Annotated in this window: 60 protein-coding genes (2 of these 60 cut by a window edge); 36 read left to right on the plus strand and 24 right to left on the minus strand. The window is 64.7% G+C overall.

What is annotated here, in order from left to right; translation table 11 throughout:
* On the minus strand, positions 1–322 hold the 5' portion of the coding sequence (locus CH292_RS07090; protein WP_019666645.1) for a peptide deformylase. It extends 269 nt beyond the left edge of the window; only the first 322 of its 591 coding nucleotides appear in the window; it begins with the start codon at positions 320–322; its stop codon lies beyond the left edge, outside the window.
* 280 nt (positions 323–602) lie between these two features.
* Here CH292_RS07090 and CH292_RS07095 point away from each other — a divergent pair, with 280 nt between their 5' ends.
* The 5 genes from CH292_RS07095 (at position 603) to CH292_RS07115 (ending at position 4946) form a co-directional block, all read left to right on the plus strand.
* A complete protein-coding gene (locus CH292_RS07095; RefSeq protein WP_019666644.1) occupies positions 603–932 on the plus strand; it encodes a DUF3263 domain-containing protein in 330 nt (109 codons plus the stop codon).
* Positions 933–1005: 73 nt separating this feature from the next.
* Positions 1006–1461 (plus strand): LytR C-terminal domain-containing protein, encoded by a 456-nt coding sequence (locus CH292_RS07100; protein ID WP_094627719.1) that lies wholly within the window; start codon positions 1006–1008, stop codon positions 1459–1461.
* A gap of 106 nt (positions 1462–1567) precedes the next feature.
* Complete coding sequence (locus CH292_RS07105) at positions 1568–2263, plus strand: superoxide dismutase family protein (protein WP_179275278.1); 696 nt, start codon at positions 1568–1570, stop codon at positions 2261–2263.
* A gap of 15 nt (positions 2264–2278) precedes the next feature.
* On the plus strand, positions 2279–3571 hold the full coding sequence (locus CH292_RS07110; RefSeq protein WP_256977970.1) for a glutamate--cysteine ligase: 1293 nt from the start codon (positions 2279–2281) through the stop codon (positions 3569–3571).
* Between the two features lie 55 nt (positions 3572–3626).
* A complete protein-coding gene (locus CH292_RS07115; protein ID WP_094654403.1) occupies positions 3627–4946 on the plus strand; it encodes a phosphatase PAP2 family protein in 1320 nt (439 codons plus the stop codon).
* Here CH292_RS07115 and mnhG read toward each other — a convergent pair.
* Genes mnhG through CH292_RS07145 form a run of 6 tightly spaced genes read right to left on the minus strand, consistent with a single transcriptional unit; the run spans position 4909 to position 11266 of the window.
* A complete protein-coding gene (mnhG, locus tag CH292_RS07120; RefSeq protein ID WP_019666639.1) occupies positions 4909–5253 on the minus strand; it encodes a monovalent cation/H(+) antiporter subunit G in 345 nt (114 codons plus the stop codon). The two genes, CH292_RS07115 and mnhG, sit on opposite strands and share 38 nt — an antisense overlap.
* On the minus strand, positions 5250–5507 hold the full coding sequence (locus CH292_RS07125) for a monovalent cation/H+ antiporter complex subunit F (protein WP_019666638.1): 258 nt from the start codon (positions 5505–5507) through the stop codon (positions 5250–5252). The genes mnhG and CH292_RS07125 overlap by 4 nt, the downstream gene beginning before the upstream one ends.
* Positions 5504–6151, minus strand: coding sequence for a Na+/H+ antiporter subunit E (locus tag CH292_RS07130; protein WP_230594354.1), 648 nt, complete (start codon positions 6149–6151; stop codon positions 5504–5506). Before CH292_RS07130 ends, CH292_RS07125 begins: the two co-directional genes overlap by 4 nt.
* A gap of 5 nt (positions 6152–6156) precedes the next feature.
* The gene (locus tag CH292_RS07135) at positions 6157–7797 is read right to left on the minus strand and encodes a Na+/H+ antiporter subunit D (RefSeq protein ID WP_019666636.1); all 1641 of its coding nucleotides are present in this window, start codon (positions 7795–7797) and stop codon (positions 6157–6159) included.
* Positions 7794–8426, minus strand: coding sequence for a Na(+)/H(+) antiporter subunit C (locus CH292_RS07140; protein WP_019666635.1), 633 nt, complete (start codon positions 8424–8426; stop codon positions 7794–7796). The genes CH292_RS07135 and CH292_RS07140 overlap by 4 nt, the downstream gene beginning before the upstream one ends.
* Positions 8423–11266, minus strand: coding sequence for a Na+/H+ antiporter subunit A (locus CH292_RS07145; protein ID WP_179277931.1), 2844 nt, complete (start codon positions 11264–11266; stop codon positions 8423–8425). The genes CH292_RS07140 and CH292_RS07145 overlap by 4 nt, the downstream gene beginning before the upstream one ends.
* Before the next feature lie 255 nt (positions 11267–11521).
* On the opposite strand from CH292_RS07145, the gene CH292_RS07150 reads away from it, so the two are divergent.
* The 5 genes from CH292_RS07150 to CH292_RS07170 all read left to right on the plus strand — a co-directional run bounded on the left by CH292_RS07150 (position 11522) and on the right by CH292_RS07170 (position 14018).
* Entirely contained in the window at positions 11522–11851 is a 330-nt protein-coding gene (locus tag CH292_RS07150; RefSeq protein ID WP_094627715.1) for a helix-turn-helix transcriptional regulator, read from the plus strand.
* Between the two features lie 68 nt (positions 11852–11919).
* A complete protein-coding gene (locus CH292_RS07155) occupies positions 11920–12396 on the plus strand; it encodes an SRPBCC family protein (protein ID WP_020112586.1) in 477 nt (158 codons plus the stop codon).
* Between the two features lie 5 nt (positions 12397–12401).
* Entirely contained in the window at positions 12402–12812 is a 411-nt protein-coding gene (locus CH292_RS07160; RefSeq protein ID WP_037143589.1) for a VOC family protein, read from the plus strand.
* Between the two features lie 38 nt (positions 12813–12850).
* A complete protein-coding gene (locus CH292_RS07165) occupies positions 12851–13204 on the plus strand; it encodes an NUDIX domain-containing protein (RefSeq protein ID WP_033188689.1) in 354 nt (117 codons plus the stop codon).
* Positions 13205–13265: 61 nt separating this feature from the next.
* The gene (locus tag CH292_RS07170; protein ID WP_019666629.1) at positions 13266–14018 is read left to right on the plus strand and encodes an isocitrate lyase/phosphoenolpyruvate mutase family protein; all 753 of its coding nucleotides are present in this window, start codon (positions 13266–13268) and stop codon (positions 14016–14018) included.
* A gap of 4 nt (positions 14019–14022) precedes the next feature.
* On the opposite strand, the gene CH292_RS07175 is transcribed toward CH292_RS07170, so the two are convergent.
* The 6 genes from CH292_RS07175 to CH292_RS07200 all read right to left on the minus strand — a co-directional run bounded on the left by CH292_RS07175 (position 14023) and on the right by CH292_RS07200 (position 19219).
* Positions 14023–16194 (minus strand): AAA family ATPase, encoded by a 2172-nt coding sequence (locus CH292_RS07175; protein WP_019666628.1) that lies wholly within the window; start codon positions 16192–16194, stop codon positions 14023–14025.
* A gap of 13 nt (positions 16195–16207) precedes the next feature.
* Positions 16208–17068, minus strand: a complete 861-nt coding sequence (pssA, locus tag CH292_RS07180) for a CDP-diacylglycerol--serine O-phosphatidyltransferase (RefSeq protein WP_019666627.1) — start codon at positions 17066–17068, stop codon at positions 16208–16210.
* Positions 17069–17074: 6 nt separating this feature from the next.
* On the minus strand, positions 17075–17791 hold the full coding sequence (locus tag CH292_RS07185; protein ID WP_026348061.1) for a phosphatidylserine decarboxylase: 717 nt from the start codon (positions 17789–17791) through the stop codon (positions 17075–17077).
* A gap of 103 nt (positions 17792–17894) precedes the next feature.
* Positions 17895–18167 (minus strand): GlsB/YeaQ/YmgE family stress response membrane protein, encoded by a 273-nt coding sequence (locus CH292_RS07190; protein ID WP_019666625.1) that lies wholly within the window; start codon positions 18165–18167, stop codon positions 17895–17897.
* Positions 18168–18236: 69 nt separating this feature from the next.
* On the minus strand, positions 18237–18695 hold the full coding sequence (locus CH292_RS07195; protein WP_020112583.1) for an SRPBCC family protein: 459 nt from the start codon (positions 18693–18695) through the stop codon (positions 18237–18239).
* Positions 18696–18814: 119 nt separating this feature from the next.
* Positions 18815–19219: a VOC family protein gene (locus CH292_RS07200; protein WP_037182867.1), complete on the minus strand. Its 405-nt coding sequence runs from the start codon at positions 19217–19219 to the stop codon at positions 18815–18817.
* A gap of 88 nt (positions 19220–19307) precedes the next feature.
* On the opposite strand from CH292_RS07200, the gene CH292_RS07205 reads away from it, so the two are divergent.
* Entirely contained in the window at positions 19308–20249 is a 942-nt protein-coding gene (locus CH292_RS07205) for a YafY family protein (RefSeq protein WP_094654405.1), read from the plus strand.
* Between the two features lie 6 nt (positions 20250–20255).
* Here the strand turns inward: CH292_RS07205 and CH292_RS07210 are convergent, their stop codons facing one another.
* Positions 20256–21047, minus strand: a complete 792-nt coding sequence (locus CH292_RS07210; RefSeq protein ID WP_019666621.1) for a DUF1206 domain-containing protein — start codon at positions 21045–21047, stop codon at positions 20256–20258.
* Between the two features lie 183 nt (positions 21048–21230).
* On the opposite strand from CH292_RS07210, the gene CH292_RS28845 reads away from it, so the two are divergent.
* The 7 genes from CH292_RS28845 to CH292_RS07240 all read left to right on the plus strand — a co-directional run bounded on the left by CH292_RS28845 (position 21231) and on the right by CH292_RS07240 (position 26674).
* Positions 21231–21386: a hypothetical protein gene (locus tag CH292_RS28845; RefSeq protein ID WP_155290417.1), complete on the plus strand. Its 156-nt coding sequence runs from the start codon at positions 21231–21233 to the stop codon at positions 21384–21386.
* A gap of 91 nt (positions 21387–21477) precedes the next feature.
* Positions 21478–23133 carry an FAD-dependent oxidoreductase gene (locus CH292_RS07215; protein ID WP_019666619.1) on the plus strand — a complete coding sequence of 552 codons (1656 nt, stop codon included), beginning with the start codon at positions 21478–21480 and terminating at the stop codon, positions 23131–23133.
* The gene (locus CH292_RS07220) at positions 23130–24608 is read left to right on the plus strand and encodes an ATP-binding protein (protein ID WP_094654406.1); all 1479 of its coding nucleotides are present in this window, start codon (positions 23130–23132) and stop codon (positions 24606–24608) included. The genes CH292_RS07215 and CH292_RS07220 overlap by 4 nt, the downstream gene beginning before the upstream one ends.
* Complete coding sequence (locus tag CH292_RS07225; protein WP_019666617.1) at positions 24605–24955, plus strand: UBP-type zinc finger domain-containing protein; 351 nt, start codon at positions 24605–24607, stop codon at positions 24953–24955. Before CH292_RS07220 ends, CH292_RS07225 begins: the two co-directional genes overlap by 4 nt.
* A gap of 1 nt (position 24956) precedes the next feature.
* A complete protein-coding gene (locus CH292_RS07230) occupies positions 24957–25376 on the plus strand; it encodes a DUF1801 domain-containing protein (protein ID WP_094654407.1) in 420 nt (139 codons plus the stop codon).
* Entirely contained in the window at positions 25373–26047 is a 675-nt protein-coding gene (locus CH292_RS07235) for a GPP34 family phosphoprotein (RefSeq protein ID WP_094654408.1), read from the plus strand. Before CH292_RS07230 ends, CH292_RS07235 begins: the two co-directional genes overlap by 4 nt.
* Before the next feature lie 33 nt (positions 26048–26080).
* On the plus strand, positions 26081–26674 hold the full coding sequence (locus CH292_RS07240) for a DJ-1/PfpI family protein (RefSeq protein WP_019666614.1): 594 nt from the start codon (positions 26081–26083) through the stop codon (positions 26672–26674).
* A gap of 97 nt (positions 26675–26771) precedes the next feature.
* Here CH292_RS07240 and CH292_RS07245 read toward each other — a convergent pair whose 3' ends face one another.
* Positions 26772–28661, minus strand: a complete 1890-nt coding sequence (locus tag CH292_RS07245) for a BCCT family transporter (RefSeq protein ID WP_094654409.1) — start codon at positions 28659–28661, stop codon at positions 26772–26774.
* A 210-nt stretch (positions 28662–28871) separates the two neighbouring features.
* Here CH292_RS07245 and CH292_RS07250 point away from each other — a divergent pair, with 210 nt between their 5' ends.
* Positions 28872–29747: a DMT family transporter gene (locus CH292_RS07250; RefSeq protein WP_037163860.1), complete on the plus strand. Its 876-nt coding sequence runs from the start codon at positions 28872–28874 to the stop codon at positions 29745–29747.
* Positions 29744–30640: a serine/threonine-protein kinase gene (locus CH292_RS07255; protein WP_094654410.1), complete on the plus strand. Its 897-nt coding sequence runs from the start codon at positions 29744–29746 to the stop codon at positions 30638–30640. The genes CH292_RS07250 and CH292_RS07255 overlap by 4 nt, the downstream gene beginning before the upstream one ends.
* Here the strand turns inward: CH292_RS07255 and CH292_RS07260 are convergent.
* Positions 30637–32124, minus strand: a complete 1488-nt coding sequence (locus tag CH292_RS07260; RefSeq protein WP_094654411.1) for an amino acid permease — start codon at positions 32122–32124, stop codon at positions 30637–30639. The genes CH292_RS07255 and CH292_RS07260 overlap by 4 nt on opposite strands.
* Before the next feature lie 466 nt (positions 32125–32590).
* Between CH292_RS07260 and groL the strand changes: the two genes are divergently transcribed.
* The 3 genes from groL (at position 32591) to CH292_RS07275 (ending at position 36146) form a co-directional block, all read left to right on the plus strand.
* Positions 32591–34216: a chaperonin GroEL gene (gene groL, locus CH292_RS07265; RefSeq protein WP_026348058.1), complete on the plus strand. Its 1626-nt coding sequence runs from the start codon at positions 32591–32593 to the stop codon at positions 34214–34216.
* Between the two features lie 174 nt (positions 34217–34390).
* Positions 34391–35344 (plus strand): non-homologous end-joining DNA ligase, encoded by a 954-nt coding sequence (gene ligD, locus CH292_RS07270; protein ID WP_020112577.1) that lies wholly within the window; start codon positions 34391–34393, stop codon positions 35342–35344.
* Between the two features lie 109 nt (positions 35345–35453).
* The gene (locus CH292_RS07275; RefSeq protein ID WP_094654412.1) at positions 35454–36146 is read left to right on the plus strand and encodes a hypothetical protein; all 693 of its coding nucleotides are present in this window, start codon (positions 35454–35456) and stop codon (positions 36144–36146) included.
* Here the strand turns inward: CH292_RS07275 and CH292_RS07280 are convergent.
* A complete protein-coding gene (locus CH292_RS07280) occupies positions 36143–36838 on the minus strand; it encodes a FadR/GntR family transcriptional regulator (protein ID WP_094654413.1) in 696 nt (231 codons plus the stop codon). The two genes, CH292_RS07275 and CH292_RS07280, sit on opposite strands and share 4 nt — an antisense overlap.
* Before the next feature lie 121 nt (positions 36839–36959).
* Between CH292_RS07280 and aspA the strand changes: the two genes are divergently transcribed.
* Genes aspA through CH292_RS07295 form a run of 3 tightly spaced genes read left to right on the plus strand, consistent with a single transcriptional unit; the run spans position 36960 to position 40695 of the window.
* A complete protein-coding gene (aspA, locus tag CH292_RS07285; RefSeq protein WP_037163853.1) occupies positions 36960–38399 on the plus strand; it encodes an aspartate ammonia-lyase in 1440 nt (479 codons plus the stop codon).
* Between the two features lie 6 nt (positions 38400–38405).
* Positions 38406–39824, plus strand: a complete 1419-nt coding sequence (locus CH292_RS07290) for an amino acid permease (protein WP_094654414.1) — start codon at positions 38406–38408, stop codon at positions 39822–39824.
* Positions 39825–39828: 4 nt separating this feature from the next.
* Entirely contained in the window at positions 39829–40695 is an 867-nt protein-coding gene (locus CH292_RS07295; RefSeq protein ID WP_019666602.1) for an asparaginase, read from the plus strand.
* Here the strand turns inward: CH292_RS07295 and CH292_RS07300 are convergent.
* Positions 40667–41494: an MOSC domain-containing protein gene (locus CH292_RS07300; RefSeq protein WP_026348057.1), complete on the minus strand. Its 828-nt coding sequence runs from the start codon at positions 41492–41494 to the stop codon at positions 40667–40669. The two genes, CH292_RS07295 and CH292_RS07300, sit on opposite strands and share 29 nt — an antisense overlap.
* Positions 41495–41516: 22 nt before the next feature.
* Here CH292_RS07300 and CH292_RS07305 point away from each other — a divergent pair, with 22 nt between their 5' ends.
* Positions 41517–42089, plus strand: a complete 573-nt coding sequence (locus tag CH292_RS07305; RefSeq protein WP_020112571.1) for an isochorismatase family protein — start codon at positions 41517–41519, stop codon at positions 42087–42089.
* On the opposite strand, the gene CH292_RS07310 is transcribed toward CH292_RS07305, so the two are convergent.
* Positions 42086–42688 carry a hypothetical protein gene (locus CH292_RS07310; RefSeq protein ID WP_094654415.1) on the minus strand — a complete coding sequence of 201 codons (603 nt, stop codon included), beginning with the start codon at positions 42686–42688 and terminating at the stop codon, positions 42086–42088. The genes CH292_RS07305 and CH292_RS07310 overlap by 4 nt on opposite strands.
* Before the next feature lie 48 nt (positions 42689–42736).
* Here CH292_RS07310 and CH292_RS07315 point away from each other — a divergent pair, with 48 nt between their 5' ends.
* Positions 42737–44140, plus strand: a complete 1404-nt coding sequence (locus CH292_RS07315) for a glucose-6-phosphate dehydrogenase (NADP(+)) (RefSeq protein ID WP_094654450.1) — start codon at positions 42737–42739, stop codon at positions 44138–44140.
* Between the two features lie 19 nt (positions 44141–44159).
* Here CH292_RS07315 and CH292_RS07320 read toward each other — a convergent pair whose 3' ends face one another.
* Positions 44160–44360: a PspC domain-containing protein gene (locus CH292_RS07320; RefSeq protein WP_094654416.1), complete on the minus strand. Its 201-nt coding sequence runs from the start codon at positions 44358–44360 to the stop codon at positions 44160–44162.
* A gap of 160 nt (positions 44361–44520) precedes the next feature.
* Here CH292_RS07320 and ppk2 point away from each other — a divergent pair, with 160 nt between their 5' ends.
* From ppk2 to CH292_RS07330, 4 genes are all read left to right on the plus strand, one after another.
* A complete protein-coding gene (ppk2, locus tag CH292_RS07325) occupies positions 44521–45432 on the plus strand; it encodes a polyphosphate kinase 2 (RefSeq protein ID WP_094654417.1) in 912 nt (303 codons plus the stop codon).
* A 489-nt stretch (positions 45433–45921) separates the two neighbouring features.
* Entirely contained in the window at positions 45922–46047 is a 126-nt protein-coding gene (locus CH292_RS29275) for a hypothetical protein (RefSeq protein ID WP_019666594.1), read from the plus strand.
* A 276-nt stretch (positions 46048–46323) separates the two neighbouring features.
* Positions 46324–46446 (plus strand): hypothetical protein, encoded by a 123-nt coding sequence (locus CH292_RS29280; RefSeq protein ID WP_256977971.1) that lies wholly within the window; start codon positions 46324–46326, stop codon positions 46444–46446.
* Between the two features lie 80 nt (positions 46447–46526).
* A complete protein-coding gene (locus tag CH292_RS07330; RefSeq protein ID WP_019666592.1) occupies positions 46527–47363 on the plus strand; it encodes an alpha/beta fold hydrolase in 837 nt (278 codons plus the stop codon).
* On the opposite strand, the gene CH292_RS07335 is transcribed toward CH292_RS07330, so the two are convergent.
* Positions 47353–49380: a prolyl oligopeptidase family protein gene (locus CH292_RS07335; protein WP_094654418.1), complete on the minus strand. Its 2028-nt coding sequence runs from the start codon at positions 49378–49380 to the stop codon at positions 47353–47355. The genes CH292_RS07330 and CH292_RS07335 overlap by 11 nt on opposite strands.
* A 38-nt stretch (positions 49381–49418) precedes the next feature.
* Here CH292_RS07335 and CH292_RS07340 point away from each other — a divergent pair, with 38 nt between their 5' ends.
* From CH292_RS07340 to lpdA, 3 genes are read left to right on the plus strand one after another with little or no spacing between them, the layout of a single operon-like run.
* Positions 49419–50063 carry a GAP family protein gene (locus CH292_RS07340; protein ID WP_094627702.1) on the plus strand — a complete coding sequence of 215 codons (645 nt, stop codon included), beginning with the start codon at positions 49419–49421 and terminating at the stop codon, positions 50061–50063.
* Positions 50060–51040 (plus strand): dipeptidase, encoded by a 981-nt coding sequence (locus CH292_RS07345; RefSeq protein WP_094654419.1) that lies wholly within the window; start codon positions 50060–50062, stop codon positions 51038–51040. Before CH292_RS07340 ends, CH292_RS07345 begins: the two co-directional genes overlap by 4 nt.
* A gap of 49 nt (positions 51041–51089) precedes the next feature.
* Positions 51090–52505, plus strand: coding sequence for a dihydrolipoyl dehydrogenase (gene lpdA / locus CH292_RS07350; RefSeq protein ID WP_019666588.1), 1416 nt, complete (start codon positions 51090–51092; stop codon positions 52503–52505).
* Between the two features lie 87 nt (positions 52506–52592).
* Here lpdA and CH292_RS07355 read toward each other — a convergent pair whose 3' ends face one another.
* Together CH292_RS07355 and CH292_RS07360 are read right to left on the minus strand one after the other, a co-directional pair.
* A complete protein-coding gene (locus CH292_RS07355; protein WP_033188673.1) occupies positions 52593–53141 on the minus strand; it encodes a carboxymuconolactone decarboxylase family protein in 549 nt (182 codons plus the stop codon).
* Positions 53142–53207: 66 nt separating this feature from the next.
* Entirely contained in the window at positions 53208–54257 is a 1050-nt protein-coding gene (locus tag CH292_RS07360) for a M48 family metallopeptidase (RefSeq protein ID WP_094654420.1), read from the minus strand.
* A gap of 132 nt (positions 54258–54389) precedes the next feature.
* Here CH292_RS07360 and CH292_RS07365 point away from each other — a divergent pair, with 132 nt between their 5' ends.
* Positions 54390–55331: an iron-siderophore ABC transporter substrate-binding protein gene (locus tag CH292_RS07365; protein ID WP_094654421.1), complete on the plus strand. Its 942-nt coding sequence runs from the start codon at positions 54390–54392 to the stop codon at positions 55329–55331.
* Between the two features lie 6 nt (positions 55332–55337).
* Here the strand turns inward: CH292_RS07365 and CH292_RS07370 are convergent, their stop codons facing one another.
* Positions 55338–56413, minus strand: the 3' portion of a protein-coding gene (locus CH292_RS07370) for a short-chain fatty acyl-CoA regulator family protein (protein ID WP_094654422.1). 427 nt of this gene lie beyond the right edge of the window; 1076 of the gene's 1503 nt are visible here — the last part of the coding sequence; its start codon lies off the right edge, out of view — the gene reads right to left on this strand; it ends in the stop codon at positions 55338–55340.

Raw genomic sequence — 56413 nt, forward strand, 5'->3', positions numbered from 1 at the left:
CGGGAACCGAAAGGCAGCCCTCGTCGTCGTCCTCGGGATCCGGCATCGTCTCGGGGATCTCCGACGTCTCCAGAACCGGGTTGATCACCTCGCCGCGGCGACGGACGACCTTGCCGTCCTCGCCCTCGTCGGGGCAGTCGTAGATGAACAGCCGAAGGGGTTCGCCGACCTGGTTGGCGGCGAGTCCGACGCCGTTGGCGGCGGCGAGCGTGTCGTACATGTTCGCGATAAGGTCGGCGAGTTCGGCGGGCGTCTCGGTGACGGGCCGGGTGGGGGTGTGCAGTACCGGGTCGCCGACGATCCGGATCGGGAGAATTGCCATGGTCGACAAGAATACTGGCGTGAAGCCCCTCTCCGTGCACACGGTGAGGGGGGCGCGACTCGCCGCACGTCCTGCGAGCTGTGCCCAAGCACTGCGCACCGTGGTTCAATAACAACCGAAACACACGTGTGTAATTTCGTGCCGACTGCCCGCCCCTCGGGTGCGTCGACGCGGGTCTGGGGCTCGTGGCAAAAGGTGGGGACCGGCATGACGGCACAGGACAGCATCACGGCACAGGATCGGGATCCGTCGACACGGATCCGCGAAGTCGAGGAGTGAGATGGACGGCGCAGCAGCGCGTGACTCGAACCAGTCTCAGCAACCGGGAAACACGGGGGACATCAACGAGGTCGGAGCAGACGGCCTGACCCGTCGTGAACACGACATCCTGTCCTTCGAGCGCCAGTGGTGGAAGTACGCAGGCGCAAAGGAAGAAGCCATCAAGGAACTCTTCTCGATGTCCGCGACTCGCTACTACCAGGTGTTGAACGCACTCGTCGACCGCCCGGAATCACTGGCAGCCGATCCCATGCTGGTGAAGCGTCTGCGCAGGCTCCGCGCGAGCCGCCAGAAGGCAAGGGCTGCGAGGCGACTCGGCTTCGAGGTCTAGCCGTCAACTAGTGTCTTCCAGTGTGAGCAGTCCCAACCCGGAATCGTCCGGCCCTCCGCTCCGCGCCTTGGCAATGGTTCTCATTTCGCTCGCGATTCTGTTCGCAGCGATCGGTGCACTGTCGTTGACCGGTTCCGGAGACAGTGAAGAAGCGGCCGCCCCCGAGGCCACCAGCGAAGTCGCGGAAGCGACCTCCCCGGCAGCTCAGGCGCCGGCGGCCTCGACCACCAGCGCCCCGACGACGTCCGTCGCACCGGCCGAGGTCGAGGTACGCGTGCTGAACAACAGCGACGTCTCCGGTCTGGCAGCCACCACTGCGGACACGCTCACCGCCCAGGGCTGGACGATCGCCGAAACGGGCAACTACGCCCAGACCCAGGTCCCCGCCACCACGGTGTACTACGGAGACGCCTCCGGCGCGGAGGCCGCGGCGCAGGAGATAGCTGGGCAACTGGGCGCCACCGCCGAAGCCATGCCGGCCACACTGACCGGGTTCGGAGACAGCGTCGTCGTGATGGTCACCCAGTAGAGCCCCGACCGACCACGTGTCGACCGGGCTACTGCCGACTGGACTACTACCGGGGATAGTTATGATCTACGCAACGCCCAGCCTGTCCGACGAAGGAGCATTTTCCATGGCATCGACCAGCACAGCCCGATCCCGGACGATCAGGTCGTGGCGCTTCGCTACTCCCGTCGTCGCTGTCGCCGCATTCGGACTGGTCGCATGCACGGCCCCGGAAACCCCGTCCGACGTAGCGGGCACGACGCCTCCCGTCTGGACCGGCCACGAGGATCCCTCCGGTCACGGCGTCGCCGCCGACAGCCCTGAGGGCACCGTCGAAGCCGAGTTCGAGAACGCCGCAGGCACCACCGTCGGCACCGTCTCGTTCGTCGAAGAGGGCGACCACCTCGTCGTCACCGTCGAAGCAGAAGGCCTCACTCCCGGATTCCACGGTCTGCACATCCACACCGCGGGCGTCTGCGAGCCCAACTCCGTGGCACCTGCAGGCGGCGAGCCCGGCAACTTCCTGTCCGCCGGCGGGCACCTGCAGGTCGACGGCCGCACCGAACACCCCTCCAGCGGTGACCTGACATCGCTGCAGGTCGGCGAGGACGGAACGGCCATGCTGGTCACCACGACCGACGCCGTCACCCTCGACGACCTCCGCGCCGACGGCGGACGATCCGTCATCATCCACGAGGGCCCGGACAACTTCGCCAACATCCCGCCGCGCTACACCCTGCCCGACGGTGCAGCCGTTCCCGACATGAACACCCTCATGACCGGCGACGCGGGTGGCCGCGCCGCCTGCGCGGTCCTGGAATAAGCGGTTCCCGCACACATGCCGGGCCGCCCCACCCACTCCGCAGGCTCCGCTCCTGCGGCATCGGGTCACTCCGCAGGCTCCGCTCCTGCGGCATCGGGTCACTCCGCAGGCTCCGCTCCTGCGGCATCGGGTCACTCCGCAGGCTCCGCTCCTGCGTCATCGGGTCACTCCGCAGGCTCCGCTCCTGCCATAGCGTTCAATTCCTCCCCGCGCCCGACCCTCGGCGTGGAGTGGGAGATCGCGCTGGTGGACAAGGATTCGCTGGATCTCGTCAACTCGGCCGCCGACGTCATGGACGGCGTGACCGAGCTGGCGGGCGCGGAGACTCCGCGCGTGACGAAGGAGCTGCTGCGCAACACCGTCGAGCTCGTCACCGGAGTGTGCGAGAACGTCGGTGAAGCGATGGACGACCTGGGCGAGTCGCTCGATCTGGTCAGGCGCGCTGCGGCCCCGCTGAACATCGACCTGTTCAGTGCCGGCACGCATCCCTTCGCGGAATGGTCGACGCAGGTACTCACCAGCACCCCGAGCTACGACGAGTTGATCGCTCGCACGCAGTGGTGGGGGAGGCAGATGCTGATCTGGGGCGTGCACGTCCACGTCGGCGTGTCCTCGCCGGACAAGGTGTTTCCGATTCTCAACTCGCTGCTGCTGCAGTATCCGCACCTGCTGGCACTGTCGGCGTCGTCGCCGATCTGGTCCGGAAACGACACCGGATACGCCAGCAACCGGGCGCTGATGTTCCAGCAGCTCCCCACGGCGGGCCTGCCGTTTCAGTTCGAGGACTGGGGTCAGTTCGAAGGCTTCGTTCGAGACCAGATGAAGACCGGCGTCATCGAACAGCTCGGCGGAATGCACTGGGACATCCGGCCGGCGCCGAAGTGGGGAACCATCGAGGTGCGAGTGTGCGACGGCGCGTCCACCAAGCGTGAGCTCGCCGCGCTGGTCGCACTGACGCATTGCCTGATCGTCGACCTCGACCAGCGTCTCGAAGCAGGCGAGACACTGCCGAGCATGCCCCCGTGGCACGTTCAGGAAAACAAGTGGCGTGCGGCCCGGTACGGGCTCGACGCCGAGATCATCCTCGACGCGGACAGCAACGAGCGCCTCGTCACCGACGACCTTGACGATCTCCTCGAACGACTCGCGCCCACCGCGGTGCGCCTCGGATGCGCCGACGAGTTGGCGTCGGTCGCCGACATTCCCCGGCGGGGCGCGTCGTATCAACGTCAACGCAAGGTCGCGGCAGATTCCGACGGAAACCTTCGCACCGTGGTGCAGTCGCTGGTGGACGAACTGCGCCGGTGATCGACCTTCGATCGTGACCTTCTGGATGTAATTCTTCGTTCATGCTCCGTTTACTATGAACGACGTGCTTCAGGGGGAAGAGCGAACGTCACACGTCGAGAGAGCGGCGCCGGGCGCACTACGCGTCTACGGTGTCGGCGCTGTCGTCGTTCTGATTTTCCTCGCATCGCTGCAGGTCGTCGCGTTCTGGAAGGGTTTCCCCGGCCCGCTTCCGAGTATCTGGAACGACTTCTTCGGTACCCCCAAGTCGATGGCCGTGCCGTGGGGCGGTCTGGCGTTGGCCCTCGTCGGCGTACGTATGCCGATTCGGCTGTGGGCACTCGGAATCGCCGTACTGATCGATGCCGTGGGCGCGCTCGCTCGGTTGGAAGCCGGTCACCCGTTCGTCGTCGGCAACGGAGCCGTGATCGCACTGGCCGGATTGGCCGTGTTCACCATCTGGCGCCGCGACGCCGGCGGCATCCGAGCAGTGTGCCTCGGCGGACTGCTCATCCTCGCCACCAAGGGCGGCGACGCATGGTTGCAGATCACCACCATCGTCCGGCCCTACGTCCTGGACGAGTACGCGCAACTAGCCGACCACGCGCTCGGCAACCCGTCGTGGATCGTCGGAAGCTGGCTCGATGCGCTCGGCCCGATCGTCTACGCGGTGCTGCAATGGGTCTACATCCAGCTCCCGGTCGCCGCCATCGCCATCGCGATCTACCAACTCCGTGGCGTCTCGCGCACCGGACTGTGGCCGTCGCACTACCTGGTCAGAACATTTCTTCTCATCGGCCTCGTCGGACCCGTCTTCTACGTGCTGTTCCCCGTCGTCGGCCCGGTCTTCGCTTTCGGTTCGGCCGGCGAGGGGTTCCAGCTCGGAAACTACTGGCCGACGCTGGTTCCGTTCGACGCATCGCCGTCGGCCATCGGTTTCGACGAACTGACTCCCCGTAACTGCATGCCGTCGCTGCACACCGCCTGGGCGCTCAGCTTGTTCATCCACTCGAGGCGTGGTCCGTGGTGGCTCCGATGGGGTGGAACGGTGTGGCTGGTGTGCACCCTGGCCGCCACGCTCGGCTTCGGCTATCACTACGGTGTCGACCTGGTCGCAGGCGTCGTACTGTGCCTGACCCTCGAATCGGTGCTGCGCGACCCCGAGCGCGGGCTGAAAGATCCTGCCCGCATCCGGATGGTCGCGTTCGGCGTCGCGACGATGGTGGGGTTGTTGCTCTGTTACCGCTACCTCGCCGTCCCCATGGGGACGTATCCGGAGCTGTTCGGGCCGCTGATCCTGATCGCGATGGGATCGGTGATCGGGATGTTCTACGCAACGTTCTTCGCGAACAGCACCGTCAGCGATCGTCCCCTTCGTTCGTCTCCATCTCGTTGACGATCAGCAGTCCGTCGCGACCACGCTGCTCGCGGTAGGCGACACGTCCGACGGTGTGCGCGATGACCGGAGCCGTCACCAGGGTGAACACCCCGACGAGCACCAGCATCCAGATGTCGACGTTGCCTCGCAGTTGGATCACGGCGCCGGCCAGCACCAGTAGCAGGCCGACGACCTGAGGCTTCGTCGCGGCGTGCATGCGTGACAGCGTGTCCGGGAAGCGCACGATCCCGACGGCCGCGGTGAACGCGAGGATCGCGCCCAGCAGAATCAGAATGCCCGAGATTACTTCCAATACCGTGTTCATTCGTCCCTCACCCTGAACCTCGCGACACTGACGGATCCGATGAAACTCACCAGCGACAGTGCAACGATCGCGGGCACGATGGTGGTGTCGGCGCTGTAGACAGCCCACACCGCCAGCCCGCACATCGACACCGCGAGGATGGTGTCCATGGCGACGAGGCGGTCGAGTGTGCTCGGCCCGTCGAGCAGACGGTAGGCAGTCACGACGGCTGCAGCGATGAGCAGGATGCCGGAAACGGCAAGTACGACGGTCACTTCCACTCACCCTTTCGTTCGTCGTCGGTCTTCTTGTCGTCCCGGAAAGTGCCGTCCGTACCCGGTGCCGACGCGATGTCGTCGCCCAGGACTCCGTGGTACCGCTCGTACTCCTGGAAGTGAAGCGGGCTCGGCTTCCAGTCGGAATCACGCTCGAACGCGGCGATGAACAGTTTCTCCAGGTGACGTACGTAGGCGTAGAACGAATCGACTGCCTTCTGGCTGCCCATGTCCAGCACGTGTACGTAGAGCAGGCGCCTGGTCTGATCGATCTCCAGAACCATGGTTCCCGGAACGAGATTCATGGCGTCGACGAACAACGTGAGAACCAGATCGGACTTGATGGCGATGCGGCAGCGGAGAACACCGGTGACCGGCGGAGCCTTGGGGCGGACCGCAAGCCAGGCGACGTTCACTGACGACTCGGCGGCGTAGTAGAAGAACCAGAAGGTCAGCTTCAGCAAGGACCACAGGTGAATTCGACCTTCGACAGGCACCTTCGGCAACGGAAGCAGGATCATGATCCCGAGGCCGACGACGATTCCGCCCAGGACGTTGGCGGCACTGACGTTGCCCCACAACAACACCCACACGGCGGTGAGCCAGCCGAGAATCCACAGGCGCAGCAGGACGAAGCGGTTCAGATATTTCATCGTCCAGCCTCTTCTCCGGCGACCTGGTCCATGGATTTGTCTCCGAGGAACTCGGCGCCACGTACGGCGTCGATGTAGACCGAGCGATCACGAAGGTCGGCGGCGGCGCGGTCGCTGATGTCGATGATGCGGCCCGCGAAGACCGTCAGCGCCAATCCGACTGCGACGAGCCCTACCGTCGGGATGAGCATGAACGCGGGCATACGGCCGACGTCCTCGCGGTCCGCGAGTTGGATGTCGCTGGAATCGTCGAGCAGGGCGGACGGGCTGTTGTCCGCGAGGTCTCCCTCGGGAGCGTCGGCGCGAGCACGCCAGAACGCCTTCGTCCACACGCGGGCCATCACGTACAGCGTCAGCAAGCTGGTGATGGTGCCGCCGGCGACGAGGATCCACGCGAGGACGCTGCCCTCGGCGCTACCGGCCTGCAACAGCGCCACCTTTCCGATGAAGCCCGAGAACGGCGGGATACCACCGAGATTCAACGCGGGCACGAGGAAGATGATCGCCAACACGGGGCTCGCGGCGGCCAGGCCGCCGAGACGTCGCAGCGAGGACGACCCGGCCTGACGCTCGATGAGTCCGACGACCAGGAACAGCGTCGTCTGCACGATGATGTGGTGCGCCACGTAGTAGATCGCTCCCGACAGTCCGGACTGCGTGGACAGTGCGACGCCGAACACCATGTACCCGATGTGGCTGACGAGAGTGAACGACAGCAGTCGTTTGATGTCGCTCTGTGCGATGGAACCGAAGATACCGACGAGCATCGTGAGCAGACCGCACACGAGCAGGACGTTGTCCAGACCTCCGTCGGGGAACAGCAGCGTGTGTGCACGGATGATCGCGTACACACCGACCTTGGTGAGCAAACCGGCGAACACCGCGGTGACGGGGGCCGGGGCGGTGGGGTAGGAGTCCGGAAGCCACGTGGACAGCGGGAACACCGCAGCCTTGATGCCGAAGGCGACGAGCAGGACCGCGAAGATCGCCGTCCTGGTGCCCGACGGTACGTCGTCCAGGCGGGTGGCGATGTGCGCCAGATTCAGCGTGCCGGTCGCGGCGTAGACCAGCGCGATGCCGAACAGGAAGATCAGCGACGAGACCATCGACACCATGACGTACGAGACGCCTGCACGCACGCGGTCGGCGCTGGCTCCGAGAGTGAGCAGCACGAACGACGCGGCGAGCAGAACCTCGAATCCGACGAACAGATTGAACAGGTCGCCGGCGAGGAACGCGTTGCACACGCCTGCGCTCAACGCCAGATACGTCGGAAGGAAGATCGAGACGGGCTGGTTCTCGTTGCCGTCGCGAATGCCCTGACCGATGGAATACACCATGACCGCCAGCAGCACGATCGCGCTGACCAGCAGCATCAGTGCGGAGAGGCGGTCGACGACCAGTGAGATGCCGATCGGGGAGTCCCAACCACCGACCTGCAGCGCGAACGTTCCGTCGCGGTCGGCAAGGTACAGCAGGAATGCCGACACGACGACGATGGCCGTCAGCGAGACCATCGTGATGACGCGTTGGGCCCGTGGCCTCCTGCCCGCCACGAGTGTCAACGCTGCGGCGAACAAGGGGATCAGGACCGGTAGCGGGGTGAGAGCGCTGATGGTGCTTGCGGGGATGCTCATTCGGAGCCTCCCTTCTTGCGCTTCTTGGCGCTGGGTTTGGATGTGTCCTTCACTGCGCTGTCGATGCCGTCGAGGCCCTTCAAGTCCGGTTCGTCGTCGTCGTCGAAGTCACCCTCGTGCAAGTCTTCGTAGCACTCGAGGTCCTCGATGTTCTTGAGTTCCTCGATCGGAATCGGGTTGCCCTGGCTGTCGAAGGCGTCACCACTGAAACTCGGCTCACCGGTGACCGGGTCGTCGGACCGGTCGCGGTCCGGCATGTCGGCCATGGATCGGCGCTTGGAGACCTTGGTGTCCTCCGGGTCGTTCTCGACGTCGTCCTTGGTGTTGAGCGTGAACGAGCGGTACGCGAGTGCCAGCACGAACGCCGCGATACCCATCGTGATGACGATGGCGGTCAGAATCATGGCCTGCGCCAACGGATCCGCCATGGTCTCGTGGATCGACGTCGTTCGGCCGACTATCGGGGGATTGCCCGTCGGGCCACCGACGGTCAGCAGCAGGATGTTGATTCCGTTGCCGAACAACAGGAGTCCGAGCAGCATCTTCGTGATCGAGCGTTCCAGAAGCAGGTACACCCCCGTCGCGACGAGGATGCCGACGACTATCAGCATGCCGAGGTTCGCGGTCATCGGGCCTTCACCTGGCTCTGCATCTCCACCTGTGCGTCGAGACGTGCACCGAGGCTTCGGAGGACGTCGAGTACGAGACCGACCACGATGAGGTAGACACCGAGATCGAAGAACAATGCGGTGACCAACTTGATGTCACCGAGTATCGGCAGGGTCACCTCGAGGGTCGCCGACGACAACGCCGGGGCGCCGAGGAACATCGACGCGATCGCGGTGCCCGACGCGAGTATCAGGCCGAGGCCGAGGATCTTGCCTGCGTCGATCGGAACGGCTTCGCCGAGTTCGTATCGGCCGCCTGCGAGGTACCTCAGTACCAGCGCGAGACCCGCGGTCAGTCCACCGGCGAATCCGCCGCCCGGCGCATTGTGTCCGGAGAAGAAGAAGTACACCGACAGCACCATGATCGTCGGGAAGATCAGGCGAGTCGTGACCTCGAGGATCAACGACCGATGCCGAGGATCGATCAGGTCTCCGCCCAGCAACCACGTCGTGTCGGTGCCGGAGGGGCTGTCGGAATCGGTTGCCGGCGCATCCGAGACGCGGGGTGCGCTGCCGAAGCGTCGGTTGCGGAACACCAGCGATGCGACGCCGGTGGCCGCGACGAGCAGCACCGAGATCTCACCGAGCGTGTCCCACGCACGAATGTCCACCAGGAGAACGTTGACGATGTTCTTGCCGTCGCCCAGCAGGTAGGCGGCGTCGGGAAGTTGCAGGGAGATCGGGTCGGTGCTGCGCGCGTTCATCGCGAACGCTCCGAGGACGGTGACCGTCGCGCCGACGGCGATCGCGAGGGCTGCGCGAGGCAACCGCGACCCGGCTGCGCCCCGGTCGTCGACCTCGGCGGGCAGTTTCCGCAGCACGAGCACGAAGACGACCAGAGTCAACGTCTCCACCAGGAACTGGGTCAACGCCAGATCCGGTGCACCGTGCACCGCGAAGATGACGCCGCAGCCGTAGCCGGTGAGGCCGACGAGGATGACGCTGGCGAGGCGGTTGCGCATCACCGTCGCGCCGAGCGCCCCGGAGATCATGATGAGCGAGACGATGACCTGAAGTGGAGTGTCGAACAGGACGAAATCCAGTCCGGGTTCGCGTCCGAACGCCAGCACGGCCATCGGAAGCAGCACCAGCGTCAGCAGGATCGTTCCCTGCGTCAGAGGCAGCGATCCTCGCTGGGTGGTGCCGGTCAGACGGAGCGAGATGGTGTCCATCGACTTGAGCACCGCGTCGTAGACCCGGTCCGCGTTGCCGAGCGGCGGATGCTCGAACTTGAGGCGGTTGACCATGCGGTGCGCGATGAACAGACCGACACCGCCGGTGACGACGACGACCGTCAACCCGAGCGGCAGGTTGACGCCGTGCCACAGGGCGAGGTGGTACGGAGCCTGCCCGTAGGAATCGACGGTGGCCGCGTACGGACTGACGATGGCGTCGACGACGGGCGAGAAGATTCCTGCGGCTGCACCCAGAAGAGCGAGGAAGGCCGGTGCTGCGAGGAAGAGCGCCGTGGGCTCGTGCATGTTCTTCACCGCGGGGCTCGGTCGCTTGAGTTGCTTGCGCCCGAACGCTCCCCACACGAACCTGATGCTGTAGGTGACGGTCAGGATGGACCCGACGACCATGCCCGCCACGACGATCCAGGCGACGGCAGGGTTGAGCGTCGGAGTGTCGATGACCGCCGACAGTGCGGTTTCCTTGCCGACGAACCCGAGGAACGGGGGCAGCCCCGCCATGCTGGCCGCGGCAAGTGCGGCGACGGCGCCCAACAGCGGTGCCTTCTTGCCCAGGTGCGCGAGCTTGCGGATGTCGCGAGTGTGCGTCGTGTGGTCGATGATGCCGACCACCATGAACAGTGCGGCCTTGAACATCGCATGGGCGATGACCATGGTGAGACCGGCGAGCATCGCCTTCTCGGAACCGATGCCCACCAGCACCATCAGGAAGCCGAGCTGACTGACCGTGCCGAACGCGAGGATCAGCTTGAGATCGAATGCGCGCAGCGCACGCCATCCCGCCAGGATCATCGACAACAGACCGAGGGTGATCACCGTCGCGCGCCAGGGGCCGGAATCGGCGAATCCCGGGGCGAGGCGAGCGACGAGGTAGATGCCCGCTTTCACCATCGCCGCCGCGTGCAGATACCCACTGACGGGTGTCGGTGCGGCCATGGCGCCCGGCAGCCAGAAATGCAGTGGCACGATGGCGGACTTCGACAGCGCACCGATGAGGATCAGCACGATGGCAACGCCGGCAAGCCATCCCGACGGGGCGTCGGCGACCACGTCGGACAGGTTGTAACTGCCGGCCACCTGAGCGAGGACGATGATTCCGACGAGCATCGCGAGACCGCCCGCGGTGGTGACCAACAGCGCCTGGGTGGCGGCGCGCCTCGAGGATGCGCGCTCGGCGTAATGCCCGACGAGCAGGAACGACAGAACTGTCGTTATCTCCCAGAAGATGTAGAGCACCAACATGTTGTCGGCGGTGATGAGTCCGAACATGGCGCCGGCGAACGCGACCATCTCGGCGGCGAAGATGCCGAGTCGTGGTTCGTCGTCCTCGAAGTACCGGGCGCAGTAGACGAGGATCAGCGCGCCGATACCGAGCACGAGCAGCGACATGATCGCGGCCAGTGAATCGAACCGCATGTCCAGGTCCATCGACAGGCCGGGGACCCACTCGATGTTCAGAGACTGTTCGGTGTTCCAATTGGCGAACACCCACACCAGGCTGACGAGTGGCACCAGTGCAAGCGGAAAGAATGCGTTACGGCCCCACCAGCGGACCAACAAGGGCGCGAACACGGCCGCAACCGTGTGCGCGAGCAAAATAGCGAGCAAAAACGTACTCCGTCGTCTCGGGTCGCGTGATCCTGGCGCGGATCACGCGGTGGTCGTGGGGCGGCGTCGAGTAGGCGAACAAACGGAAAATATGCTCGCGAGCCGTGTGCTCGGCCGGCGAGTATAAGTTCACTCCATCCTACTTTGCGTGGTCGAGGCGCTGCCATTCGGTACTGTTTGCACCTTTTCGTTGACTCGGAGGCGTTCGCGTCGTACTGTAATCAACAGATTGGTTGATAAAGGAAGTGGTTGACAATGGGCGCTCGAACCGCCGACGACGATCGACTCGACGAAGCCTTCACGGCCCTCGCCGACCCGGTCCGTCGAGCACTCGTCGCCCGCTTGAGCCGCGGCCCGCAGACGGTCAACGATCTCGCCGAGCCGTTCGAGATCAGCAAGCAAGCGGTGTCCAGGCACATCCAGGTCCTCGAGAATGCAGGCCTGGTGACGAGGACCCGAGACGCACAGCGTCGGCCGGTCCACCTGAATCCCGACCGGCTCGAACAGCTCACCGTGTGGATCGACAAGTACCGCATCATCCACGAACAGCAGTTCCGCAAGCTCGACAAGCTGCTCGCAGAGTGAGTGGGGCCTGCGGAACGAATTTAGGCAAGAGGCGAGTCGAAACGCCGTTCGTTCGAGAAGGAGAAGTCATGACGAATCCAGTTGCCATCACCGTCCCCGACGGCCTGCCGTTCATCACCATCACCCGGGAATTCGACGCTCCTGTCGAGGCGGTGTTCCGGGCGCACAAGGAACCCGAGCTGATCGAGCAGTGGCTCGGGCCCAACGGATACGACATGGCGATCGAGCGCTACGAGTTCGTGACCGGCGGCAGTTACCGATACGTGCACACCAACCCCGAAGGAGCGACATTCGCATTCCGCGGCGTCTTCCATGTGGTGCGGGAGAACGAGTTCGCCATCCAGACGTTCGAGTACGAGGATTTCCCCGACGTCGTCAGCCTGGAGGCGTTGACCTTCGTCGACCTCGGTGACGGTCGGACTCGGCTCGAGATCGCGTCGGCCTATCCGTCCGTCGAATCGCGCGACGGAATGGCACAGAGCGGAATGGAGAGAGGCGTCTCCGAGGGGTACGAGCGTCTCGACGCGATCCTCGGAAGGAGCTGACCGTCGTGGACTGGACTTTGGAAGTGGTCGTCGTACCCGTGTCGGACCTCGATCGGTCGATCGAGTTCTACCGGGACAAGGTCGGGTTCGATCTCGACCACGACACCCGCAACGAGCACATGCACATTGCGCAGCTGACGCCGCGAGGGTCGGGATGCTCGATCGTCGTCGGGTCGCTGGCGTCGCAGCGTGAGATGGAACCGGGTTCGTTGAAGGGGCTGCAACTCGTCGTGTCCGACGCGCACGCCGCCCGTGAGGAGTTGCTGTCCCGCGGTGTCGAGGCCGGTGAGATCACCGTGTTCGACGACAGGGACGGGGGCACCTTCTTCGGGTTCGCCGATCCCGACGGCAACACCTGGGCGGTGCAGCAGTTGAAGGTGCGGGCGGACAAGCCGCTGATCCCGCGGAACCAGTGATCAGGACTGCTGGGCTGGCGTTCGTCCGGGGTCGACGAATGATTCAGGCTCGTTCGGTGGGGAAGTCGGCGTTCTACATGGCGGGAGGCAAGATCGATCCGGGCGAGACGCCTCTCGAGGCGCTGCACCGTGAGATTCGCGAGGAGCTCGACGCGGCGGTGGTCGACGCTCGGCTGCTGGATGTGTTCGAGTGCGAGGCGTGGGGGCATCCCGCGGGAACCGAGCTCGAGATCCATTGCTTCATCGCGGGATTGGCGTCGGAACCGACGCCGACCAGCGAGATCGCGGAAATTCGCTTCTTCACTCGCGACGAGTACGCGTCGATGCCGGATGTCGCTCCGGGGTCGCTCATGGTGTTCGACCGGATGCAAGCGCTCGATTTGATCGACTGATGCGGGTACGTTGTCGGTAGGAGAACGCACGTTCTCCCGCCTCGACGCATTAGGAGTCTCCATGACGAGCTTGTCCCAGAAGGCAACAACCCTCCTCGAACTCCACCAGCCCGGAAACCCCGTCGTGCTGCCGACGGTGTGGGACGCATGGTCGGCCAACCTCGCGGTCTCGGCTGGATTCACAGCACTCACCGTCGGAAGCCACCCGGTGTCCGACTCCATCGGTAAGCCCGACAACGAGGGCATCACCTTCGACGAGCTGCTCACACGCATCTCCCAGATCACCTCCGCCGTCGACGTCCCGCTGTCCGTCGACATCGAGTCCGGATACGGCGAGGACCCCAAGCGCCTCATCGAGGGCCTCGTCTCCGCGGGCGCCGTCGGCCTCAACGTGGAGGACACGGTGCACAGCGAAGGTGGACGTCTGCGTGAAGCTCAGGAGCACGCCGACTTCGTGGGCGCGCTGCGTGCAGCATCGGACGCCACCGACGTTCACGTCGTCCTCAACGCCCGAACCGACCTGTTCGTCAAGCAAATCGGTGACGAGAACGACCGCGTCGACCGCGCGATCGCCCGGTTGAAGCTCGCCGCCGACGCCGGCGCCGACTCGCTCTACCCTGTCGGCTTCCACAACGACGCGGACTACAAGCGTCTGGCCGAGGAGCTTCCGCTGCCCATCAATGCCATCGCCAACCCCGCGGACGGCGATCTGAAGCACTTCGCCTCGCTCGGAGTCGGCCGGATCAGCTTCGGACCGCTCTTCCAGGGTGCGCTGGCCGGAGAGGCAAGCAAGATCCTCGCGCGCTGGAACTAGGCACTCACGGCGAAGTGCGCGAGCCGTAGGCCTCGAGGTGCGCCACTTGCTCGGGATCGAGCGAGGGGCGCACCGTCGCGCGTGCGGTCGCCACGTCTGCTGCGGTGACGTCGGCCGCATCCATCGACCGGCGCATGGCCGTCAGAGCGGCCTCGCGCAGGAGTGCCGCGCAGTCCGCCGCCGAGTATCCGTCCAGATCCTCGGCGAGGGCATCGAGATCGACGTCGTCGGCGAGGGGGACTGCTTTGCCGGTGGCACGCAGAATGTCCTTGCGCGCGTCGGCATCCGGGGGCGGCACGAACACGAGACGCTCCAGTCGGCCCGGTCGCAGCAGCGCCGGGTCGATCAGATCCGGTCGGTTGGTTGCGCCGAGTACGACGACGTCACGCAGAGGTTCGACGCCGTCGAGTTCGGTGAGCAGTGCCGCGACGACGCGATCTCCGACGCCGGAGTCCGACGATTGTCCGCGTCGGGGTGCGAGCGCGTCTACCTCGTCGAGAAAAATCAACGACGGCGCCGAGTCGCGGGCGCGCTGAAACAGCTCTCGCACCGCCTTTTCCGAGGATCCGACCCACTTGTCCATCAGCTCGGCACCCTTGACAGCGTGCACGCTCAGCTGGCCGGAACTGGCGAGAGCGCGAACCAGGAACGTCTTTCCGCATCCCGGAGGCCCGTAGAGGAGAACCCCGCGGGGAGGTTCGATTCCCAGCCGCGAGAACGAGTCCGGATGCCGAAGGGGCCACAGTACGGCTTCGGTGAGGGCTTGCTTGGTTTCCACCATGTCGCCGACGTCGTCCAGCGTGATGCTGCCGATCGCCAGTTCTTCGGAACCCGAACGAGACAGTGGGCGGATGACGTCGAGGGCGCCGAGCAGATCGCTCTGCAGGATCTTCGGATCCGCCTTGTCGGCGCTGGCTCGCGATGCTGCACGCAGAGCTGCCTCGCGCACCAGCGCCGCCAGATCTGCGACGACGAATCCCGGTGTGCGCAGAGCGATGTCACCCAGGATCAGACCCTCGGTGGGGGAGGCGCGCAGTAGATGTTCCAGTAGTGCGGTTCGGCCTGCGCCGTCGGGAAGCGAGAGCGTCAGTTCTCGATCGCACAGGTCCTGCGACCTCAGGCGTGCGTCGGTCGCCTCGGGGTGAGCGGTGGTGGCCACCAAGGCAATTCCGGGCGTGTCGACACCCCGTTTCAGTTTCTCGAGCACCAGAGTGGACACCGGTTCCGCAGTCGCCGGCAGCAACGCGTCGATGTCGGTGACGAGCAGAACCCCGCCGGCGCGCAACCGCTCGAACGCGGACGCCACGGCGTCGACGCGCGCGGAGGCTTCCAGTGCCCCGATCGACGGACCGTCCAGTTCGACGACCGGCCGGCCGGCGAGAACCGCACGTGCGAGCGTCGACTTTCCGACTCCCGCCGGACCGGTGATCAGGACTCCCAGATGCGGCGACGCACCCAACGTGGCCAGCAGTTCCGATTCGTCGAGGGCCAACCGAAGCCACTCGGTCAACTTCGACTGCTGAGCGGCCACCCCGACCAGCTCCTTGACCTCGACCGGCGCGGGCTCGGCTGCGGCGGGTGGCTGTTCGTTCCTGTCCGACACAGGTGTTCGCGCTCCGGTGCCCCAGCTGACGGCCGAGTTGGGTTGCACGCTGACCGGACCTCCGCTCGGATCGGTGGCCGAGACCGTCAACAGCTCGCTGGTCCACGCAACCCCGAACGAACGTGACAATGCCTGGGTCGCGGCGCTCGTGCTGGTACCGGGACCGAGATCCCGTGGCAGCAGCGAGACGGTGTCGCCCGCAGTCAGAACCTTCCCGAGAAGGGCCTTGCGCAGCGTCGCGTCGGGAATGGATCCGACGGCCAGCGTCGAACCGGACAGCGTCACCGTCCTGGCCCCGTACACGGTGACGGGAGCGACGGCGATGGAGCCGTCCTCCTTGATGCCCGCGTTGGACAGCGTGACGTCGTCGAGCAGTGCTGTGCCCTGCGGGGTGCCGTCGGGTGCTGTGCCCACCACAGCCGAGGTCCGGCGCGCGCCGATCAGTGCAACAGCGTCCCACTCGCGAATGCCGAGGGCCGCCAACACCTCCGGGTGCAGCCGGACGACTCCTCGGCGCGCATCCGCAGCCGACGTGTTGAGCCGCGCGGTCAGCACCAACTCCGGTGCGGTCACCGTGACGTCTCGCTCATCGGGGGCTCTTCGGGCGACGAAGGCCGAGCCTGGCTGCGGACCTACGGTTGTTGCCCGGCGCCCGGCGGATGGCCCGGCGCTCCGCTCGACGCTCCGCCGGCTTGGCGTCCCAGGTGTAGGGGCGGGCGGCGACCCAGCGCTGCGACCGAACGGCGAACGGAATGTGCGCCAGGTACATCGCGACGAGAACCATCAGCAGAACCAGCGGATACGTGATCAACGCGGCAGCGGCCAGCGCCACCAGAATCAGAAGCGCGGCTGCCATTCGCGGCGGAACCGAGACTGTTTTGAGGGCGAGAGTCGGAATGCGGCTGACTGCGAGGCCCGCGGTGAACACGGTCCAGCCGACGACGACGTAGAACGACGACCACCAGCCGTCACCCCATTCCTGGAACGCCGCGATCGGGGTGAGCACGATCAGCGCACCGGCGGGCGCCGGGACGCCGGTGAAGAACTCACTGGCGTAACCGGGTGAGTCGTCCTCGTCGAGAAGAGTGTTGAACCGTGCCAGACGCAGCACCATCGCCACCGCGTACACCAACGCGATGATCCATCCACTGCTCGAACCTTCCAACAGCGTCACGTACAGCACGAGAGCCGGTGCCACGCCGAAGGAGATGGCGTCGGCGAGTGAGTCGAGTTCGGCGCCGATGCGGCTGGTGGCGTCGAGCAACCGGGCGATTCTGCCGTCGAGTGCATCGAGAATCGCGGCCGCGCCGATCATCGCCAGCGAGGTTCCCAGCTGACCGTCCAGGGCGAACTTCACCGCGGACAAGCCGGCGCACAACGCCAGAATGGTGACGACGGACGGCAGCAATCGGACGGCTGCGGGCGGGCGGGCGCGTCTGGTGATCATCGCCGGCTATCGGGGAAGCTCGCCGAGCACCGTCTCGGCTCCGACTGCCCGCTGGCCCGGTTCGACCAGCAGAGTCGAACCGGAAGGGAAGTACGTGTCCACCCGGGAGCCGAACCGGATGAGGCCGTAGGTGTCACCGATGGTCAAGGCGTCGCCGACCTTCGCGTTGTTGACGATGCGTCGAGCGATCAACCCGGCGATCTGCACGACTCCGAGATCGTGTCCCGACGGGGTGCGGATGTGCATGCTGTTGCGTTCGTTGACCTCGCTCGCCTCGGCGAGGTCCGCGGATTTGAACTGGCCCTTGCGGTGCACGACCTCGACGACCTCGCCGGCGACGGGCACGCGTTGCACGTGCACGTCCAGGACCGAGAGGAAGATGCTGACGCGGGGAACGGCCTCGGTTCCGAGATCGAGCTCGGCGGGCGGCACCGCGGTGTCGACGAGTGTGATCAGCCCGTCCGCAGGTGCGACGACGACGCCCTGACGGTTCGGCGGAACGCGGCTGGGGTGGCGGAAGAACGTGGCGCACGCGCCGGCCGCGGTGAGTCCGGCCCGGCGGATCCACTTGTGCCTGCGGCCGAGTGCAGCGACCGCGAGCGGCCCGGCGACGAAGGGAAGGCCTGCTGGATGCAGCGGCGGAACGGTGTTTTTCACCAGCTCGGCGACATGCGCTATGCCGCTGCTGGGTGGTTGACCGATCGGGGCTGGACGGCGGGCCACTTCGCTCCTTAGAACATCTCTGGGGGCAGTGCCTGAAACGGACACTGCCGGGGCTTCACACAGTACGTGAGAAGCCCCGGCAGCCGGGAACGAGCAGTGACCGTCAGGTCCTCGAGCGACCCGTCACAGCCTTGACGATGAACAGCAGAATCACTGCGCCCAGCAGGCAGGTGAGGAAGCTGAAGATCAGGCCGCCGCCCTTGACATCGACTCCGAAGACGCTGAGCAACCAGCCGCCGAGGAATCCTCCGATGATGCCGACGACGATGTTCAAGATGATGCCCATCGATGCGTCCGTCTTCATGATCTTGCTACCGATCCATCCGGCCAAGCCGCCGATGACGATCCAACCGATGAAACCGAGTGCGGGTGTCATGTCATGCCCCTTTTTGTTTGTTGCCGTTTGACAACTGGGGCTGCCCAGAAACTTCACTCGTCAAACATTTTACCGAGCGCGCTCGCTTTCCGACTTGATGCGCTGCAGGGTCTTGTTCATTCCGTCGACGAGTTCGACGTCGAACTGCTCGATGCCGCCGAGAACGTTCTTGACGAGGAAGCCGGACACGGCGCTCGTGCCCGTCGGGGCCTCACGCTTCTCCACCACGGTGGTTCCCGTTGCCGACGGGGTGAGTGTGTAGGACCAGATCGTCTTGTTCTCCGCGATGCGGAACGCGATGGCCTTGTTCGGCTGGAATTCGACGACCTTCGCCGTGGTCGGCCAGACCAGCAGGCCCTTCCGGTTGATGTTGAGCGTCGTCGTGCCCTTGCGGACATCGCCACCGAAGACCTTCATCTTCTTGCACTGAGGACTCCACTCACCCATGCGCTTCAGATCCGAGACGACCTTCCACACCTGCTCGGGACTGGCGTCGACGTCGATGCTGGCTTCGAGGGTCTTGCTCACGTGTTCCTCCGTAGATGCAACCGATAGTTACAGGTAAACGTAGTCGACAGGGTAGGTGTGGCGTGGCACTTCCGCCCGTTCCGGCGGGGATCCCCGACGATGATCGAGCACGGGGAACGTCACGCCCGCCCGAGCATCTCCAGGTAGTGAGGGTTGGTCATGATGCCGAGGACGTTGCCGAAAGGGTCGACCACGGATGCGGTGTCGAAGCCTTCGCCGCGGGCTCGGATCTCGTCGTGCAGTGTTGCGCCTGCGGCGAGGAGCTTCTCGAGCGATCCGGCGAGGTCGTCGACGTGCCAGAAGGTGATGGATTCGGACTTCGAGGTTCCCGGGATCGCGTACTTGCGGTCGACGATGCCCAGTTCGTGCTGGAAGTCGCCGACTCTGAACTCGACGTAGCCCGGTGTTCCGTCCGGGTTGTCGCGGCGAAAGTACGGAGCGATTCCGAGGATGTCGGTGTACCAGTGGCCTGCCGCGTCGACGTCGTCTGCGTAAAAGCTGATGTTGCTGAGTCCTCTGAGCATTGCGTTCTCCCTCTCTCGTGGTTGTGGAGTCGACTATGCACGCAAAAGTGCTCATCTTCTGAGCACTTTCGGGGGGATACTTTCCTGCATGCGCGCAGACCGGCTCGTGGCGACACTTCTCCTGATGCAGACCCGTGGGCGGATCACCGCCGCCGAGGTCGCCGAAGAACTGGAGGTGTCGGCCTCGACAGCACGCCGGGACCTGGAATCGCTGTCGTCCGCCGGTGTCCCGGTCTATCCGCAACCGGGTCGGAACGGCGGATGGCAACTGATCGGTGGCGCACGAACGGACCTGACCGGACTGAGTTCCACGGAAGCGCAGGCTTTGTTCACGTTGGTCGGTCCGGGCGCCGCATTGTCGCCGGACGCCAAGGCCGCGGTGCGCAAGCTGGTGAAGGCGTTACCCGAACCCTTCAGGGTCGACGCGCAAGCCGCGGCCGATGCGACGACGATCGATCCGGCCAGCTGGGGGCAGGAGTTGTCCGCAGGCTCGGAGCATGTCGGACTGCTGCAGCGCGCGGTGGTTCGGCGAGTGAACGTGACGTTCGGTTACAAGACGTTCGGGCACACCGGGCCCGGGCACCGCGAGGTCGGTCCACTCGGGCTGGTGGACAAGAACGGGCACTGGTATCTGATCGCATCGACGGCTCACGGCCTGCGGACGTTCCGCCTCGACCGGATGTCCGAGGTCGCGCCCACCGACACGGTGTTCTTGCGTCCGGCGGATTTCGATCTCGCCGACGCGTGGGCGTCCGTCGTCGAGACCGTGGAAGACCGGCAGCGCGCGACGTCGGCGGTCGTCGAGATCCCGGAGAGATTGCTGTCGGTGCTGCAGGCGCAGTTCGGCAAACATTGCGTGGTGCAGAACGTCGTCGACGGACGGCTGAGGGCGACGGTCTCCGCGCCTGCGCCGGTGATGATCGCCCAGCACCTGGCGGGCTGGGGTGCCGAGCTCGAGGTCGTCGAATCCGATTCGGTGCGAGCCGAGCTCGCGCGAATCGGATCCGAACTCACCTCCCTCTACGGGTAGAGGCCCTCACATGCGTGCGTGACGAGCGAGGACGAAGGCGTACAGGCCGTAGAGCGCGATGCCGACGCCGGCGAGGACCAGGAGTATCTGGCCGAACGGTTGTTCACCGAGCGTCTTGACGGCGCCGTCGATGCCGGTGGCCTTACTGGGGTCGGAGGTGAACACCGCGACGACGACCAGTGCTCCGGCGCCGATCAATGCGGCACCCTTGGCGGCGTACCCGGCGATGCCGAGATACTCGACGCCTTTGCTCTGGTTGCCTTCCAGGTCGTCGAGGAAGTTCTTCGATACGCCCTTGTAGACGTGGTAGCCGCCGACACCGATCACGACGAGTCCGACGACGATCAGCACGATCTTGCCGAATCCGTTCTCCATCAATCGCGCGGTCATGCCTGCGTTCTGTTGGCCGCTCGATTGTCCGGAGCCCTTGGCGAAGCCGAAGGTGGACCAGGCGAACGCCAGGTAGACGACGGCGAGGGCGGCGGCTTTGAGCCGGTCCATCGCGCTGCCTTCGTCCTGATCCGACTTCTTGCCGACGACGGCTTCCATGACTCGCCACAGTGCGAGTGCGACGAACGCGACGACGGCGACCCACAGTGCGATGGCACCTCCGGGTTTGCTGCCCAGTTCGGCGAGCGCACCGGACTGGTCGGCGTTGCCGCCCTGCCCGAAGGCGAGTCGAACGGCGATGTAGCCGATGAGGATGTGCAGCAGCCCGCTGACGAAGTGACCCGCCCGGGCTGCTCGTTCGAACCACGTGTTGTTCTGGACCGTTTCCGCGGCGCCTGTTGCGCTCATTTCGTGCCCCCGACTCGTCGATTGGTAATCCATCTCTCTACCCGGCTGCGAACCCGACGAAACGCACATGCGTCGAAACTTCTTCAGCGCGCCTCACCCGCGAACGGTAACGAGAGGCGAAGACTGGGCGATGCAACGAACGAGGAATCAGGCCAAAACGAATTTTGTTCGGAGTGATCGATCGTGAACCTTCATTCGATCTTGCGTCGTCCAGGCTCGGGCGTGCCGCTGCTCGAATCGGCGCGGATGAGCGGAAGTCCAAGGAAGTGGCCGAGCGAAAAGCTCGAGCGCTTGTTGACCGCCCAGGAAATCGACCTCATCCGGCGCGGGCAGGTCTGACACCCCCTGCCGGCACCCCTGCTGGCACCAAGGCGCGGTGACGTCCGGCGCGGCATACTTGTCTTCAAGTAGCTGCCCGACCGGGAGGGTCATGAAGCCTGCAATTCTCAGCGTCGACGACGATCCGGGTGTATCCAGATCCGTCGCACGCGATCTTCGTCGCCACTACGGCGAGAACTACCGCATCATCAGGGCCGAGTCCGGTGCTCAGGCGCTCGATGCGTTGAAAGAACTGAAACTGCGCGGCCAGCCGGTCGCGATCCTGCTGGCCGATTACCGGATGCCGCAGATGAACGGCATGGAATTTCTCGAGCAGGCGATGGACCTGTATCCGGCGGCTCGCCGGGTCCTGCTGACCGCGTACGCCGACACCGACGCGGCCATCGATGCCATCAACGTCATCGACCTCGATTATTACCTCCTCAAGCCGTGGGATCCGCCGGAGGAGAAGCTCTACCCGGTGCTCGACGCTCAGCTCGAGGCGTGGGCGTCCAGCGATCACCGGCCGGTGGAGGAAACCAAGGTGATCGGCCACCGCTGGTCCGCGCGGTCGTCGGAGGTCCGGGAATTCCTGGCTCGCAATCAGCTGCCGTATCGCTGGTACATGGCCGACGACCCCGAAGGGGTGCGGCTGCTGACGTCGGCCGGTGTCGACGACACCGTGTGCCCGGTGATCGTGACTGCGGACGGCACAGCACTGTGTGCGCCGTCCGACTCGGAACTCGGCAATCATCTCGGCCTCACGACGACACCGTCCGGTGAGTTCTACGACCTGGTCGTCATCGGTGGTGGACCGGCAGGTCTGGGTGCGGCGCTGTACGGCGCGTCGGAAGGACTGCGCACGACGCTCATCGAGCGCACCGCGACGGGTGGGCAGGCAGGACAGAGTTCCCGTATCGAGAACTACCTGGGATTTCCCGACGGCGTGTCCGGTGCTCAGTTGGCCGAGCGTGCGCGTCGGCAAGCGTTGAAGTTCGGCGCCGAGGTGGTGACGACGCAGGACGTCGTCGGGCTCGAGGCCAACGGTTCGGCCCGGACGATTCGGTTCGCGGACGGTCGGAGCATCGACGCTCAGACCGTGATCCTGTCGACGGGGGTGGCGTACCGGCAGTTGGCGACGCCCGGCATCGAGAAGTTCACCGGCCGCGGAGTGTTCTACGGATCGGCGATGACGGAGGCCGCGCGCTGCGCGGAGCAGGACGTCTACATCGTCGGCGGCGCCAACTCGGCCGGTCAGGCAGCGGTGTACCTGGCCCGCGGAGCGAAGTCGGTGACAATTCTGATCCGTGCGCAGTCGCTCGAAGCATCGATGTCGTACTACCTGATCAAGCAGATCGAGGATCATCCGCGAATCACGGTACGGACGTGCACCGAGGTCGTGGGCGTCGGCGGCGACGATCACCTGGAGTCCATCACCCTGCACAACCGTGTGACGGACACCGACGAGACGGTTCCCGGGCAGTACCTGTTCCTGTTCATCGGTGCGGCACCTCGGACGGAGTGGCTCGACGGTGTCGTGGTGCGCGACGAGCACGGCTTCGTCGTCACGGGACCCGATCTGGTGGTCGACGGCAAGGGACCGACGGGGTGGGATCGCGACAGGCTGCCGCACCATCTCGAGACCAGTGTCCCCGGCGTGTTCGCGGCCGGCGACGTGCGATCCGACTCGGCGAAACGCGTCGCGTCGGCTGTGGGAGAGGGAGCGATGGCCGTGATGCTGGTGCACAGATACCTGGCGAACCCGTGAGCGTGCAGAGCGACCCCGGATCGCTGCGGTGTAGTCCGGAGGAGCTGAAGACGCTGTTCCTGTTCGAGAAGTTGTCGGACGAGCAGGTGGAGAAGCTGTGCCACGAGGGGCACATCGAGATCATCGAGCCAGGGCCCGTGTTCAGCGAGGGTGAACCTGCCACGTGCTTCTACGTGCTGATGGACGGTTCGTTGGTGCTGACGAAGAACTCCAGCGGCGAGGAGATGGTGATCAGCCGAACGTCTCAGCGCGGGGTGTACGCCGGTGCGTGGCAGGCGTATCTGCGTGATCGGGTGCCGCAGACGTACCCGAGTTCGATGCGTGTGACCGAGACATCGCGGTTCTTCGTGCTCGACGCGGCGTGTTTCGCGGAGATCGTCGAGGAATGGTTTCCGATGGCGCTGCATCTGCTCGAGGGCTTGTTCGTCGGTGCGCTCAACACCAAGCAGATCGTCGACCAGCGTGAGCGACTGCTGGCGCTCGGGTCGTTGTCCGCCGGCCTGACGCACGAGCTGAACAATCCGGCCGCGGCAGCGGTACGGGCGACGGATGCGCTGCGCGATCGGGTCGCCCACATGCGCCAGAAGCTGAAGATGATCGCGAACGGTGCGCTCGACCCGGCGTCGCTGACTTCCCTCGTCGGATTGCAGGAGGAAGCCGTCGAGCTGGTCGCGAAGGCTCCCAAGCTGTCGCCGCTCGAGGCGTCGGATGCGGAGGACGAACTGGGGGACTGGTTCGACGATCACGGCATCGCGGGTGGGTGGGATCTGGCTCCGACGTTCGTGCAGGCAGGCCTCGACATCGCGTGGCTGGACAAGGTCGCGGCCACCGTCGACGAGTCAAAGACGCTCGAAGGTGCGATCCGCTGGCTCAACTACACCGTCGAGACCGAATTGCTGATGAACGAGATCGCCGATTCGACGACCCGGGTGTCGACGCTCGTCGGTGCGGCCAAACAGTATTCGCAGATGGATCGAGCGCCGTACCAGACGATCGACTTACGTGAACTGCTCGACAGCACTCTGGTGATGCTCGCACGGAAGATCGGCGACGACATTTCGGTGGTCAAGGACTACGACCCGGCAGTGCCTCCGATTCCCGCCTACGCGGCGGAACTGAATCAGGTGTGGACCAACCTCGTCGACAACGCCGTGCAGGCGATGAACGGGGCCGGAACACTGACCGTGGCAACGAGACTCGATCACGACCACGTATTGGTCGAGATCGGCGACACCGGGCCCGGAGTGCCGGAGAACATCCGTTCACGAATCTTCGAGCCTTTCTTCACCACCAAACCGGTCGGTGAGGGAACCGGCCTCGGCCTCGACATCTCGTGGCGCATCGTCGTCAAGAAGCATCACGGCGACCTACGTGTCGAATCCGAGCCGGGAAACACGCGTTTCGTCGTCAGGCTTCCCATCGAGCCGGCAACCGAAGCAGAGCCCACAACCGAAGCGACAGAGGGGGAGTCATGACCGAGCCGATTCCTGGAATCGATGTCACCGCCGAGCCGTCGGGACCAGGGTGTCTCGAATGTTCGACCAGCGACGGTTGGTGGTTCCACCTTCGTCGGTGCGCGCAGTGCGGGCACGTCGGGTGTTGCGATTCGTCTCCGTCGCAGCATGCGAGCAAGCACGCCGAAAGCACCGGCCATCAGTTCATCAGAAGCTTCGAACCGGGGGAGAGCTGGTACTACAGCTACGCCGACGAGCAGATGTACGACGGGCCGGAACTTGCTCCGCCGCAGCATCATCCGCTCGATCAGTCGACGCCGGGGCCCGCGGACCGCGTGCCGTCGGGGTGGCAGAACTACCTCAACTGACATGAGCGAGAGCAAGACCGGGCCGACGGCGACGGACGTGGTCGCGTGGCTCGAGAGCGTCGAGCATCCGGTGCGCCGCGCCGACGGGTTGGCGTTGCACCGGCTGTTCGCACGTGTCACCGGGGAACCTGCCGTCATGTGGGGTCCGTCGATGGTGGGTTACGGCCGGTATCACTACCGATACGACAGTGGCCGGGAAGGCGACGCACTCGCGGTCGGCTTCTCGCCCCGTAGGACCTCTCTCGTGATGTACGGGTTGACGTACGCTCCCGAATCCCAGGCACTGCTGAACGAACTGGGCAAACACAAGCCCGGGGCCGGATGTCTGTACGTCAACAAGCTCGCCGACGTCGACTCGGCGGTGTTGGAGAAGATGATCGAGCTCTCGTATCCGTACGTGGTGGGTACGCTCGGCACATGACTCTGATCGCGGAGGATCTGTTTCTGGTTCTGGTCGACGACGTGACGGGTAAGCCGATCGTCGACAGTACGAAATTCCCGCGTGTGCTGGCGGGTGCGTTGGTGCTCGAGCTGGCCATGAACGGCGCCGTCCGCATCACCGCGAAGGGTGAAGTGGTCAAGGACGGCAGGCTCGTGGTGTCGGGGCCGCCCCCGCAGGATCCGCTTCTCGCGCGGGTCCACGCGTTCATCGGAACCGAGAACAACCCGCCGAAACCGCAGAAAGTCATCGAGAAGCTCCACAAGAACCTGAAACAGGAGATCGGTCTCCGCCTGGCGCAGCGAGGTGCGGTCACGCAGCACGAGGACAGAATCCTCGGCCTGTTCCCGACGACGTCCTGGCCTGCCCGTGACACCACACGCACAGCATGGCTGATCCAGTGGATTCACAGCGCGATCGTCGACGGTACGACGCCGTTGCCGGAGATATCGGCTGTCGTGTCGATGTTGTCCGCGATCGACGCTGTCCACAAGGTGTTGCCTGCCGCCGACAAGCGAGCGGCGAAACGTCGAGCGAAGGACATCGCCGAGGGCGACTGGGCGGGCGAGGCCGTCCGGAAGGCAGTGCAGGATGTGAACGCCGCGCTGGCGGTGGCGATCGTCGTCCCCGCCATCGCTGCGTCCGGTAGCTGAGCACTGGGCAGCAGGTCCTGCGATGATCGTGCGATGACGCGATCTCTCGCCATTCTGATGTTCGACGACGTCGAGGTGCTCGACGCATGCGGGCCGTTCGAAGTCTTCTCGGTGGCGAACCGAATCACCACGCGCGACGGGGGAGTGCGCGCGTTCGACGTGGTGCTCGTCGGAGTCGACGACGGTCCGGTGCATGCCCGCGGTGGCATGCGCATCGCGGTGGACACCACGATCGACGACACCAGGCGTTACGACGTGGTGCTCGTGCCGGGTGGTGTCGTCGACGAGGTACCTGCGGCCGCTGCGGCGTGGATCCACACGCAGTTCGGCACAACGGAAGTGACCGCGTCGGTGTGCACCGGTGCGTTTCTGCTGGCCGACGCCGGGGTGCTGGATGCACGTCCGGTGACGACGCACTGGGAAGACGTCGACGACCTCCGGCGGCGGTGGCCGAGTCTCGATGTCCGCGAGGGTGTCCGGTATCTCGATCACGGCGACATCGCGACGTCCGCGGGCATCAGTGCAGGACTGGACCTGGCGCTGCACCTCGTCTCGCGACTGGTGAGTCCGGACGTCGCAACGAGCACCGCTCGGCAGATGCAGTACGAATGGTCAGACGGTCAGTAAACGCAGGACCAGTGCTGCGACAGGCAGTGCAAAAGTGAGCCGAGGACGACACGAAAAAGGGGCCCGGTCGAACCGGGCCCCTTTTTCTACTTCTCGCTCAGGAATTCGACTGCGTCTGTCCCTCGTGGGAATCGGCGAATTCGGGAGTGTCGAACACTTCGCCTCCGAGCGGGTCGACGGGACCGCTGTCCGCCGAGTACTCGACTGCGCCGGTGTCGGGATCGACCTCGAGCGATTCCGTCGACACTTCGTGCACGGCGAGGACGACGTGACCGTTCGCCGGTGCCACCAGACCTGTACGCGACGGCGCGAGTCCCGAGAACGTCGACGATATTCCTGCACCGCGTCGACGCCTGGGCGTTTCGGACTGTGAAGCTGCGCTTTCGTCCGCGCTGGAATCGTGCGCCTCGCCGTTCGTCGGGGTCTGTGTGACGCGAACGTAGCGGGGTGTCGTTGCGACGTCGTATCTGAACGCTTTCAGTAGCGAGACGCACGCGAGAACGAGCACGACCGAGAACGGAACGGCTGTCGCGATGGACATCGTCTGTAGTGCGGTCAGAGAACCCGCGCCACCTATCAACAACAGAATGGCAGCTATGACGCCTTCGAGCACCGACCAGTACACGCGAGTGATCTTGGGGGTGTCGAGGTCGCCGCCCGTGGACAGAATATCGATGACAAGTGAACCGGAGTCCGAGGACGTCACGAAGAAGAACACGATCACGAAGATCGCCAGGACACTGGTGATGATTCCCAAGGGCAAGCCGTCGAGCAACTGGAACAGGCTGGTGTTCGTGTCGACAGCACCGTCGACGAGCATGTCGCCGTCGTCGCGTTGGCGAAGGATGCCTGCGTCACCGAAAATGGTGAACCACAGCGAACCGATGATGGTCGGGGCCAGCAGAACCCCGAACACGAATTCGCGGATGGTGCGGCCACGCGAAATGCGTGCGATGAACATGCCGACGAACGGCGCCCAGCTCATCCACCAGCCCCAGTAGAAGATGGTCCACGCACCAGCCCAGCCGTCGTCGGAGAAGGGAGATGTGCGCAGCATGAGCTCCGGTAGCGCTTGTACGTAGCCGCCGAGGTTCTGGACCCAGGACTGCAGCAGGAACAGGGTGGGTCCCAAGATCAGAACGAAGAGGGCAAGCGATGCAGCCATGCCCATATTGATGTTGGACAGCCACTTGAGGCCCTTGGTGACACCCGAGACCACCGAGAACGTCGCGAGGCCGGTCACGAACGCGATGAGAACGACGATCAGCCAGTTGTTCGTTTCCACCCAGCCGAGGTACTCGAGCCCGGCGGAGATCTGCTGCACACCGAAACCGAGAGACGTCGCGACACCGAACAGGGTGCCTACGATGGCGACGACGTCGATGGCATGACCGATGAATCCTTCGATTCGCTTACGTCCGAGCAACGGTTCGAGAAGCCAGCGAATGGAGAGCGGTCGGCCCTTGCGGTACGTCATGTACGCAAGCCCGAGCCCGACGACCACGTAGATCGCCCAGGCGTGCAGACCCCAGTGGAACAGGGTCAGCTCCATGGCCTGGTTGGCGGCGGCGTCGGTCGACCCAGCGATTCCACCTGCCTCCGGTGGCACGACATAGTGCGACAGGGGCTCGGCGACCCCGTAGAAGACCAGGCCGATCCCCATGCCGGCGCTGAACAGCATCGCGAACCACGACAGAACGCCGAACTCGGGCTTCTCGTCGTCGCGGCCGAGCCTGATGTTTCCTACGCGGCTGATGCCGCAGTACACAGCAAACAGAACAAAACCAGTGGCGGAAAGGATGTACCACCAGCCGACGCCGTCGGTAATTCCCTTGTTGAGCGTGTCGAATGCGTCCTCAGCGGTGCCTGCGAAGATCACCGCGAACGCGATCATGACGAAAATAATTATCGATGCTGGAAGGAAGACGGGCTTTCGAAGCCCGTCCCACGCTTCCCTCACGGCATTGGGCTTCTTGTCCACATTCACGTCGAGTCTTCCGTCCTCACGATTTTCGTATCCGAATCATGGGCGGCTACCGATGCAGTCGAGACCGGGCCGACCACACGTCGTTTCTCTTACTTATGCGTTCTATTGGTCAAGTGCCGTTAAACACGATAACCGACCTGTTCGACTCGAGCGAATTCGGCGTTCGACCGAGAACTCGCTGACGTGGCGATCTGCCGTTAATGTTTCGTCGTGCCGCAAACAACGACGGTGGTGGTCCTCGCACTCGGTGCAGCGCTGTGCATCGCAGTCGGGACAGTGGTTCGGCAGCGCACGGCAGCGCAGGTTCCGGTGGAGTCCAACGGTGCGCTGGGGCCCATCGGGTCGCTGGTCAAGCAGCCGATCTGGTGGGTGGGGACCGTCGTCGGGATCCTCGGCTACGCGCTCCAGGCGGCCGCGCTCGGGATGGGATCGCTGCTGCTGGTCCAGCCTCTGCTGGTGCTGTCGTTGCTGTTCGCGCTTCCGCTCGGCGCACGGTTTGCGCATCGGACGATCTCCGCCGCCGAGTGGATGTGGGCCGCGGCACTGACCGCCTCGGTGGCGATTCTCGTCGTGGTCGGGGACCCGAAGCCCGGAGTGGAGAGGGCCGAGGCTCGGCACTGGATCGTCGTCTGCCTGATCGGACTACCGTTCGTCGCGCTGTGCGTCCTTGCGTCACGTAAGGCGAGCGGTCCTCGAAAAGCATTGCTGCTCGGCATCTCCGGGGGTGCATTGTTCGGCGTCGCCGCCGTGCTGACCAAAGGCGTGGTCCACCTCGTGAGCCGCGGAGTCGTTCCTCTGTTGACCTCCGTCGAGTTGTACGCGCTGATAGCCGTGGCGGTCGCGGCGATCACCCTGCAGCAGTCCGCATTTCAAGCCGGCGCTCTGCAGGCCTCGCTTCCCGCCACCACGGTGATGGAACCGGTGGTGGCGTCGGCTCTCGGGTTCGTGGTCCTCGGCGAGTACCTCGCCACCGGAAGAGGCGGCGGTGTGGTCCTCGTGGTCGCTCTCGTCGCGATGGTCGCGGCAACTGTTGCACTCGCCCGGTCATCGGCGCGAGACGAGCCGTCGGTGTCGATCTCGCCATGACCACCGGCCGCCTGTCGCCGGGACGGACGTTCGCCGGGTACACGGTCGAGCGGCTGCTCGGGGTGGGTGGGATGAGTGAGGTCTACCTCGTCGAAGGGCGCGAGACACTCAAGATTCTCGACGAGGACGCCTCGGGAGACGAGCAGCTCCGGGCGAAATTCGTCATGGAGGCGAAGATCGCGGCGCGGCTGCACCATCCGAACATCGTGTCCGTGCACGCCCACGGTGAGTTCGGCGGTCGACTGTGGATGACGATGCACTACGTCGAGGGATACAGCGCAGCGCGGCTCGTCGCACGCGGCCAGATCGCCCTCGACGTCGACCGAGCTGCCCGCATCGTCAGCGAAGTGGCGAAAGGTCTGGACTACGCCCACACTCAGGGCGTACTGCACCGCGACGTGAAACCGTCGAACATCCTGATCAGTACCGAACCGCGTGGCGGTTTCGAGCAGGTGATGGTGTCGGACTGGGGGATCGCGCGATTCCTCGACGCCGGACCGGTGGCGCGAGGAGGGTCGGTCTTCGCGTCCATTCAGTACGCCGCACCGGAACTGCTTCGCGGTGAGCGTCTGTCCGCTCGAACCGATGTCTACGCGTTGGGCGCAACGCTCGTGGAATTGCTCACCGGCAAGCCCCCGTATCCCCTCGCGACGCCGCTCGCGATCACGGACGCTCAGCTGAACGCGTCGCCTCCGTCGGTGACCGCGCGCCGACGAGACCTACGGAAGGGTCTCGACGGCGTCGTCGCGACCGCGCTGGCCAAGAAGCCGGAAGATCGATTCGCGACGTGCACGGAACTCAGCAACGCCGTCGCCGACGCCCTTGCTGCTTCCGCTCCGGAGCCCCCGCCCCGAAAGTCGCCCTTCGGGGCGGGGTGGCGTCGGAGGTTCTAGTTGTCCGGATCGTCGTCGAGTGGTCTGTTGGCGACGACGGGGTACTGCCCGGTGTAGCCGAGACGTTCCTCGGCGACGGCGAGGACTTTCGTCCGAACCAGGAACCATCCGCCGATCAGTGCCGGGATGATGACGACGAGGGTGGCGATCGTCCACGACCCGATCGGGGCGTCGAAGGCCATCAGAACCAGCACCCCGAAGAGGAACACCAGCGTCGCGTAGCTCGTGTACGGGGCGCCGAACAGGCGGAACTTCGGACGTTCGAGGATGCCCTTCTTGGACCAGCGGTAGAGCTGGATCTGGCACAGCACGATCGTCGCCCAGCTCGCGATGATGCCGAGGGCGGACATGTTCAGCACGATCTCGAAGGCCTCACCCGGGGCGATGGCGTTGAGTGCGACGCCGAACAGCGTGATGAAGCAGGTGAGCAGAATGCCGCCGAACGGAACGCCGCCCTTGGTCATCTTCTTGGTGAACTCGGGAGCGCTGCCGTTCATGGCCATCGAGCGCAGGATGCGACCCGTCGAGTAGAGGCCGGCATTCAGTGAGGACAGCGCAGCAGTGAGCACGACGATGTTCATGATCGTGCCCGCGCCGCCGAGGCCGATGCTCGAGAAGAACGTCACGAAAGGCGATGTTCCTGCTGCGTATGCCGTGTAGGGGAGCAATAGCGCCAGCAGGACGAGCGAGCCGACGTAGAACAGCGCGATACGCGCGATCACCGAGTTGATCGCGCGCGGCATGATCTTCGCCGGGTTCTCGGTCTCACCGGCGGCGGTGCCGACCAGCTCGACGGCGGCGTACGCGAACACGACGCCGGAGATGACGATGACCAGCGGCCACGCGCCCGACGGGAACAGCCCGCCGTTGTCGGTGATGAGGCTGATGCCGGGCATCTCGCTGCCGACGGGGATGCGTCCGGCGAGGAAGACGATGCCGACGATCAGGAACGTCACGAGTGCGACGACCTTGATCATCGCGGCCCAGAACTCCATCTCGCCGAACCACCTCACCGAGACCAGGTTGAGGCTCATGACCAGCACGAGCGCGATCAGTGCGATGACCCACTGCGGGATCACCTCGAACGATCCCCAGTAGTGCATGTAGGTGGCGATGGCCGTCACGTCGACGATGGCCGTCATGGCCCAGTTGAGGAAGTACATCCAGCCTGCGACGAATGCGGCTTTCTCGCCGAAGAACTCACGGGCGTACGAGACGAACGATCCCGACGACGGGCGGTGCAGCACCAGTTCGCCGAGGGCGCGGAGGATGAAGAAGACGAAGATGCCGCACAGGGCGTAGGCGAGGAACAGGCCGGGGCCTGCGCTGGCGAGTCGTCCACCCGCGCCGAGGAACAGCCCGGTGCCGATGGCGCCACCGATGGCGATCATCTGGAGCTGGCGAGGTTTGAGACCCTTGTGGTAGCCCTCCTCCTCGTGGTCCATGGCGGAGTTGTCGTACTTCGTGTCGACCGAATCGGACATGTGACGATCCTTGCTGTCGATGCGTGTATGGGTGTTTTGTCCGAAATGAGCTAGTGGCGAATGTTGCTGTCTCCGAACGTTATTTCCGGATCGCATCGAGCCGAAAGGCGTGCAATGTAAACAACGCGCCTGCATGTAAACAGTGCGTGAAAGGGTGAGCATCTGCTCGAGCTTCGCCCCGGCGTCGGACTCGGTCGGTCTTCTGCGCCGTAGGCGAACACTTCGGTGACGACCTTGCACTCGCCATGGTCGAGTGCTAGAAATGCAGTTGGCACTCGCGCCTTGTGAGTGCCAGGTCGGGACGGTGAGGCTGGGAATCATCGACACCCCTGGTCGTCCGTCGCGGGCACCGAACTCGGCCGAGCAAGTGCAGAAGAGCGACTGAACACGGTCGCTCTGCGCAATTGGAGCGACCCGGCAAGCGGTCGCTCTGCGTGTCACCCCCAATCCGGAGGATCACTTCGCAATGGCCAAGATCATCGCGTTCGACGAAGAGGCACGCCGTGGCCTCGAGCGAGGCCTCAACGCCCTCGCCGACGCAGTAAAGGTGACGTTGGGCCCCAAGGGTCGCAACGTCGTGCTCGAGAAGAAGTGGGGCGCCCCCACGATCACCAACGACGGCGTCTCCATCGCCAAGGAGATCGAGCTCGAGGATCCCTACGAGAAGATCGGCGCCGAGCTCGTCAAAGAGGTCGCCAAGAAGACCGACGACGTCGCAGGCGACGGCACCACCACCGCTACCGTTCTCGCCCAGGCACTCGTTCGTGAAGGCCTGCGCAACGTCGCAGCCGGCGCGAACCCGCTCGGCCTGAAGCGCGGCATCGAGAAGGCTGTCGCAGCCGTCACCGAGTCGCTGCTCGCTTCCGCCAAGGAGATCGACACCAAGGAGCAGATCGCTGCTACCGCTGGTATCTCCGCAGGCGACCCGTCCATCGGCGAGCTCATCGCCGAGGCCATGGACAAGGTCGGCAAGGAAGGCGTCATCACGGTCGAGGAGTCCAACACCTTCGGCCTGCAGCTCGAGCTCACCGAGGGCATGCGCTTCGACAAGGGCTACATCTCGGCGTACTTCGCCACCGATGCAGAGCGCCAGGAAGCCGTCCTCGAAGACGCGTACATCCTGCTCGTCAGCTCCAAGATCTCCACGGTCAAGGACCTGCTGCCGCTGCTCGAGAAGGTCATCCAGTCGGGCAAGCCGCTCGTCATCATCGCCGAGGACGTCGAGGGCGAAGCTCTCTCCACCCTCGTGGTGAACAAGATCCGTGGCACCTTCAAGTCCGTTGCCGTCAAGGCTCCCGGCTTCGGTGACCGCCGCAAGGCTCAGCTCGCCGACATCGCCATCCTCACCGGTGGCGAGGTCATCAGCGAAGAGGTCGGCCTCTCGCTGGAGACCGCAGGCCTCGAGCTCCTCGGTCAGGCACGCAAGGTCGTCATCACCAAGGACGAGACCACCATCGTCGAGGGCTCGGGCGACTCCGACGCCATCGCCGGACGCGTCAGCCAGATCCGCGCCGAGATCGAGAACTCCGATTCCGACTACGACCGCGAGAAGCTGCAGGAGCGCCTGGCCAAGCTGGCCGGTGGCGTTGCAGTCATCAAGGCCGGAGCAGCGACCGAGGTCGAGCTCAAGGAGCGCAAGCACCGCATCGAAGACGCAGTGCGTAACGCCAAGGCTGCCGTCGAAGAGGGCATCGTCGCCGGTGGTGGCGTCGCGCTGCTGCAGGCTTCGCCCGCACTCGACAACCTGAAGCTCGACGGCGACGAGGCAACCGGCGTGAACATCGTCCGCGTCGCCCTCGAAGCACCGCTCAAGCAGATCGCGTTCAACGCAGGCCTCGAGCCCGGCGTCGTCGCAGAGAAGGTCCGCAACCTCCCGTCCGGTCACGGCCTCAACGCCTCGACCAACGAGTACGAGGACCTGCTCGCTGCAGGCATCAACGACCCGGTCAAGGTCACCCGCTCGGCACTGCAGAACGCAGCGTCCATCGCGGCTCTGTTCCTGACGACCGAGGCCGTCGTCGCCGACAAGCCCGAGAAGGCCGGAGCGCCCGCAGGCGACCCGACCGGTGGCATGGGCGGCATGGACTTCTAGTCCGTCTCTCTCGAACAGGCCCGACTCCACTTCGGTGGGGTCGGGCTTTTTCGTGCTCGCGGTGGCCCGGGTGTACGTGTGCCCTGGATGCACACAAATCGGGTTCGCAGGGCCGGATGTGGCGTCGGGCGGCGGTTTGTGTGCAGTCCGGCCCTGGATGTCTAGGCTCGTGGAATGGCAGCAGCGTCGGAGGCGATCGAACTCGAGGTGGGGGAGCGCATCGTGCGTGTCTCCAACCCCGACCGGGTGTATTTCCCCGAGAGCGGGGCCACCAAGCTCGATCTGGTGAACTACTACCTCGGCGTCGGCGATGGCATCGTCCGTGCTCTACGGGAGCGGCCGTGCATGATGCATCGGTTCCCGAAGGGTCTGGCGGGGGACAAGGTTCACCAGAAGCGTGTGCCGAACGGCGCCCCGGACTGGCTCGAGACCGTGCGCGTGACGTTCCCGCGCTACAACCGAACCGCCGACGAACTGTGCGTCACCGAGTTGGCGCACGTCGTGTGGGCTGTGCAGATGTCGACGGTGGAGTTCCACCCCTGGAACTCCAGGCGCGCGGACGTGGAGATGCCCGACGAGTGGCGCATCGATCTCGATCCCATGCCGGACTGCCCGTTCGATCGGGTTCGCCGAGTCGCCGGCGTCGCCGCCGAGGTCCTCGAAGACCTGGGTGCGACGGGCTGGCCGAAAACATCTGGCGGACATGGGCTTCACATCTACGTGCGGATCGCGCCCGAGTACGGATTCAAGGATGTTCGACGCGCTGCGCTCGCGTTCGCCCGTGAGGTGGAACGCCGCGCCCCCGACGACGTGACGACGGTGTGGTGGCGCAAGGACCGCGATCCGACGAAGCTGTTCGTCGACTACAATCAGAACGCGCGGGACCACACCATTGCCAGCGCCTACTCGGTGCGAGGCAATCAGCAAGCGACGGTGTCGACGCCGATTTCCTGGAACGAGGTTCCGGACGTCGATCCGCGTGACTTCACGATCTTCACGGTGCCGGACAGGTTCGCGAAACTCGGCGACCTGCACGACGGCATCGACGAGGCGGTGTTCTCGCTCGATCCGTTGCTGGAATGGGCGGAGCGGGACGAGCGGGAAGGGCTGACGGAACCCGAGGAGTAACCGATTCGAGTCGTCATCGTTATCCGTGATCGGTTAATGGCTTCGTAAAGCAGACCGATAGGACGGGTAGACGAGACGGCGCCCGGTTGTCTTGGGACGAGGAGTATTCATGATCGCCGCACGGTCTGCCGTCGTCGTTGCCGCTGTGGCTGCTGTTCTGGCCGTGAGCGGCTGCAGTAGCGAGGAGCCGGATGGCGCTGCAGCGTCGGAAACGACGAGCGTAGCGCCCCAGTCGACGTCGGAACAGCCGACGTCCGAGCAGTCGACGTCCGACCAGTCGACGTCCGCGCAGCCGACGTCCGGACCTGCGCAGCCCGAGCAGGAGATCGTCATCGTTCCCACGGCGCCTGCTCCGGAGGAAGCGTCGGATCTGTTCCCGTGGAATCAGCCCCGACCGAGCCTGGATTCCGGCAATGTCGACCCGGCACTGTTCGCGACCGATCTCGGCCGGTACAACTTCACCACCCCGTCGGGAAATATTCAGTGCGGGATCTGGGCCGGGGGATCACCCGCAGGCCAGGTCGGTTGTCAGGCCAAGACGAGTGTCGCGCCGTTCGAAGGCCGCACATGCACCAATGCCGAGAACGACAAGTACGCAGTGCGAGTGAACGACGGCGGGACGCAACACATCTGCACGACGCAAGGGATCTACACGGCCGACGAACCTCGAGTGCTCGAGTACGGTCAGGTGTTGTCCGCGGTCGGTGTGGTGTGCGAGTCCGACGAGATGTTCGGCATCACGTGCTGGGGAACCGAGGGCGCGTTCATGTTCGCGCGTGACTGGAACGAGAGCTGGAGCTAACGGCGGAGCGATTCCACGGCGCCCCGGACGGCGTCGAGGTGCGCGGCCATGGCTTCGGCGGCTTCCTCGTAGCTGCCGGATCGGATGCCCTCGACGATGAGGTCGTGCTCGACGTTGGATTTCTGCTGGCGTCGGGCGACGAGGTTGAGGGTCTCGGACTGACGGGTGAGCGCGCCGCGGATGTCGACGATGATCGCTTCGAAGACGCGGTTCTTGCTGGCTCGGGCGATGGCGGTGTGGAATTGGCCGTCGAGCAGTACCCAGGCGTGGTGGTCGTCCTCGCTTCGCAGTTCGTCGGTGAGCCCTTCGAGGACGGCCAGGTCTTCGTCGGTGCGGCGCTCGGCTGCCCAGCCGGCCGACGGGATTTCGACGTGGGGGCGGGCTTCCATCAGTTCGCGGGCGTCGTAGTTGCCGATGTCGAGATCGCCGGTGACGCGATCTCGGGTGACGAAAGTGCCTCGACCCGTTTTGGTTTCGGTGAGTCCGAGTGCATTGCACGATCGAAGTGCCTCGCGGATCACGGATCGGCTGACGGCGTATCGGGTGGCCAAAGCGCTCTCGGCGGGGAGTCGTTCGCCGATGGCGATGTGGCCGGCGACGATTGCGTCGCGGATGTCGGCGAAGACGGCTTCTGCCGCGCTCAGTCTCGTTGCGGTCGGCTGACTGACCGCCCAGCTGTCCGACAGGTTCATGTCTGAATAGTCCTCTTCCTGCGGCGGGCGAGTCAAGGTGACGGTTGACGGGCGGACGTGTCTTGGTTCACACTCTAACCTGTCAGACAGCCGGACAGCCGGACATCAGAAGGAGCAGGACGTGGTGGAGACTCGAATCGAGAAGGACCTTCTCGGTGAACGCGAGATACCCGCGGAGGCGTACTGGGGCATACACACCCTGCGTGCCCTGGAGAACTTCCCCATCACGGGCCGTTCGATCGGTACCAACGCTCATCTGATCCGCGGCCTGGCCGCCGTGAAGTGGGCCGCGGCCTCCGCCAACGAGGATCTGGGGATTCTCGACGCCACCCGAAGCGCCGCGATCCGTCGGGCATGCGACGAGATTCTGGGCGGGCAGTGGCACGACGAGTTCGTCGTGGATGTCGTTCAGGGCGGCGCGGGCACCTCGACCAACATGAACGCCAACGAGGTGATCGCCAACCGTGCGCTCGAGATCCTCGGTCATGCGCACGGTGACTACAGCCACCTGCACCCCAACGAGCACGTCAACGCAAGTCAGTCCACCAACGACGTGTACCCGACGGCCGTGAACATCGCGACGATCTACGCGGCGCACGAGCTGATCGAGTCCATGAAATTCCTGCGCGACGCGTTCCGCCGCAAGGCATCCGAGTTCGCCACCGTCGTGAAGATGGGACGTACGCAGTTGCAGGACGCGGTGCCGATGACACTCGGTCAGGAGTTCGGAACGTACGCGATCATGATCGACGAGGACTGCTCGCGGCTGGAGGAAGCCGCGCTGCTGGTGCACGAGATCAATCTCGGTGCAACGGCCATCGGTACCGGTCTCAATGCGCCCGACGGATACACCGCGGCTGCGTGCGAGCATCTGCGCACCAAGACAGGACTTCCGCTGGTCACGGCGACCGATCTGATCGAGGCGACGCAGGACGTGGGTCAGTTCGTGCACCTGTCGGGTGTGCTCAAGCGGATCGCGGTGAAGCTGTCCAAGATCTGCAACGACCTGCGGCTGCTGTCCTCGGGTCCTCGGGCCGGCCTGAACGAGATCAATCTGCCTCCGATGCAGGCGGGTTCGTCGATCATGCCGGGCAAGGTCAACCCGGTGATTCCCGAGGTGCTCAACCAAGTGGCCTACGAGGTGATCGGCCACGACGTCACCATCACCATGGCCGCCGAGGCAGGGCAACTGCAGCTCAACGCCTTCGAACCGATCATCGTGAAGTCGCTGTCCGAAGGCATGGCCCATCTCGGCGCAGCCTGCCGTACCGTCGCGACCCGATGCGTGGACGGCATCACCGCCAACGCCGATCTGCTCCGTGAGCGTGTGGAGAACTCCATCGGCCTCGTCACCGCACTGAGCCCGTACCTCGGCTACGCCGAGTCCACGACGATCGCCCAGGAGGCGTTGGTCAGTGGCCGCAATGTCGTCGACCTCGTGCTCGAGAAGAAGCTACTGGCCCGTGAAGAACTGGATCGTCTGCTCAGCCCGCAACATCTCGCCAATCTCCGCGTCGCGCCTGCACCGCACGCCGATGCCCCCGAAACTTCGACAAGGTAGCCGCACATGACAGTCGACACTCGACATTCGGAAGACCTCGGATACCGTAAAGCTCTGGTACCGAGACAGATTCAGATGATCGCCATCGGAGGTGCGATCGGAACCGGCCTCTTCATGGGCGCAGGCGGACGGTTGCACGACTCCGGTCCGGCCCTGGTGCTCGTCTACGCTCTCTGCGGGTTCTTCGCTTTCCTGATCCTCCGCGCGCTCGGCGAACTGGTGATGCACCGACCGTCGTCGGGAAGCTTCGTGTCCTACGCACGCGAATTCTTCGGGGAGAAGATGGCGTTCGCGGCCGGCTGGCTGTACTGGATGAACTGGGCCATGACGGCCGTGGTCGACGTGACAGCGGTTGCGCTGTACATGAATTTCTTCAAGAAGTACTGGGCGCCACTCGGAGATGTGGACCAGTGGGTCTTCGCGCTGATCGGCCTGGTTCTCGTACTCGGTCTGAATCTGGTGTCGGTCAAGGTCTTCGGAGAGCTCGAGTTCTGGTTCGCGCTCATCAAGGTTCTCGCCTTGGTCACCTTCCTGGTCGTCGGCGTGTACTACGTCATCTTCGGAACTCCCATCGACGGTCAGGCTCCCGGCTTGTCGGTCATCACCGACAACGGCGGACTGATCCCCAACGGGCTGCTGCCCGCGATCGTCGTGGTGCAGGGCGTCGTGTTCGCGTATGCGTCGATCGAGCTCGTCGGCACCGCGGCGGGAGAGACCGCGAACCCGGAGAAGGTCATACCCAAGGCGATCAACACGGTGATCGTCAGGATCCTGGTGTTCTACGTGGGTTCGGTGCTACTGCTGTCGCTTCTGTTGCCGTACAGCGCATATCACGCAGGGGAAAGTCCGTTCGTCACGTTCTTCGGCGCGATCGACGTGCAGGGCGCCGACGCCATCATGAACCTCGTGGTGCTCACCGCAGCACTGTCCTCGCTGAACGCCGGGCTGTATTCGACGGGCCGCATCCTCCACTCGATGGCCGTCGCCGGATCCGCACCGAAGCTCGCGGCTCGGATGAACAAGGCCGGAGTTCCCTACGGCGGAATCGCTTTGACAGCGTTGGTGGCGCTCGCCGGCGTCGGACTCAACGCTGCAGTACCGGCACAGGCGTTCGAGATCGTGTTGAACTTCGCGGCCCTCGGTATCATCAGCGCATGGGCGGTGATCATTCTGTGTCAACTGAAGCTGTGGTCGCGCTCTCGCTCGGGAGACCTCGCCCGGCCGAAGTTCCGGATGTTCGGCGCTCCCTACACCGGTATCGCGACGTTGGTCTTCCTCCTCGCCGTGTTGATTCTGATGGCGTTCGACAAGCCGGTCGGTACCTGGACCATCGCGTCGATCCTGATCATCGCACCGCTGCTCGTCGGCGGATGGTTTCTGTGCCGCAACCGGATTGCCGCAGTGGCCGAAGAACGAGAGGGATGACGGCTTGTCTCACATTGCCCTGCTGACAACAGGCGGAACCATCGGGAGCAGCCGCGACGAGGACGGCATCTCGAGGCCCGGCTCCGTGGGTTTCGACCTGCCGGGCGAAGTACGGGTCCGCACCCTGATGTCCAAGGACAGCTCGGCGTTCGACTTCGCGGACCTGGACCGCATCGTCGACGCCGTGTTCGACGAGCTCGACGACCCGGCCTGCCTGGGTGTGGTGGTGCTGCACGGCACGGACACGATGGAAGAGTCCTCGCTGTTGGTGGATCTGTTCCACGGTGACCCGAGGCCCGTGGTGTTCACCGGTGCACAGCGCACGTCCGACCACGCGGACGCGGACGGTCCGGGCAACGTCGCCGCGGCCGTCGACGCCGTTCTCGACGAGGCGAACCGTGGCCGCGGTGTACTCGTCGTGTTCGGTGGACGGACGCTGCCTGCGCGGGGACTGTCCAAGTGGCACACAACGGAACTCGACGCATTCGTCAGCTCCGGTGAGCCGCGAGATGTCGTGCCTCGGACTCCGATCTCCGGTGTCCGCGTGGACATCGTGGCGTTGTACCCCGGCGCCGACGCGGTGGCCATCGACGCCTTCGTCTCCGCGGGCGCTCAGGGCATCGTGCTCGAGGCCACCGGGTCCGGGAACACCAATCCGTCCGTCGTGGCGGCGGTGAAGAGCGCGGGTGTACCGGTCGTCGTAACCACTCGCGTGCCCGTCGGGACCATCGAGCCCACGTACGGCGGTGGCGGCGGCGGAGCGGATCTCGTGGACGCCGGGGCCGTGTTCTCGCCGTTGCTACGCGCAGGCCAGGCGCGGGTGGTGCTCGCGGTACAGATCGCTACAGCTCCGACTCGCCCCAGGTCGTGACGTTCACGGTGTCTCCGACGGACAGTGTGCCGCCGTCGACCACGCTGAATTTCGCGCCGAAGGCAACGCCCTTCTGCCGTGCCTTGCGGTACGTGCCGAGGGTTTTCAGTGGTTCGCGTCCGTCTCGCACTCCGCGCGCCTGGTCGACGGTGGTGACGGGGCAGCGGATCGCGAGCTTGGTGTAGGCGAGCTCTGTCTCTCCGATCGAGATGTCGCGGACAAGATCTTCGGTATGAGGGTCGTCCCAGCCGGTGACGACGATGTTCGGCCGGAATCGATTCATCGGAAGCGGCGCGTCCATCCGGGTGTTCAATCCGTCCAGGGTGGACTCCGAGAGGATGTGAACGGCGGAGCTGTCCGCGAATGCCGCTGTCCCTGGGGTGATTCCGTCGGTGACGCGGTGAAAGTCGGAGGGGACGGCAACCAGCCGCGACGCCTCGCCGACGACGTCGCTCAACCACGACGCGACGTCGTCGCCCTGATCGATGCCGAGGAACGGCGCACGGAACATGGTGACGTCGATCGGCTGTGACCGTCGATCGATCGTGCAGGTGACCGACCCGAATTCTTCGTGCGTGAGCGTCAGTTGGTCACCGTCGATCGACGGCGTCACCACGGCGAGGACGGGGTCGCTGCGTTGGCTGCGGAACGAGAAGTCGTCGTCGACGATCATGAATTCTCGATCGTGGTCGATCCCGCGAACCGTCATTCGTGCGGTGTCGAGTGACTGCCCGGCACAACCCTTGACCGGGTAGCAGACCAATTCGGACACTGTGGCACTCCGACCTGTGGCACTCACACCGGCGAGGATACTGGGGGCCATGACACGTGCATTGTTGGTAGTCGATGTTCAGAACGATTTCACCGAAGGCGGTGCTCTGGGAGTCGTGGGCGGTGCCGATGTCGCGCGTCGGATCAGCGGGCTTCTCGCGCGGCAGGGCGACGCGTACGACGTCATCGTCGCATCGCGGGACTGGCACGACGCGGACAGTGACAACGGCGGCCACTTCGCCACCGACGAGCAGCCCGACTTCGTGACGACGTGGCCGGTGCACTGTGTTGCGGGCACCGCCGGCGCCGCGTATCACCCGGAGTTCGCGACGGACTCGGTCGACGTGCATGTTCTGAAGGGGCAGGGCGAGCCGTCCTACTCCGCGTTCGAGGGCAGCACCGAGGACGGCACTGCGCTGCGGGACGTGCTGGATGCCAACGAGGTCACCGACATCGACGTCGTCGGGATCGCGACCGACTACTGCGTGCGGGCATCCGCCCTGGACGCGATCCACCATGGATTGGCTGTTCGGATTCTGACCGAGTTCGTTGCAGGGGTCGCGCCGGAGTCCTCCGAGACCGCCCTGAAAGAACTGTCCGACGCCGGTGCCGTGCTGGCCTAGGGCGTGTCGATGGTCGTCGTGATCGAGGTGACCGACGGTGCCGCCGGGGTACTGCCGAACCCGAAGGTGACCGGGGGCGTGACGGGCGTGAGGTGGCCGAGGTCTTCGCCGCGCCAGGATGCGGTGGCGCTGAGAATTCGGTGTTGGTGCTTCGCGCCGTAGTACTCGCGCCTGTCGTTCCCTGCACTGCCGCGGGTGCGTACACCTCGGAGGACCACCCGTGCGATGGGATCGGAGATGCGGCAGAACCACGGTGCCGTGGAGATCGTGGACGGGACCATCGCGAGGAGGGTGCCGAGTGCGGTGGAGCGTCCCGTTCTCAGGGAAAGTCGAAGGTCGTCGGTGTTCACGCTCACCGTGTCGCCGACTCGTGTGAAGCCGACCGGGGTCAGTGATACGTCGTCGAACGTGTATGTCGCGGTGACGAATTCGCGCACATCTTCGTCCGGTGCGAGCAGAAGGCGGTGGCCGCCGGAGAACTGGATCATGACGTCGGTGAATTCTCCGAGCGGAGATCGGGTCCAGTGCCCGATGACGATGCGTACGCCCGACGAGGTACCTACTCCGAATATCTCACCGTGAAACCGTGATCTTCCCATCACACCGACTGTAACCCTGCGGCGTTGTTCTGGGTGCATGATGGATTCATGGCGTCCACGCGTTCCGATTCGCAGCAACCCACGATCTTCGTCCTGTTCGGTGCGACAGGCGACCTTGCCAAGCGCATGGTTCTGCCGTCGTTCCATCAACTCCATGTCGAAGGACTGCTCCCGGAGGAGTGGCTTCTCGTCGGCAACGGCAGGCACGACACGTCCGACGACGAGTTCCGGGATCACGTGCGCAGTGCGCTCGAGGAGTTCGGCTCCGGGGCGGACGACTGGGATTCGTTCTCCGAGCGAATCCGGTTCGCAGGCAACGGGTTCACCGTGGACGATCCAGGAGATCTGGTCGATGTCGTCGCGAAGGCTCGTGAGGACATCGGCGACGCGCAGCTGGTGCACTACATCGCACTGCCGCCGAGCACGTTCGAGGACTACACGGCCGCGCTGGGTGCGCACGGCCTCGCCGACGGCGCACGGGTGGTGTACGAGAAGCCGTTCGGCACGTCGCAGAAGGCATTCGAGCAGCTCGACAAGGCCGTGCACGACGTATTGGACGAGAAGCAGATCTACCGGATCGATCACTTCCTGGGCAAGGAAGCGACGCAGAACCTGCACGTGCTGAGATTCGCGAACGGCATGATCGACGGGATCTGGAACTCCGAGCACGTCGAGCAGGTTCAGATCGACGTACCGGAGACGCTGAACATCGACGACCGCGCCGAGTTCTACGACAGCACCGGTGCCGTGTTGGACATGCTGGTGACGCACTTGTTCCAGGTTGCTGCGGAGGTCGCGATGGAGCCCCCCGCGATGCTCGACGCGGAGGACCTGCAGTCCGCGCGTGAATCCGTCATCGGGTGTTTCAGGCCGATCGACACGTCCGAAGTGGTTCTCGGCCAGTACGACGGGTACCGCGACGTGGAGGGCGTGGCCGAGGATTCCGTCGTGGACACGTTCGTCGCCGCGACGCTGTGGGTGGACACCGACCGATGGCGCGGTGTTCCGTTCCTGCTCCGCACCGGAAAGATGCTCGGGGTCGGCGCACAGCGTGTGTCGCTGGTGTTCAGGACTCCGTCGAACAGCCCGCTGAAAGATCTGCCCCGCGACGGTGCGGTGTTGTCCTTCGACCTGTCCGGCAACGGCGCGATCGACGTCGCGATGACGGTGAAGGAGCCGGGCCCGGACTTCGACCTGTCCGTCGGCCACCTGTCCCTGCCGCTGCCGTCGGTGCCTGATGCCGAACCGTTGTCCCCCTACTCACGTCTGATCCTCGACGTGCTGAACGGAGACCGGTCGCTGTTCACCCGGCCCGACGGCTTGGCTCACGTGTGGGAGGTCGCGGCGCCGCTGCTGAACGATCCTCCCGAGGTCAAGTCGTACGCACCAGGCTCGATGGGGCCTGACGAGGCCGACGAACTCGCCGCGCCGTGCGGCTGGCTGGTGCACTGACCTCGGTACCGGTGAAGGGTCAGTGCTGGGGCATCAGCATCCACGCTGCGAGGTACACGAGGGCGACGGTGCCGGCGGAGACGAACGCACCGATGACGGTGAGTACTCGGACGAGGTTCGGGTCGATCTCGAAGTATTCGGCGACACCGCCGCACACACCGGCGATCATCTTCTGCGAGTCGGAGCGAACGAATTCCTTGGGGGCGTTGGTGTAAGTCATGACACGAAGTCTGCGCGACGTCAGGGCCCCGGCGCATCGGGAACAACCCCCATCTCGACCCTGATTCGTAGCGCATGCCCGCCGTTCTCGGGGTGAACCGCGTCTGTCGTTCACCGAAGTGTCACCGGTTCGTTTCCGTATCCGGCTAGCTTCTGCGGTCATGACGCAAGATTTCAGCCTCCTCGGCGACCTGGCCACGGCGGTCGACCTGACGGACACCTCCGGGTTCGTCGTGGACGACAACGACGACGACGATCCCGTTCTCCTGACCGTCCCCCACGGTCGGATCGTCGACACCTGGCGTGAGGACTACCCGTACTCGGAGCGGATGACGCGGGCCGAGTACGACCTCCAGAAGCGGTTGTTGCAGATCGAGCTGCTGAAGCTGCAGATGTGGATCAAGGACACCGGCCAGCGTCACGTCATCGTCTTCGAGGGACGCGACGCCGCGGGCAAGGGCGGCACCATCAAGCGATTCATGGAGCACATGAATCCCCGAGGCGCACGCGTCGTCGCGCTGGAGAAGCCGTCGATTCGGGAGTCCACGGAGTGGTACTTCCAGAGGTACATTCAGCATCTGCCTGCCGCGGGCGAGATCGTGATGTTCGACCGGTCCTGGTACAACCGTGCAGGCGTCGAGCGCGTCATGGGCTTCTGCACCGAGGACCAGCACGCTCGATTCGTCCGTCAGGCACCGCTGTTCGAGCAGATGCTCGTCGACGACGGGGTCAGTCTCACCAAGTTCTGGTTCTCTGTGTCGCAGCTCGAGCAGCGCACTCGGTTCGCCATCCGTCAGGTCGATCCCGTTCGCCAGTGGAAGCTCTCGCCGATGGATCTCGCGTCGTTGGACAAATGGGATGCGTACACCGCTGCGAAGGAAGAGAACTTCAGGGCCACCGACACCGACGTCGCACCGTGGACCGTCGTCAAGAGCAACGACAAGAAGCGCGCTCGGATCAACGCGATGCGGTTCATCCTCAACAAGTACGACTACGCCAACAAGGATCCCGAAATCGTCGGCGAAACCGACCCCTTGCTCGTCGGCCGGGCTCGCGACGTGATCGGCGAGTGAAAGCGCCAGGTCAAACAAGTAATCGAGCTGTTACGGTGCCGAGGCGTTACCAAGTTTGTTTCTGGATTTAACGGGGTCGGAGCCGAGACCGCCCGTTAATGCGGTAAAAACGTACATGGGTCGTGATCGATCGGCTCGTTTCCAAATTCAAGGAGATCTCATGGGTTCTGCAGCAGGCTTCATCGGTGACATCGTCAGCGGCGTGTACGACGGCATCGTCGACGCCATCGTCGATCAGATCGTCGGCGTTCTGACCTCGGGCAGCGCAGCCTGATCGGTTGAATCACACGCGGTGTCGGGGGCCGCGGTGATTCGATAGTTATCAGTGAAAACAAGATTCCTGTTTACTGTCGATTTGAATGCATTCGGTTTTTTATCGTTGCGGCTGTAGCCAATTCGATATTCGGTTGGTAGGAATGTATTCGGAAGTGATCGTTTCGTAACTTTCACATTCCGAGTACCTGACCTCGAATCGAAGGAGCTCAAAGGATGTCCATCAAGCCGTCGAACAAGATCGAACTTTCCGAACTTCTCGGCCTCCTGGCCCTCCTCTCCACGGGCAGCTCGGACAGCGGATCGAGCGAGGCGACCATTCCCAGTGGCCCGTTGACGTAATCCCTGACCGCATACCGCGGTCCACGCGAACCTCGACGTCAGCCCGAACCGTGACCCGGTTCGGGCTGACGTCTTTTTCGTCCTTCCCGGCCTCGCTTTCCTTGCATAAAAGTCCTGATGAAGGTTTTGAGCGTCGTTCGAATTATTTGATCCGGTAAACATTCATTCGAACGACGCAATTGCGATCTCTTCGCTTTCCTCACGGCCATCCTGGTTGATAGAACTTTCCTCAGCCCGCCCATTCGTGGCATGGCCTTCCCCCTCAAGGAGATCCTCATGCTTGCTGCACTTCTTTCCCTCCTCGCCACCGGTAGCGCCGGAAGCTCCGAAGGCGTCGACACCGACGGTGGGCTGCTCACGGTGATCGGTGGACTGCTCGGAGGACTGCTGGGCGGCTGACCCACGCGTCGAGGTACACGAACAGCCGGCTCGCGTCACGCGAGCCGGCTGTTCGACTGTCCGGGGCCTAAGGTGTCGGCGTGGAGACAGTGCCGATTCAGATGCCCGACGGGACGAGCGTCCCGGTTCGCTTGTTCGAGGCCGAGACTCCGAGGTCCGACCTGCCGGTCATCGTCGTGCTGCCCGGCCTCGGCATTCCGGGCGGGTACTACGCGCTGTTCGCGCAGGCTCTGACGGAGCGGGGTTTCCATGTGGCGACGGCCGACCTTCGCGGCCAGGGGGACAGCCGACCGAAGCCGAGCGGAGTCAGCACGTACGGCTATCAGGAACTCGTCTCGGTGGATTTTCCCGCAATCTTCGAGGTGGTTCGGGAACGGTTTCCCGACGCCACGCCGTACGCGCTCGGTCACAGCATGGGTGGCCAGCTCAGCTCCCTCTATGCGTCGAGAATCCGGGGGCGGCTCGGTGGGTTGATCCTCGTTGCATCCGGATCGCCGTTCCATCGCGGGTTCGGTGTGGCCCGCGGGGCGTCGCTGTTCCTCGGGGCAGCGGCGATGTCGTTGACCAGCAACATCGCCGGGTTCTGGCCGGGTGATCGCATCGACGTCGGCGGGTTCGGGCGCCAGTCGAAGGTGCTCATCGAGGACTGGTCGAGGTTCGCCCGCACCGGTCGGATCGAACCGACCGGCGCGGACATCGACTACGAGGAACGCATTGCCCGGTTGACGCTTCCCATCCTCGCGGTGACGCTCGCCGGCGACGATCTTGCACCGCGCGCGTCCATGGCCAACCTGTTGAAGAAGTTCCCGCGCGCGGAGGTCACCACGCGGCACCTCTCGTCGCCGCGCGGACACAACGAATGGATCCGGCAGCCGGCGACCGTCGTCGCGGAGATCGAGGCTTGGTTCAGTCGCTGAGGGTGTTCCACAGGAATCGGTACGTCAGCGCGGTCTTGAATGCGAGTTGCGCGTTGTCGGCTGCGCCGCCGTGCCCGCCTTCGATGTTCTCGAAGTAGCGGACGGTGTGCCCTGTTTCTTCGAGCCGAGCCGCCATCTTGCGAGCATGACCCGGATGGACTCGGTCGTCGCGGGTGGAGGTCGCGATCAGGATGGGCGGGTACGTTTTCTCTGCAGGCCCGACGACGTTCTGGTACGGCGAGTACTCGGAGATGAACGCCCACTCGTCCGGGTCGTCGGGGTTTCCGTACTCCGCGACCCACGACGCCCCGGCCAGCAGCAGGTGGTAGCGCTTCATGTCGAGAAGCGGAACCTGGCAGACGATCGCACCGAACAACTCGGGGTACTTGGTGACCATGATGCCCATCAGCAGGCCGCCGTTGCTTCCGCCCTGTGCACCCAGCTGACTCGGCGTCGTGATTCCCCGGTCGACGAGGTCGCGGGCCACGGCGGCGAAGTCCTCGTGCACCTTGTGGCGCCCCGCGCGGAGAACCTGTGTGTGCCAGTCCGGCCCGTACTCACCGCCGCCACGGATGTTGGCGACGACGTAGGTGCCGCCCTTCTCCAACCAGGCCGACCCGGTCGCTCCGCTGTACGACGGGGTCAGCGAGATCTCGAAGCCGCCGTAGCCGTAGAGCAGGGTCGGGGCCGGGGAGCCGTCGGCGGGCTCCTTCCGGACGACGAAGTACGGGATCGCGGTCCCGTCGAGTGAGGTCGCGAAATGCTGTGCGACGGTGAGTCCTTCGGTGTCGAAGAACGACGGCGCTTGCTTGAGTGCCTCGACGCCGCCGCCGACCGTTCCGAACAGCAGCGTGGCGGGAGTGAGATATCCGCTCGACGACAGGAAGAACTCGTCGCCGTTCTCTTCGCCGTCGGTGCCGACGATCTCGATCGACGTCAGTTCCGGCAGGCCGGTGAGTGGCGTGTCGCTCCATCCGTCGGCGCTCGGGGTGTAGATGCCGATTTCGGTGGCGACATCGACGAGGGTGACGACGAGCAGGTGGTTCTCGGTCCACGCCCACTGGTGCAGCGACCGATGGGCGTCGGGCCGGAAGAGGACCGTGATGTCGCGGCTGCCACCGACGAAGTCGTCGAAGTTCGTCGCGAGCAGGGCGCCCGACGGGTACGTCACGTCGCCGACGGTCCACTCGGTCATCGTGCGGATCAGAAGCCACTGCTTGTGCACCGAAGTGGTTGCGTCGGTCGGGGTCTCGACGAGCGTGAGTGTGTCCCCCTCGAGGAGGTACAGCTCCGAGTTGTAGAAGTCGGTGGCTCGCTGAACGAAGTCGCGTTCGAAACCGGGCGTCCTGTCGTGCCACGCCGAGATCGAGATGTCCGACGCCTCGCCCTCGAAGACCGTCGTCGCCTCGGCCAGGGGAGTGCCACGGTGCCAGCGCTTGGCGATCCGCGGATAGCCCGAGTCGGTCAGGGAACCGTCGCCGAAATCGGTTCCGACGTAGACGGTGTCCGCGTCGATGTACCCGACGTCGGTCTTGGCTTCCGGAACGAAGAACCCGTCGTCGCGAAAAGTCCTCGACTCCAGATCGAACTCGCGCACGACGGTGGCGTCGGCGCCGCCCCGGGACATCGTCACCAGCGCGATCTTCTGATCGGGACGCAGAACCTGTGCGCCGCTCCACACCCAGTTCTCGCTCTCCGCGGCGGCCACGGCGTCGAGATCGAGGAGAACGTCCCACGCGGGCTCGTCCTTGCGATATTCGTCCATCGTCGTGCGACGCCAGATACCTCGGACGTGGGATGCGTCGCGCCAGAAGTTGTAGAGGTACTCACCGCGTCGGCGTGCGTACGGAATCCGCGCGTCGGTGTCCAGGACCTCGAGGATCCGTGCTTCGGTGGCGTCGAACTCGTCTCCGGCGAGTGCTGCGGTGGTCGCGGCGTTGCGGGTGCGGACCCAGTCGAGGGCCTCGTCGGCGGTGACTTCTTCGAGCCAGAGGTACGGATCGATCGCGTTGCTCATGCCCTATTTCTACCGTCTGCGAGTACTGTCCGTAGGTCATGGCCGGCCATGCGCTGACGTTCGCACTCGTGGGTCTCGTCGTCATGGTGTGGCCGTGGTCGGTGGTACCCGCGTTTCTGCTCGCGGCCACCGACAACGGTCCGAGAAAGCTTGTCGCGTACGTCCTCGGGTACGTCCTGGCCCTCGCCCTCGTGATGGTTCTTGCGGCAACTCTGCTGCCGCCGGGGCCGCGGGCGAAGTCGACGTCTCACGCCCTTTCCTGGTTCGAGCTCGCCGTCGGCCTCGTTCTGGCGTTGTTCGTCCTGGTTCTGTGGATCCGTGGGCGGCGCACGGCGGGGCAGACACCGAAGTGGCTGAGAGGACTCGATCGGCTGTCGGTGATCGCGGCGTTCGTGCTGGGCTTGTGGGTGCCCAATTACATGCTGGTGACGGTGGCGGTGGCCGAACTGTCGCTGTGGGAATTACACGGCGCAGAAGCCGTCGCCGCTGCGGTGGTGTGGGTCGTGGTCGCGACGCTCGGGGTCGTCACTCCTCTGGTGGTGCTGGCGAGGTCGGGCCGCAACTCCGCTGCCGTCCAGCAGTCCTGGCGAGAATGGCTCGTGCAGCACAGTGCTGTGATCGTGTGCCTGGTCCTCGGTCTGGTATCGGTGGTGTTGATCGTGAAAGGGGGAGCATCCGTATGACTTCGCGGGAAATGAATCTGTGGGAGCAGCACTGTTGCCTTCCGCTCGTCTCGGCGTCGTCGGATGGAACTGGCGCAGACATCGCCGAGGTCGCACGGTATCCGCTCGGTTCGTACGTGTCGGTGAACGTCGGGTTCTCGCCGCATTCGTATGCCGTCGCGACGGCGTTGGCCGAGGATTTCCGTCGTAAAGCACTGTCGGACGGTCGATTTCGAATGGTCGACGAGGTGCCCGACGGCAACCTGATCACGCTCGCCTTCGACCTGGAGGATTCCGGTCCGCTGGAAGGCGACCTCGACAACGTCGCGCACTTCCACCGCCTCGGTGTCCGATCGATGCTTCCGTCGTACAACTGGGCCAACGCGGCAGGCTGCGGATGCCTCGACACCGACGACACCGGCCTCACCGGCTACGGACGCGACCTCGTCGCGGAGATGAACCGTGTCGGCATGGTGGTCGACGGCTCGCACTGTTCGACGCGAACCGGCCTCGACCTGGCGTCGGCGACGCAGGTTCCGATGATCTACAGCCATTCGAACTTCTCCGCGCTCTGGGAGCATCCGCGCAACATCACCGACGAACAGGCAGTCGAATGCGCTCGGACCGGAGGAATCGTCGGCATCAACGGCGTCGGCATCTTTCTCGGAAAGAACGGACGGGACGAGGGTGCGCAGCGGGTCCAGACCATGGCCGACCACATCGAGTACGGCGTCGACCTGCTCGGTATCGACCACATCGGAATCGGCTCGGACTACTCGTTCGATCACGAGGATTTCAATCTGGAACTCGCGACGCATCCCGAGGCGTTCTCGGAGGAGTACACCAAGTACGGGATGCTGCAGTGGGTGCCGCCGGAGGACGTCGTGACGCTGCCTGCTGTGCTGCGTGATCGAGGGTTCGACGAGGCGTCGATCGCCGCCGTGTACGGAGGAAACTTCGCGCGGGTCGCCGCCCGGAGCCGTGCTACCGGCCGGTAACCGGACCGTCTGGAGACAGTGATACACGACGGGACTATCCTGGGGAATCGTGACCTCACACTATGACGTCGTTGTCCTCGGAGCCGGTCCCGGTGGGTACGTCGCTGCTATCCGCGCGGCACAACTCGGACTGAGCACTGCCATCATCGAGCAGAAGTACTGGGGCGGTGTCTGCCTGAACGTCGGCTGCATCCCCTCGAAGGCTCTTCTCCGCAACGCCGAGCTGGCGCACCTCTTCACCAAAGAGGCGAAGCTGTTCGGCATCTCCGGTGAAGCGTCCTTCGACTTCGGCGCAGCGTTCGATCGCAGCCGCAAGGTTGCCGAGGGCCGCGTCAAGGGAATCCACTTCTTGATGAAGAAGAACAAGATCCCCGAGTACGACGGCAAGGGCACGTTCACCGACGCCAACACCATCGAGGTCGAGCTCACCAAGGGCGGCACCGAGACCATCACGTTCGACAACGCCATCATCTCGACCGGCAGCACCACCAAGTTGCTGCCAGGTACCGAGCTGAGCAAGAACGTCGTGACGTACGAAGAGCAGATCATGACGAAGGAGCTCCCGGGCTCCATCCTCATCGTCGGCGCGGGCGCCATCGGCATGGAATTCGGCTACGTCCTCAAGAACTACGGTGTCGACGTCACCATCGTCGAGTACCTCGATCGCGCGCTGCCGAACGAGGACAAGGACGTCTCGAAGGAAATCGAGAAGCAGTACAAGAAGCTGGGCGTCAAGGTCATCACCGGCGCAGGCGTGCAGAGCATCGACGACGACGGCTCCAAGGTCACCGTCGAGATCAAGCACAACAAGTCCGGTGAGAGCGAAACCTTCACCGTCGACAAGGTCATGCAGTCCGTCGGGTTCGCACCCCGCGTCGAAGGCTTCGGCCTCGAGAAGACCGGCGTCGAGCTCACCGACCGCGGCGCCATCGGCATCACCAACACGATGCAGACCAACGTCCCGCACATCTACGCCATCGGCGACGTGACCGCGAAGCTGCAGCTCGCGCACGTCGCCGAGGCTCAGGCTGTCGTCGCTGCGGAGACCATCGGCGGTGCCGAGACACTCCCGATCGACGATTACCGCATGATGCCGCGCGCGACGTTCTGCCAGCCTCAGGTCGCCAGCTTCGGTCTCACCGAAGACCAGGCCCGCGAAGAGGCTCAGGCTCGTGGCTCGGACATCAAGGTCGCGAACTTCCCGTTCGCAGCCAACGGCAAGGCACACGGTCTCGGCGACGCCACCGGCTTCGTCAAGCTCATCGCCGACACCGAGCACGGCGAACTGCTCGGTGGCCACCTCATCGGCCCCGACGTTTCCGAGCTGCTGCCGGAACTGACGCTCGCGCAGAAGTGGGACCTGACGGTCAACGAGTTGGCTCGCAACGTGCACACGCACCCGACCCTGTCGGAAGCGCTGCAGGAAGCCATCCACGGCCTCGCCGGGCACATGATCAACTTCTGATCCAGCTTCAGCGAAGAACATCCGCCCACAGCCTCGGCCGTGGGCGGATGTTCTCGTTTCTTCGGTCGGAGCTCCTCGGGCGAAGGCTCAGAAATCGCGCTCGATGCGAAGGGTGCCGATGGTGGTGGCCAGGCCGTCGTATTGGCTTACGAGCAACAGGAATTCGATGAGTTGGCGTTCGTCGAATTCCTGGGCCAGGAGGGTCCAGGTCTGGTCGGACAGGTTCTTGGTTTTCAGGAGTTCGTCGGTTGCCGTGAGGATGGTTCGGTACCGAGGAGTCAATCCCGGCGACTCCGGCCCCTCTTTCACCTGTGCGAGAAGCTCTTTCGTCACACCGAATCGGCGTCCGATGCGGCTGTGGTGGTCCATCTCGTAGCCGCAGTCCCGTAGGTGAGCGACGCGGTTGATGACCAGTTCGGTTTCCTTCTTGGAGATGCGGCCACCCGGCATCAAGCGCCCGCTGAAGAACAGCCATCCCCGGAACAGGCCTCTGTTGCGGCCGAGGGTGCTGAACAGGTGAGCGTCGGGTGTGCCTGCGACTTTGGAGAGAATCCGACACAACGCCCAGTTGATCGGGCCCAGCTCCTTGAACGTGCCTGTCGGAATTCGAGGTGTGGAGAGGCGGGGTGTCGTCACCGGACCGACGCTACCGCCCGACCCCCACCCCGCACCAGGTAACGCGAGTCGTCGGCGTGGAACGAGTCAGGACTTCCGCCAATGGTCGAAGCGTTCCTTGATGTCCGACGCCACGTCGCCGATTCCGTTTCCGACGGCGTCGACGGCACCGGTGAAACCGCCGCCGAGATCCCGGATCGTCTTGATCAAGGGGTCTTCCGACTCGTCGAAGTTCTGCTTGTAGGTTCTGGCGGCGTTCTTGAATTCCTCCGACGCCTTGGCTCGGTGGTCCTGAGATTTCAGCGGGTACTCGCCGCGGAGCACGGCGGCATACTCCCCGCTGTCCACCCACTTCTTCAGCTCCGCAGCGCGTAGTACCGAGAACGGGTGGGACAGCAGTTCGATGTTGAGGAGTTTGAGGACGCCGTCGCGTAGGTCGCCGCTGGACTCGTACTCGGCGGCCTGCGCGAGGAACGCGTCGACGTCGATTTCGCTGATGCGGGCACCGCCTGCCAGCTTGAGTTGCACGCGGATGGCGGTGTGGACGTCCTGGCCGCAGAGCAGCCCGGCGCGGTCACCCGAAGGTTCGGATTTGCGTTGCCATTCCATCAAGCCTGCGATGATCGCCCGCAGCGCCCAGCCGCCGACGGGTATCCAGCCGATGGTTCCGGCGAGACGCATGAGGTGCATCAGAACGGTCCGGTAGACCGCGTGCCCGGACAGTGCGTGCCCCAGCTCGTGACCGACGACGAATCTCTGTTCCTCGTACGTCATGATGTCCAGCAGGCCGGTGGTCACGACGATGAACGGGCGGTCCATTCCGATCGTGAACGCGTTGACCACGGGTGACTGCATGACGAACAGCTCGGGCGTCTGATCCGCGCCGAGAATGCTCACGCAGTCGGAGCGAAGATCGTTCAGGTCCTTGAACTGCTTGTCGTCGACGCGTACGGCCGTGGCGAGGTACATCAGCCGGTGCTGGCGTTCCCTGAGCAGCCCGGAAAGGGTGCGGAGCACGGTGTCGAAACCCTTCAAGCTGCGCAGGGTCACGAGCGCGGCTCTGTCCGAGGGGTGTTCCCATGCTCGCGAGCTGATGTCCGGAAACTCGATACGGGTGCGGTCCGGTGCGGCAGTCAAGCGGTTCTCCCAGCGTCGAAGATTCGCAGTCCAAAGTATCAGTAAAACGGGCTGCACGGTCTGCCCATCGACGACGCAAGACAGGCTAACCTTCATTGAACTTTCACTCATCGAGGTACGGAGGAATGCACGATGTCGAGGTCTGATCACCGCGGCGTGGCGGTAGCGGTCGGAATACTGGCCTTCGGTCTCGTGGCGTGCTCGTCGGGCGGCGGGGGATCGGCGAGCGAGTCCGACGGCAGCGCCGACGAACAGGGCACGCGGACCGTCGAGACCGTTCGCGGCAACGTCGAGGTTCCGGACAGTCCGATGCGCATCGTGACGCTCGAGCCGGTCGAGTTGGATACGTCCGTCGCTCTCGGTGTCGTCCCGGTCGGCACCGCTGTTCTCAGCGAAGCGACCGGTGTCCCGGCGTATCTGGGCGACGAGGCCGCGTCGATCGAGACGGTCGGGACCGTCGCCGAGCCGAGGATCGAATCCATCGCTGCGTTGAAGCCGGATCTCATCCTCGGGACCGAGACGAGGCATGCCGAGTACTACGACCAACTCGCTTCCATCGCGCCGACGGTGTTCATGGCCTCGCAGTCCGATCCGTGGCAGGACAACGTCGACTTCGTCGGTCGTACGCTGGGCAGGGAGGACGACGCGCAGGCCCTGCTCGGCGAATATCGAGACCGCTGCTCCGACATCGCAACTCGATTCGACACCCAAGGTCGCACCGCGCAACTGATCCGGCCTCGGGACGACGTGCTCACGCTGTACGGTCCGCTGTCCTTCGCCGGCAGCACGCTGGAATGCGCAGGCTTCACCACACCGCCGCGGCCGGAATGGGCCGACGAGATCTCCGTCGACCTGTCTCCCGAACTCGTCACCGAGGCGCGCGCCGACGTCATCGTCGTCACCGCGACCGATCCGTCCGACCCGGCGGCGATCCCCGCCGCGATCACGGCGAACCCAGGAGCACTGCCGAACCCGCAGGCCGTCGATCAGTCCTACTGGATCACCGGCGTCGGACCGAGGGGCGGACAAGCAGTCCTCGACGACATCGAACGCATTCTCTCGCAGCCGAACTGAGACGTATCACGTGTAGGGGTACGGCAGGTCGGTGTCGACGTTCTCGTCGACGTGGACCTGCCGCCCCAGCTGTGGGAACGCCCGCTGCGCGCACGAGGTGCGTTCGCACACCTTGCATCCCGGGCCGATGGGCACCGCGGCGGCGCCGGAGTCCAGCGGCAACCCGTCCGCGTAGACGACTCGGCTCGCGTACGCGATGTCGCAGCCGAGCCCGATGGCGAAGTGCTTGCGGGGTGAGCGAAACCCGAGCCCACCGCTCTCGGTGGTGCGGGCGATCCACAGATAGCTGCGGTCGTCGGGCATCGTCGCGACCTGGGTGAGAATTCTCCCGGACGCCGCGAACGCGTCGTGAACCACCCACAGCGGGCAGCTTCCGCCGACCCGGGAGAAGTGAAATGCGGTAGCGGACTGGCGCTTCGAGATGTTCCCGGCGCGATCGGTGCGGACGAAGAAGAACGGGACGCCTTTGGCGCCGCGTCGTTGCAGAGTCGAGAGTCGATGGCAGACGGTCTCGAATCCCACTTCGAACGTCAGCGACAGCAACTCGATGTCGTAGCGCACCGACTCCGCCGCGTCCAGAAAAGTCCCGTAGGGGAGCAGGAGCGCACCTGCGAAGTAATGGGCGAGACCCACTCGGGCGAGCTCGCGCGCGGGTGCGCTCAACGACGAATCGGCGTCGACGAGAGCATCGATCATCGTGGCCTGCGACAGAAACGCCAGTTGAGTGGCGATCTGGTACGCCCGCTGGCCCGCGGTCAATCGCCTGGCGAGAGTGAGCCTTCCCTGCGAGTAGATGCGCTTGGGGCCCAGCTGTTCTTTGGGGCCCAGCCGTCCCTTGGGGCCCAGCCGTCCATCGCCGTCGTCCTCGATGTCGACGGTGACGCCGTAGTTCGCCACGATGACACGGGCCAGCTGTAGATCGAGAGCACCGATGGTCAAGCCCTCGCGTGCGAACAATTCCTCGGCCGCGAGGTCCAGATCCGGTATGTGATTGCGCCGATCGTAGAAGAAATCGCGCACCTCCTCGTAGGGCATCGGGGAACCGTCGACGGGCAGATCGGTGCCCCGCCCGTCGACACCCG

The sequence above is a fragment of the Rhodococcus sp. 14-2470-1a genome, from assembly GCF_002259425.1.
Taxonomy (GTDB): domain Bacteria; phylum Actinomycetota; class Actinomycetes; order Mycobacteriales; family Mycobacteriaceae; genus Rhodococcoides; species Rhodococcoides fascians_E.

Excerpts from the sequence above, each read along its gene's own strand:
- CH292_RS29275 (WP_019666594.1), top strand. The coding sequence starts at position 45,922 with ATGTCCATCAAGCCGTCGAACAAGATCGAACTTTCCGAACTTCTCGGC.
- CH292_RS07100 (WP_094627719.1), top strand. The coding sequence starts at position 1,006 with ATGGTTCTCATTTCGCTCGCGATTCTGTTCGCAGCGATCGGTGCACTG.
- CH292_RS07345 (WP_094654419.1), top strand. The coding sequence starts at position 50,060 with ATGACTTCGCGGGAAATGAATCTGTGGGAGCAGCACTGTTGCCTTCCG.
- CH292_RS07115 (WP_094654403.1), top strand. The coding sequence starts at position 3,627 with ATGAACGACGTGCTTCAGGGGGAAGAGCGAACGTCACACGTCGAGAGA.
- mnhG (WP_019666639.1), bottom strand. The coding sequence starts at position 5,253 with ATGAACACGGTATTGGAAGTAATCTCGGGCATTCTGATTCTGCTGGGC.
- CH292_RS07135 (WP_019666636.1), bottom strand. The coding sequence starts at position 7,797 with ATGAGCATCCCCGCAAGCACCATCAGCGCTCTCACCCCGCTACCGGTC.
- CH292_RS07190 (WP_019666625.1), bottom strand. The coding sequence starts at position 18,167 with ATGACACCCGCACTCGGTTTCATCGGTTGGATCGTCATCGGCGGCTTG.
- ppk2 (WP_094654417.1), top strand. The coding sequence starts at position 44,521 with ATGACGCAAGATTTCAGCCTCCTCGGCGACCTGGCCACGGCGGTCGAC.
- CH292_RS07240 (WP_019666614.1), top strand. The coding sequence starts at position 26,081 with ATGACGCGATCTCTCGCCATTCTGATGTTCGACGACGTCGAGGTGCTC.
- CH292_RS07140 (WP_019666635.1), bottom strand. The coding sequence starts at position 8,426 with ATGACCGCGAACCTCGGCATGCTGATAGTCGTCGGCATCCTCGTCGCG.
- CH292_RS29280 (WP_256977971.1), top strand. The coding sequence starts at position 46,324 with ATGCTTGCTGCACTTCTTTCCCTCCTCGCCACCGGTAGCGCCGGAAGC.
- CH292_RS07215 (WP_019666619.1), top strand. The coding sequence starts at position 21,478 with ATGAAGCCTGCAATTCTCAGCGTCGACGACGATCCGGGTGTATCCAGA.
- CH292_RS07095 (WP_019666644.1), top strand. The coding sequence starts at position 603 with ATGGACGGCGCAGCAGCGCGTGACTCGAACCAGTCTCAGCAACCGGGA.
- ligD (WP_020112577.1), top strand. The coding sequence starts at position 34,391 with ATGGCAGCAGCGTCGGAGGCGATCGAACTCGAGGTGGGGGAGCGCATC.
- CH292_RS07305 (WP_020112571.1), top strand. The coding sequence starts at position 41,517 with ATGACACGTGCATTGTTGGTAGTCGATGTTCAGAACGATTTCACCGAA.
- CH292_RS07365 (WP_094654421.1), top strand. The coding sequence starts at position 54,390 with ATGTCGAGGTCTGATCACCGCGGCGTGGCGGTAGCGGTCGGAATACTG.
- pssA (WP_019666627.1), bottom strand. The coding sequence starts at position 17,068 with ATGATCACCAGACGCGCCCGCCCGCCCGCAGCCGTCCGATTGCTGCCG.
- CH292_RS07255 (WP_094654410.1), top strand. The coding sequence starts at position 29,744 with ATGACCACCGGCCGCCTGTCGCCGGGACGGACGTTCGCCGGGTACACG.
- CH292_RS07170 (WP_019666629.1), top strand. The coding sequence starts at position 13,266 with ATGACGAGCTTGTCCCAGAAGGCAACAACCCTCCTCGAACTCCACCAG.
- CH292_RS07165 (WP_033188689.1), top strand. The coding sequence starts at position 12,851 with ATGATTCAGGCTCGTTCGGTGGGGAAGTCGGCGTTCTACATGGCGGGA.
- CH292_RS07335 (WP_094654418.1), bottom strand. The coding sequence starts at position 49,380 with ATGAGCAACGCGATCGATCCGTACCTCTGGCTCGAAGAAGTCACCGCC.
- CH292_RS07320 (WP_094654416.1), bottom strand. The coding sequence starts at position 44,360 with ATGACTTACACCAACGCCCCCAAGGAATTCGTTCGCTCCGACTCGCAG.
- CH292_RS07280 (WP_094654413.1), bottom strand. The coding sequence starts at position 36,838 with ATGAACCTGTCGGACAGCTGGGCGGTCAGTCAGCCGACCGCAACGAGA.
- CH292_RS07105 (WP_179275278.1), top strand. The coding sequence starts at position 1,568 with ATGGCATCGACCAGCACAGCCCGATCCCGGACGATCAGGTCGTGGCGC.
- CH292_RS07260 (WP_094654411.1), bottom strand. The coding sequence starts at position 32,124 with ATGTCCGATTCGGTCGACACGAAGTACGACAACTCCGCCATGGACCAC.
- groL (WP_026348058.1), top strand. The coding sequence starts at position 32,591 with ATGGCCAAGATCATCGCGTTCGACGAAGAGGCACGCCGTGGCCTCGAG.
- CH292_RS07275 (WP_094654412.1), top strand. The coding sequence starts at position 35,454 with ATGATCGCCGCACGGTCTGCCGTCGTCGTTGCCGCTGTGGCTGCTGTT.
- CH292_RS07230 (WP_094654407.1), top strand. The coding sequence starts at position 24,957 with ATGAGCGAGAGCAAGACCGGGCCGACGGCGACGGACGTGGTCGCGTGG.
- CH292_RS07110 (WP_256977970.1), top strand. The coding sequence starts at position 2,279 with ATGCCGGGCCGCCCCACCCACTCCGCAGGCTCCGCTCCTGCGGCATCG.
- CH292_RS07340 (WP_094627702.1), top strand. The coding sequence starts at position 49,419 with ATGGCCGGCCATGCGCTGACGTTCGCACTCGTGGGTCTCGTCGTCATG.
- CH292_RS07315 (WP_094654450.1), top strand. The coding sequence starts at position 42,737 with ATGGCGTCCACGCGTTCCGATTCGCAGCAACCCACGATCTTCGTCCTG.
- CH292_RS07210 (WP_019666621.1), bottom strand. The coding sequence starts at position 21,047 with ATGAGCGCAACAGGCGCCGCGGAAACGGTCCAGAACAACACGTGGTTC.
- CH292_RS07290 (WP_094654414.1), top strand. The coding sequence starts at position 38,406 with ATGACAGTCGACACTCGACATTCGGAAGACCTCGGATACCGTAAAGCT.
- CH292_RS07205 (WP_094654405.1), top strand. The coding sequence starts at position 19,308 with ATGCGCGCAGACCGGCTCGTGGCGACACTTCTCCTGATGCAGACCCGT.
- CH292_RS07225 (WP_019666617.1), top strand. The coding sequence starts at position 24,605 with ATGACCGAGCCGATTCCTGGAATCGATGTCACCGCCGAGCCGTCGGGA.
- CH292_RS07235 (WP_094654408.1), top strand. The coding sequence starts at position 25,373 with ATGACTCTGATCGCGGAGGATCTGTTTCTGGTTCTGGTCGACGACGTG.
- CH292_RS07150 (WP_094627715.1), top strand. The coding sequence starts at position 11,522 with ATGGGCGCTCGAACCGCCGACGACGATCGACTCGACGAAGCCTTCACG.
- CH292_RS07155 (WP_020112586.1), top strand. The coding sequence starts at position 11,920 with ATGACGAATCCAGTTGCCATCACCGTCCCCGACGGCCTGCCGTTCATC.
- CH292_RS07200 (WP_037182867.1), bottom strand. The coding sequence starts at position 19,219 with ATGCTCAGAGGACTCAGCAACATCAGCTTTTACGCAGACGACGTCGAC.
- CH292_RS07310 (WP_094654415.1), bottom strand. The coding sequence starts at position 42,688 with ATGGGAAGATCACGGTTTCACGGTGAGATATTCGGAGTAGGTACCTCG.